General features: G+C 58.1%; 52 protein-coding genes, 3 pseudogenes and 1 riboswitch (1 of these 56 cut by a window edge). Of the genes and pseudogenes, 24 read left to right on the forward strand and 31 right to left on the reverse strand.

The features are described from left to right. Window positions 1-417, reverse strand: a pseudogene (locus ACI2JR_RS00005) (1,4-alpha-glucan branching enzyme); the annotation flags it as partial. A 576-nt stretch (window positions 418-993) separates the two neighbouring features. Here ACI2JR_RS00005 and ACI2JR_RS00010 point away from each other — a divergent pair. Then, window positions 994-1,194, forward strand: coding sequence for a glycogen synthesis protein GlgS (locus ACI2JR_RS00010; protein WP_132731001.1), 201 nt, complete (start codon window positions 994-996; stop codon window positions 1,192-1,194). Window positions 1,195-1,366: 172 nt separating this feature from the next. Here the strand turns inward: ACI2JR_RS00010 and ACI2JR_RS00015 are convergent, their stop codons facing one another. The 6 genes from ACI2JR_RS00015 to ACI2JR_RS00040 form a co-directional block, all read right to left on the reverse strand. Beyond that, window positions 1,367-2,083 (reverse strand): ABC transporter ATP-binding protein, encoded by a 717-nt coding sequence (locus ACI2JR_RS00015; RefSeq protein WP_132731000.1) that lies wholly within the window; start codon window positions 2,081-2,083, stop codon window positions 1,367-1,369. Further along, the gene (locus ACI2JR_RS00020; RefSeq protein WP_462477521.1) at window positions 2,080-2,955 is read right to left on the reverse strand and encodes an ABC transporter ATP-binding protein; all 876 of its coding nucleotides are present in this window, start codon (window positions 2,953-2,955) and stop codon (window positions 2,080-2,082) included. The genes ACI2JR_RS00015 and ACI2JR_RS00020 overlap by 4 nt, the downstream gene beginning before the upstream one ends. Next, window positions 2,952-4,238 carry a high-affinity branched-chain amino acid ABC transporter permease LivM gene (livM, locus tag ACI2JR_RS00025; protein ID WP_132730998.1) on the reverse strand — a complete coding sequence of 429 codons (1,287 nt, stop codon included), beginning with the start codon at window positions 4,236-4,238 and terminating at the stop codon, window positions 2,952-2,954. Before livM ends, ACI2JR_RS00020 begins: the two co-directional genes overlap by 4 nt. Before the next feature lie 10 nt (window positions 4,239-4,248). Continuing rightward, the gene (locus ACI2JR_RS00030) at window positions 4,249-5,163 is read right to left on the reverse strand and encodes an ABC transporter permease subunit (protein WP_132730997.1); all 915 of its coding nucleotides are present in this window, start codon (window positions 5,161-5,163) and stop codon (window positions 4,249-4,251) included. 111 nt (window positions 5,164-5,274) lie between these two features. Then, window positions 5,275-6,333 carry a branched-chain amino acid ABC transporter substrate-binding protein gene (locus ACI2JR_RS00035; RefSeq protein WP_207896665.1) on the reverse strand — a complete coding sequence of 353 codons (1,059 nt, stop codon included), beginning with the start codon at window positions 6,331-6,333 and terminating at the stop codon, window positions 5,275-5,277. A 598-nt stretch (window positions 6,334-6,931) separates the two neighbouring features. After that, a complete protein-coding gene (locus ACI2JR_RS00040) occupies window positions 6,932-8,464 on the reverse strand; it encodes an EAL domain-containing protein (RefSeq protein WP_462477522.1) in 1,533 nt (510 codons plus the stop codon). A gap of 294 nt (window positions 8,465-8,758) precedes the next feature. On the opposite strand from ACI2JR_RS00040, the gene ACI2JR_RS00045 reads away from it, so the two are divergent. Next, a complete protein-coding gene (locus ACI2JR_RS00045) occupies window positions 8,759-10,054 on the forward strand; it encodes a glycoside hydrolase family 10 protein (RefSeq protein WP_462477719.1) in 1,296 nt (431 codons plus the stop codon). Window positions 10,055-10,122: 68 nt separating this feature from the next. Here ACI2JR_RS00045 and ACI2JR_RS00050 read toward each other — a convergent pair whose 3' ends face one another. The 6 genes and pseudogenes from ACI2JR_RS00050 to ACI2JR_RS00075 all read right to left on the reverse strand — a co-directional run bounded on the left by ACI2JR_RS00050 (window position 10,123) and on the right by ACI2JR_RS00075 (window position 16,583). Then, window positions 10,123-10,935 (reverse strand): MetQ/NlpA family ABC transporter substrate-binding protein, encoded by an 813-nt coding sequence (locus tag ACI2JR_RS00050; protein WP_462477523.1) that lies wholly within the window; start codon window positions 10,933-10,935, stop codon window positions 10,123-10,125. 20 nt (window positions 10,936-10,955) lie between these two features. Continuing rightward, window positions 10,956-11,624: a methionine ABC transporter permease gene (locus tag ACI2JR_RS00055; protein ID WP_132730992.1), complete on the reverse strand. Its 669-nt coding sequence runs from the start codon at window positions 11,622-11,624 to the stop codon at window positions 10,956-10,958. Further along, window positions 11,617-12,636: pseudogene (locus tag ACI2JR_RS00060) on the reverse strand (methionine ABC transporter ATP-binding protein). The gene ACI2JR_RS00055 and the pseudogene ACI2JR_RS00060 overlap by 8 nt, the downstream one beginning before the upstream one ends. 334 nt (window positions 12,637-12,970) lie before the next feature. After that, window positions 12,971-14,179, reverse strand: coding sequence for an aminotransferase class I/II-fold pyridoxal phosphate-dependent enzyme (locus tag ACI2JR_RS00065; RefSeq protein WP_132730990.1), 1,209 nt, complete (start codon window positions 14,177-14,179; stop codon window positions 12,971-12,973). Between the two features lie 4 nt (window positions 14,180-14,183). Continuing rightward, on the reverse strand, window positions 14,184-15,494 hold the full coding sequence (locus ACI2JR_RS00070) for an LLM class flavin-dependent oxidoreductase (protein ID WP_462477524.1): 1,311 nt from the start codon (window positions 15,492-15,494) through the stop codon (window positions 14,184-14,186). A 12-nt stretch (window positions 15,495-15,506) separates the two neighbouring features. After that, entirely contained in the window at window positions 15,507-16,583 is a 1,077-nt protein-coding gene (locus tag ACI2JR_RS00075) for an iron-containing alcohol dehydrogenase family protein (RefSeq protein WP_132730988.1), read from the reverse strand. 345 nt (window positions 16,584-16,928) lie between these two features. Here ACI2JR_RS00075 and purB point away from each other — a divergent pair. The 4 genes and pseudogenes from purB to ACI2JR_RS00095 all read left to right on the forward strand — a co-directional run bounded on the left by purB (window position 16,929) and on the right by ACI2JR_RS00095 (window position 21,328). Continuing rightward, window positions 16,929-18,286, forward strand: a pseudogene (gene purB / locus ACI2JR_RS00080) (adenylosuccinate lyase). Beyond that, window positions 18,283-18,819 (forward strand): GNAT family N-acetyltransferase, encoded by a 537-nt coding sequence (locus ACI2JR_RS00085; protein WP_132730986.1) that lies wholly within the window; start codon window positions 18,283-18,285, stop codon window positions 18,817-18,819. Before purB ends, ACI2JR_RS00085 begins: the two are co-directional and overlap by 4 nt. 1 nt (window position 18,820) lies before the next feature. Continuing rightward, window positions 18,821-19,999, forward strand: coding sequence for an amidohydrolase (locus tag ACI2JR_RS00090; RefSeq protein ID WP_207896662.1), 1,179 nt, complete (start codon window positions 18,821-18,823; stop codon window positions 19,997-19,999). Window positions 20,000-20,002: 3 nt separating this feature from the next. Then, a complete protein-coding gene (locus ACI2JR_RS00095) occupies window positions 20,003-21,328 on the forward strand; it encodes an MmgE/PrpD family protein (protein ID WP_462477525.1) in 1,326 nt (441 codons plus the stop codon). Here the strand turns inward: ACI2JR_RS00095 and ACI2JR_RS00100 are convergent. The 9 genes from ACI2JR_RS00100 to ACI2JR_RS00140 form a co-directional block, all read right to left on the reverse strand. Continuing rightward, window positions 21,315-22,076: an amino acid ABC transporter ATP-binding protein gene (locus tag ACI2JR_RS00100; RefSeq protein WP_132730984.1), complete on the reverse strand. Its 762-nt coding sequence runs from the start codon at window positions 22,074-22,076 to the stop codon at window positions 21,315-21,317. The genes ACI2JR_RS00095 and ACI2JR_RS00100 overlap by 14 nt on opposite strands. After that, window positions 22,069-22,995 carry an amino acid ABC transporter permease gene (locus ACI2JR_RS00105; protein WP_462477526.1) on the reverse strand — a complete coding sequence of 309 codons (927 nt, stop codon included), beginning with the start codon at window positions 22,993-22,995 and terminating at the stop codon, window positions 22,069-22,071. Before ACI2JR_RS00105 ends, ACI2JR_RS00100 begins: the two co-directional genes overlap by 8 nt. Continuing rightward, complete coding sequence (locus tag ACI2JR_RS00110) at window positions 22,992-23,888, reverse strand: ABC transporter substrate-binding protein (protein ID WP_462477527.1); 897 nt, start codon at window positions 23,886-23,888, stop codon at window positions 22,992-22,994. Before ACI2JR_RS00110 ends, ACI2JR_RS00105 begins: the two co-directional genes overlap by 4 nt. Window positions 23,889-24,174: 286 nt before the next feature. Further along, window positions 24,175-25,497 carry a type II toxin-antitoxin system HipA family toxin gene (locus tag ACI2JR_RS00115; RefSeq protein ID WP_462477528.1) on the reverse strand — a complete coding sequence of 441 codons (1,323 nt, stop codon included), beginning with the start codon at window positions 25,495-25,497 and terminating at the stop codon, window positions 24,175-24,177. Beyond that, window positions 25,497-25,754 carry a type II toxin-antitoxin system antitoxin HipB gene (gene hipB, locus ACI2JR_RS00120; RefSeq protein WP_462477720.1) on the reverse strand — a complete coding sequence of 86 codons (258 nt, stop codon included), beginning with the start codon at window positions 25,752-25,754 and terminating at the stop codon, window positions 25,497-25,499. Before hipB ends, ACI2JR_RS00115 begins: the two co-directional genes overlap by 1 nt. 192 nt (window positions 25,755-25,946) lie before the next feature. Beyond that, window positions 25,947-26,507 (reverse strand): RNA polymerase sigma factor, encoded by a 561-nt coding sequence (locus ACI2JR_RS00125; RefSeq protein WP_462477721.1) that lies wholly within the window; start codon window positions 26,505-26,507, stop codon window positions 25,947-25,949. 5 nt (window positions 26,508-26,512) lie between these two features. Further along, window positions 26,513-26,929 (reverse strand): hypothetical protein, encoded by a 417-nt coding sequence (locus ACI2JR_RS00130; protein WP_462477722.1) that lies wholly within the window; start codon window positions 26,927-26,929, stop codon window positions 26,513-26,515. Window positions 26,930-27,092: 163 nt separating this feature from the next. After that, window positions 27,093-27,464: a VOC family protein gene (locus ACI2JR_RS00135; RefSeq protein ID WP_462477529.1), complete on the reverse strand. Its 372-nt coding sequence runs from the start codon at window positions 27,462-27,464 to the stop codon at window positions 27,093-27,095. 22 nt (window positions 27,465-27,486) lie between these two features. After that, entirely contained in the window at window positions 27,487-27,627 is a 141-nt protein-coding gene (locus tag ACI2JR_RS00140; RefSeq protein ID WP_165905762.1) for a hypothetical protein, read from the reverse strand. A gap of 313 nt (window positions 27,628-27,940) precedes the next feature. After that, window positions 27,941-28,042: riboswitch (TPP riboswitch) on the forward strand. Between the two features lie 66 nt (window positions 28,043-28,108). On the opposite strand from ACI2JR_RS00140, the gene ACI2JR_RS00145 reads away from it, so the two are divergent. From ACI2JR_RS00145 to ACI2JR_RS00170, 6 genes are all read left to right on the forward strand, one after another. Next, window positions 28,109-28,804: a TenA family protein gene (locus tag ACI2JR_RS00145; protein WP_462477530.1), complete on the forward strand. Its 696-nt coding sequence runs from the start codon at window positions 28,109-28,111 to the stop codon at window positions 28,802-28,804. Then, window positions 28,801-29,526 (forward strand): ABC transporter ATP-binding protein, encoded by a 726-nt coding sequence (locus tag ACI2JR_RS00150; RefSeq protein ID WP_462477531.1) that lies wholly within the window; start codon window positions 28,801-28,803, stop codon window positions 29,524-29,526. Before ACI2JR_RS00145 ends, ACI2JR_RS00150 begins: the two co-directional genes overlap by 4 nt. After that, window positions 29,523-30,266: an ABC transporter permease gene (locus tag ACI2JR_RS00155; RefSeq protein ID WP_132730977.1), complete on the forward strand. Its 744-nt coding sequence runs from the start codon at window positions 29,523-29,525 to the stop codon at window positions 30,264-30,266. Before ACI2JR_RS00150 ends, ACI2JR_RS00155 begins: the two co-directional genes overlap by 4 nt. 26 nt (window positions 30,267-30,292) lie before the next feature. Next, complete coding sequence (locus ACI2JR_RS00160) at window positions 30,293-31,228, forward strand: ABC transporter substrate-binding protein (RefSeq protein WP_132730976.1); 936 nt, start codon at window positions 30,293-30,295, stop codon at window positions 31,226-31,228. 305 nt (window positions 31,229-31,533) lie between these two features. Then, window positions 31,534-32,919 (forward strand): diaminobutyrate--2-oxoglutarate transaminase, encoded by a 1,386-nt coding sequence (locus tag ACI2JR_RS00165; RefSeq protein ID WP_462477532.1) that lies wholly within the window; start codon window positions 31,534-31,536, stop codon window positions 32,917-32,919. Window positions 32,920-32,928: 9 nt separating this feature from the next. Further along, a complete protein-coding gene (locus tag ACI2JR_RS00170) occupies window positions 32,929-34,410 on the forward strand; it encodes a pyridoxal phosphate-dependent decarboxylase family protein (RefSeq protein ID WP_462477533.1) in 1,482 nt (493 codons plus the stop codon). Window positions 34,411-34,537: 127 nt separating this feature from the next. On the opposite strand, the gene ACI2JR_RS00175 is transcribed toward ACI2JR_RS00170, so the two are convergent. The 4 genes from ACI2JR_RS00175 to ACI2JR_RS00190 form a co-directional block, all read right to left on the reverse strand. Beyond that, window positions 34,538-35,728, reverse strand: a complete 1,191-nt coding sequence (locus ACI2JR_RS00175) for a cytochrome c biogenesis protein/redoxin (protein ID WP_462477723.1) — start codon at window positions 35,726-35,728, stop codon at window positions 34,538-34,540. A 106-nt stretch (window positions 35,729-35,834) separates the two neighbouring features. Then, window positions 35,835-37,178: a sensor histidine kinase gene (locus ACI2JR_RS00180; RefSeq protein WP_462477534.1), complete on the reverse strand. Its 1,344-nt coding sequence runs from the start codon at window positions 37,176-37,178 to the stop codon at window positions 35,835-35,837. Beyond that, complete coding sequence (locus ACI2JR_RS00185; RefSeq protein WP_132730972.1) at window positions 37,175-37,915, reverse strand: response regulator; 741 nt, start codon at window positions 37,913-37,915, stop codon at window positions 37,175-37,177. The genes ACI2JR_RS00180 and ACI2JR_RS00185 overlap by 4 nt, the downstream gene beginning before the upstream one ends. Before the next feature lie 84 nt (window positions 37,916-37,999). After that, window positions 38,000-38,992 carry an alpha/beta fold hydrolase gene (locus ACI2JR_RS00190; RefSeq protein ID WP_462477535.1) on the reverse strand — a complete coding sequence of 331 codons (993 nt, stop codon included), beginning with the start codon at window positions 38,990-38,992 and terminating at the stop codon, window positions 38,000-38,002. A gap of 263 nt (window positions 38,993-39,255) precedes the next feature. Between ACI2JR_RS00190 and ACI2JR_RS00195 the strand changes: the two genes are divergently transcribed. The 7 genes from ACI2JR_RS00195 (at window position 39,256) to pqqF (ending at window position 45,911) form a co-directional block, all read left to right on the forward strand. Next, window positions 39,256-40,275: a dipeptidase gene (locus ACI2JR_RS00195; protein ID WP_462477536.1), complete on the forward strand. Its 1,020-nt coding sequence runs from the start codon at window positions 39,256-39,258 to the stop codon at window positions 40,273-40,275. 128 nt (window positions 40,276-40,403) lie between these two features. Next, a complete protein-coding gene (pqqA, locus tag ACI2JR_RS00200; protein WP_002905689.1) occupies window positions 40,404-40,475 on the forward strand; it encodes a pyrroloquinoline quinone precursor peptide PqqA in 72 nt (23 codons plus the stop codon). Between the two features lie 54 nt (window positions 40,476-40,529). Further along, window positions 40,530-41,447 (forward strand): pyrroloquinoline quinone biosynthesis protein PqqB, encoded by a 918-nt coding sequence (pqqB, locus tag ACI2JR_RS00205; RefSeq protein ID WP_462477537.1) that lies wholly within the window; start codon window positions 40,530-40,532, stop codon window positions 41,445-41,447. Window positions 41,448-41,450: 3 nt separating this feature from the next. Beyond that, on the forward strand, window positions 41,451-42,206 hold the full coding sequence (gene pqqC, locus ACI2JR_RS00210) for a pyrroloquinoline-quinone synthase PqqC (RefSeq protein WP_132730968.1): 756 nt from the start codon (window positions 41,451-41,453) through the stop codon (window positions 42,204-42,206). A gap of 3 nt (window positions 42,207-42,209) precedes the next feature. Beyond that, a complete protein-coding gene (pqqD, locus tag ACI2JR_RS00215; protein WP_132730967.1) occupies window positions 42,210-42,488 on the forward strand; it encodes a pyrroloquinoline quinone biosynthesis peptide chaperone PqqD in 279 nt (92 codons plus the stop codon). Continuing rightward, window positions 42,475-43,617, forward strand: coding sequence for a pyrroloquinoline quinone biosynthesis protein PqqE (gene pqqE / locus ACI2JR_RS00220; protein ID WP_462477538.1), 1,143 nt, complete (start codon window positions 42,475-42,477; stop codon window positions 43,615-43,617). Before pqqD ends, pqqE begins: the two co-directional genes overlap by 14 nt. Continuing rightward, window positions 43,617-45,911: a pyrroloquinoline quinone biosynthesis protein PqqF gene (gene pqqF / locus ACI2JR_RS00225; protein WP_462477539.1), complete on the forward strand. Its 2,295-nt coding sequence runs from the start codon at window positions 43,617-43,619 to the stop codon at window positions 45,909-45,911. Before pqqE ends, pqqF begins: the two co-directional genes overlap by 1 nt. On the opposite strand, the gene ACI2JR_RS00230 is transcribed toward pqqF, so the two are convergent. The 3 genes from ACI2JR_RS00230 to ACI2JR_RS00240 all read right to left on the reverse strand — a co-directional run bounded on the left by ACI2JR_RS00230 (window position 45,908) and on the right by ACI2JR_RS00240 (window position 48,640). Further along, on the reverse strand, window positions 45,908-46,648 hold the full coding sequence (locus ACI2JR_RS00230) for a glutamine amidotransferase (RefSeq protein WP_462477540.1): 741 nt from the start codon (window positions 46,646-46,648) through the stop codon (window positions 45,908-45,910). The two genes, pqqF and ACI2JR_RS00230, sit on opposite strands and share 4 nt — an antisense overlap. A 138-nt stretch (window positions 46,649-46,786) precedes the next feature. Then, complete coding sequence (locus ACI2JR_RS00235) at window positions 46,787-47,773, reverse strand: YhfZ family protein (protein ID WP_462477541.1); 987 nt, start codon at window positions 47,771-47,773, stop codon at window positions 46,787-46,789. Window positions 47,774-47,788: 15 nt separating this feature from the next. Beyond that, the gene (locus ACI2JR_RS00240; RefSeq protein ID WP_462477542.1) at window positions 47,789-48,640 is read right to left on the reverse strand and encodes a class I fructose-bisphosphate aldolase; all 852 of its coding nucleotides are present in this window, start codon (window positions 48,638-48,640) and stop codon (window positions 47,789-47,791) included. Between the two features lie 169 nt (window positions 48,641-48,809). On the opposite strand from ACI2JR_RS00240, the gene ACI2JR_RS00245 reads away from it, so the two are divergent. The 5 genes from ACI2JR_RS00245 to ACI2JR_RS00265 are packed head-to-tail and all read left to right on the forward strand — an operon-like array spanning window position 48,810 to window position 54,559. Further along, complete coding sequence (locus tag ACI2JR_RS00245) at window positions 48,810-50,207, forward strand: FAD-binding oxidoreductase (protein ID WP_462477543.1); 1,398 nt, start codon at window positions 48,810-48,812, stop codon at window positions 50,205-50,207. A gap of 23 nt (window positions 50,208-50,230) precedes the next feature. Next, window positions 50,231-51,574, forward strand: a complete 1,344-nt coding sequence (locus ACI2JR_RS00250; protein WP_462477544.1) for an L-fuculokinase — start codon at window positions 50,231-50,233, stop codon at window positions 51,572-51,574. Further along, entirely contained in the window at window positions 51,571-52,536 is a 966-nt protein-coding gene (locus ACI2JR_RS00255; RefSeq protein ID WP_462477545.1) for a 1-phosphofructokinase family hexose kinase, read from the forward strand. Before ACI2JR_RS00250 ends, ACI2JR_RS00255 begins: the two co-directional genes overlap by 4 nt. 14 nt (window positions 52,537-52,550) lie before the next feature. After that, on the forward strand, window positions 52,551-53,873 hold the full coding sequence (locus ACI2JR_RS00260; protein WP_462477546.1) for a sugar porter family MFS transporter: 1,323 nt from the start codon (window positions 52,551-52,553) through the stop codon (window positions 53,871-53,873). 20 nt (window positions 53,874-53,893) lie between these two features. Next, complete coding sequence (locus ACI2JR_RS00265; protein ID WP_462477724.1) at window positions 53,894-54,559, forward strand: SDR family NAD(P)-dependent oxidoreductase; 666 nt, start codon at window positions 53,894-53,896, stop codon at window positions 54,557-54,559. 36 nt (window positions 54,560-54,595) lie between these two features. On the opposite strand, the gene mrdA is transcribed toward ACI2JR_RS00265, so the two are convergent. Further along, window positions 54,596-56,518, reverse strand: a complete 1,923-nt coding sequence (gene mrdA, locus ACI2JR_RS00270; RefSeq protein WP_165905760.1) for a penicillin-binding protein 2 — start codon at window positions 56,516-56,518, stop codon at window positions 54,596-54,598. Between the two features lie 241 nt (window positions 56,519-56,759). Further along, window positions 56,760-57,379 carry the 3' portion of an allophanate hydrolase gene (atzF, locus tag ACI2JR_RS00275; protein ID WP_132730953.1) on the reverse strand. It continues 1,177 nt past the right edge of the window, so 620 of the gene's 1,797 nt are visible here — the last part of the coding sequence; the start codon falls outside the window, past its right edge — the gene reads right to left on this strand; its stop codon occupies window positions 56,760-56,762.

The following is a 57,379-nucleotide window of genomic DNA, read 5'->3' on the forward strand; positions in this document are numbered from 1 at the left end:
GCGCGTCCCGGTCACCCCGTCCATGGTGTCGGCATGAGCGCCCAGGGTCTCGTAGGGCCGCAGATGGGTTCCTTCGGAGAGCAGCCAGACGTCAAACTCCTGCAGCAGCGGGCCAAAGCGATAAGGGTCGTCAATCAGGTTTTGCTGGCCGTGCCAGGTGACCGCCAGCTGGTAGCGAAAAGCATTTTTTCGCCGCGGCAGAACGCCGCTAAAGAATCCGCGTGAGTCGAGGCATTCGAGCTTGCCGACTTTACGCCCGGTTTGCGGTTCAATTACCCATACCTCGCTGGCATCGGGTAATAATGCGCGCACTTCCAGACCAGCATCGTTTGAGTGCATGCCAAGCACGGAGAATGGATCGGAACAATGACCTGCGAGAAGTGCTGAAATCGCACTTTTTTCATTATAATCAGACATGTCAGTCACCCTACTATCATCCTGCGGAAAGAATTAAAACGCCTCTTTCTGCTTTATTGATCCGGTAATATTCCGCTGCAATGCTGCGCATCGAAATATCAACACGTTATTCCAGAGCCTTAAGACATGTCGGTCGTCCACAAATATAGAGTGATTAACCTCCTGAGAAGTGAATTAAATGCGCCGTACGATTTTTGTATTATCTACCTCCAGAATAATTACTCCTGATTTTCTTTCTGTGAGTAAACACTCATTTCTATATCAATTGGAAAACTAATTTTTATTTCGTCACTAATGATGAGTTTCCTCCTGCTAATTTTGCCAGATCGCATACAAAAAAATAAAACATACGCCTGATGACAGCTCAATCATTCTGGGGAGCGCCTTCATGGCAGCATTTACCTCCACCAGACGGCCTGACAGGCGGATTGCGGCGGCAGGAAACGCCCTAAAGTACAAAATCTGCGGCTGGCCTCACAGTTTTCGCGACTCTGCAGGAGAATATCGAGAGGCTGGGCCATACTGAAAATAGCAGAGCATAAACCTTACTCTTCATGGCGATTAAAAGGGAGGAATATGCAGGCAATACACCACGTAGAAAAGTTTCATCCAAAAGATTTTGATTTTATTGCATTAAGTCTGGCCCAGATGAACTCACAAGGGCGGAAAGTGGATGTTGAACAGGTCACCGGCAGTATGAATGATGCATGCAAATCACGGTTCCTGGACAGCTATCGCTACCATCTCAATCTATTTGCAGAAAAATCGCTATCCTGAAACAACAGGCCGGATGATATATCCGGCCTTTCGTTTTGTACCTGCCCTGCGTTAATGACCGGTGGTTAATTTCATTCTGGCGATATTAGCAACACTCATCAGAGGAGAGGGCTTTTATTTCTGACGCTCGTTCAAGCGAGCCGTCGTTGCCGGGGTACGCCATTTTCCCTTTTCAGCTCACGCCGAGATAAGCATTCCTGACCTGCGGATTATTTAAAAGCTCTCTCCCGGTTCCGCTCAGCTGGATCTGGCCGTTAACCATCACGTAGGCACGATCGGAGAGCTTAAGCGCATGGTGCGCGTTTTGTTCCACCAGAAACAGCGTCATTCCCTGCTGCGTCAGTTCACGCAGAATCTGGAAAATCTGTTTTACCACCAGCGGCGCAAGCCCGAGGCTGGGCTCATCCAGCAGCAGCAGCTTCGGTCTGCTCATCAACGCCCGGGCAATGGCCAGCATTTGCTGTTCACCGCCCGACAGCGTCATGGCGCGTTGCGAGCGTCGCTCTTCGAGACGGGGAAAAAGCTGATACATCCGCGCCTTATCTTCATTCTGATAGCGGTTGCCGATGGGGATCGTCCCCATCAGCAGATTCTCCTCCACCGTCATATCGGCAAAGATCCGCCGCCCCTCCGGGGCCTGGGCAATCCCGTTGCTGGCGATAAAATGGGTGGACTGTCGGCTGATATCTTCCCCTCGATAGCGTATCTGCCCTTCGGCAATACGCGGCTGACCAAAAATGGACATCAGGAGCGTGGATTTACCGGCGCCATTGGCGCCGATCAGCGCTACCGTCTCCCCCTCATTCACCGTTAAGGAGACCTGTTTCAGCGCCTGGATCTGGCCGTAAAAAACATCCACCTGACGAAACTCAAGCAACGGCTGGTTCATTCGGCGATCTCCTCTTCATCCGTGCCCAGATAGGCCGCAATCACGCTGGTGTTTGACTGGATCGCTTTCGGTTCGCCCCGGGCAATCACATCGCCATGATCGAGCACGATCACGTGGTCTGAAATTTCCATCACCATGCCCATGTCATGTTCAATCAGTAAAACCGTGACGCCATGCTGCTGGCGCAGGAAACGGATAATCCGGCTCAGCGCCTGGGTCTCCACGGGGTTAAGACCCGCGGCCGGTTCGTCCAGACAGATCATCTCCGGGTCGGTACACATCGCGCGGGCGATCTCCAGCCGCCGCTGCTGCCCATAGGAGAGCGTCCCGGCCAGCAGGTTGGCGCAATCCACCATCCCCACCACCTCCAGCCAGTAAAAGGCCCGGTCCAGCGCCTGATTTTCCGCTTGACGATAGCCGGGGGTATTTAAAATCCCGGCCAGCAAATTGCGATTGACCTGCATATGCTGGGCCACCAGCAGGTTTTCAACCACCGACATTTCACGGAACAGGCGGATGTTCTGAAAAGTGCGCGCCAGTCCCGCCCGGTTAACCAGATGCGTCCCGCCGAACATTTTGTAATACAGCCGCGTCCCCAGAACGGCAGGATGTAAGAAATCAGCCGGCCGAATCTTTTGCCCCAGCACCTGAATCACATCGGTCATCCGCGCATGGGCATTGAGCTTAATCACCCCGCCGGTGGCGCGATAAAACCCGGTCAGACAGTTAAACACCGTGGTCTTCCCCGCGCCGTTGGGACCAATCAGCGCGGTGATTGAGCCGCGTTTAACCTCAAGATTGACGTCATTAAGCGCCTTGATCCCGCCAAAATGCATCATCAAATGCTCAACCTGTAAGATGTTGTCACTCATGGCGCCACTCCCTTGCGTACCGCGACGCCGGTGCGGCTGGTTCGTACCAGCCCGCGCGGGCGCCAGATCATCATCAGCACCATCAGCATGCCGAACAGCAGCACCCGGTATTCGTCAAAACCGCGCAGCAGTTCCGGCGTAACCGTCAGGACAAAAGCCGCCAGCACCACTCCCAGCGTCGACCCCATGCCGCCCAGCACCACAATCGCCAGAATCAACGCCGACTCAAAAAAGGTAAACGAAGTCGGATTAACGAACCCCTGATAAGTGGCAAAAAAGACCCCGGCGATCCCGGCGGTAGACGCCCCGAGCATAAACGCCGACAGTTTAACCAGCACGTGGTTCAGCCCCATCGCCCGACAGGCGATCTCATCTTCGCGCAGCGCTTCCCATGCGCGGCCGATCGGCATTCGCGTCAACCGGTGCTTGATAAATAGCACCACCAGCACCACCAGGCACAGCACCGCGTAGATAAAGATAAATTTGAGGTTGGGGTTATAGCTGATATGCAGAAACTCGTGGATCGGCACTCCGCCTTCCTTCGCCCGCCGGGCAAACTCCAGCCCGAACAAGGTCGGCGCCGGGACCGAAACGCCATTCGGGCCGCCGGTAAAACTGACCCAGTTATTCAGCACCAGGCGGATAATTTCGCCAAACCCGAGGGTGACGATCGCCAGATAATCCCCATGCATTCGTAGCACCGGGAACCCGAGCAGCGCCCCGGCCAGCGCCGCCATGATCGCCCCTAGCGGCAGCATCGCCCAAAATCCCAGCCCCAGATACTGATAGCCCAGCGCCAGGCCATAGGCGCCAATGGCGTAGAACGCGACATAGCCAAGATCGAGCAGCCCGGCCAGGCCAACAACGATATTCAGCCCCAGTCCCAGCAGGACATAAATCAGCCCGAGGATGGCGACCGTCAGCAGATATTTGGTGGCGATAGCCGGGAAGATTATCGCTATCACCGCCAGCAGCGGAACGATCCACCGCAGTCGTGAACGATAGCCTGGGGGACGCACGTAAACGCCGTCATCGCCCCCTTCAAAGCGCGCGAGAAATTTCCGCCCGCCGCGGCTTTGCAGCAACAGACTGAGCATCAGCCGCCCGGTCATCACCACGGCGACCAGGATCGCCACCCGCTGGGTCGACAGATTGAAGCTATAACCTTTAAGCACAATGCCCACGATCGGGCCAAATACTACCAGCGCGCACAATCCGGCCAGGACGCTATCAATCAGGCAGCTTCTGATATCCAGCCCTGGTTTACGGGACACTTCAGCCATGTTTTACCCCTTAAACCTTTGCAACCATCGGACGACCGAGCAGCCCCTGAGGGCGGAAGATAAGGATCGCCACCAGCAGAGCGAAGGAAAATACGTCTTTGTAGTCAGAGTTCACCAGCCCGGCAAACTGCGCCTCGGCCACGCCCAGCAGCAGCCCTCCCAGCATGGCGCCGGGCAGCGAACCGATCCCACCCAGCACCGCGGCAGTAAAGGCTTTAATCCCGATGATAAAACCGATATAGAAATCAAAGGTGCCGTAATTCATGGTCACCAGTACCCCGGCCAGCCCGGCCATCGCCGCGCCAATCACAAACACCAGCGAGATCACCCGGTCGGTATTAATCCCGAGGATCGCCGCCATCCGGCGATCCTGTTGCGTCGCCCGACAAATACGCCCCAGCCGGGTGTACTGAATTATCCAGGTCAGGACGATCATCCCTATCAGCGCCGCCGCAAGGATAAAAATTTTGGTCCAGGTGATTTGCACGATGCCATCGCCAACCTGCAGGCGCAGTACGCCGGTCAACAGCGTCGGGATACCCTGTTGGTTGGGGCCCTGGCTAAGTTGCACATAGTTCTGCAGGATAAGCGACATGCCGATGGCCGAAATCAGCGGCGCCAGCCGGGTGGAGTTACGTAAAGGCCGGTAGGCAATCCGTTCAATCGCCCAGCCATAGACGCCGGTGACCACAATGGTGAACACCAGGGTGCCAAAGATCAGCAGGGGAAAAGAGTGAATACCAAACCAGGAGAGCAGCGCCAGCCCGATGGCGCACAGGTAGGCTGAGATCATATACACCTCGCCGTGCGCGAAGTTAATCATGCCGATGATGCCGTACACCATGGTGTAGCCAATGGCGATTAATCCATACACGGCGCCCAACGTCAGCCCATTAATCAGTTGTTGCAGAAAGAACGCTTCCATAGACACCATCCTGCCGGTACACGGGCAGCGAACGGCCAGGCATCCGCCGCACGCTGCCTTGTTTGCGAGTCACACCCTTCTTAATACAGGGCCGGAGAGTTCAGTTAACGGCTAAAGCTGGTGATATTTGCCTTTATCATCCCACTTGTAGACGACGTAATCCGACACTTTAAGATCGCCTTTTCCGTCCCAGGCTTTTTTGCCCATCACGGTATCGACGCTGTTGGCTTTCAGCCATTCGCTGGCTTTGCTGTTATCGGTGCCGACCGCGTTATAGGCCGCGGCAATCGCCTGAATGGAGGCGTAGGCATACAGGGTATAGCCTTCTGGTTCAAAACCGCTGGCGCGGAATTTTTCGATAACGGTTTTCCCTTCCGCCAGGGTTCGCGGATCCTGGCCAAAGGTCATCAGGACGCCGTCGGTGAATTGCGGCCCGCCAGCGGCGGTAACCAGCTCCTCGGTGACGATGCAATCGCCGGAGAAGAATTTCGCCTGTACTCCCTGCTCCCTCATCTGGCGAACCAGCGGGCCAGCTTCCGGATGACAGCCGCCGAAATAGACCACGTCAGGTTTCAGCGCCCCGATTTTGGTCACCAGCGCGTTGAAATCCTTTTCGCCACGGGATAACCCTTCATACAGCACCTCTTTCGTGCCGCGCTTCGCCAGCGCCGCCCGGGTTGCATCCGCCAGTCCCTGACCATAGGTGTCTTTATCGTGAATAACGGCGATTTTTTTCGCTTTCAGCACGTCAAGCATGTAGTTTGCCGCAATGGCCCCCTGCTGATCGTCGCGACCGCACATACGGAACATGTCTTTCATCCCGCGCTCGGTAATCAGGGGGTTAGTGGAGCCCGGCGTGATAGTCAGGATCCCCGCTTCGTCATACACTTCCGAAGCAGGCATCGTTGAGGATGAGCAGAAGTGACCGACCACGGCTGAAACGCCGGACTCATCCACCAGGCGGTTAGCCACCGCTACCGCCTGTTTCGGCTCACAGGCATCATCGCCCTGAACCAGCACAATTTTCTCGCCTTTAATTCCTCCCGCCGCATTAATATCCGCCGCCGCCTGCGAGGCCCCTTTCCAGTACTGGGCGCCGTAGGTGGCATTCGGCCCGGTAAACGGTCCGGCAACCCCAATCTTCACATCCGCCTGTGCGTAAAATGCCACACTCATACAACCGGCAATCGCAAAATGAAGAGTCAACTTTTTGAGTTTCAGAGACATTCGATATTCCTCAGCGATTTATAGCCTGGCGCCAGGTCATGGCGCGGAAAATATCATTTACTGTTTGGTTTGCCGAAGGCGGACAGCATGCCGTTACGGCCAGGGTGGAAGAAGCAAAAATCCCGCCAGGGAGAAATGGCCAGCCAGATCGCTTACTAATGGGTGGAGGTCACGCACGGTAACAGCGCATCCCCCCTCCGGCTAACGTGCATTTCAGTACAGGTCAGGAGGTTCTGTTGCCATCACGTGGCGAGTAGGGAACTGCGGCGTCCGTACCGACCAGCGTGCTAAACATAGTTGCTCTTTTCACACGTTGCGCACTGCCCTGGTGCAAAAGTGCGAAAATGATCATGAGTGTGAATAATTTTGTTGCGGTATTGTGAAGATGCTAACAAGAAGATGAGGGGAAAGAGGATAAATAGCGCCCGGTCGCGAGGTTAAGCATTTCGTCGTCCACCGCGCTGTGCAGTCCATAAAGGGAAAACGCGCCGTCGGAGGCGCGGACGGCCCTGCGTACGCCGCCGCTATTTATTCCGTCGCGCTATTTTCCGCGCAGGGCCGATTTATCGCCAACCATAGCGATATATTCATCGACCGTTAACGCCTTCGAAAAATAATAACCCTGGAATATGTCGATCCCCATCTCTTTCAACATCGCGATCTGGGCCTTCTCCTCCACTCCTTCGGCGATAATCTGACAGTTGAATTTCTTCGCCAGGTTCACCATATTTTTAACCACCAGCGCGGAGGCATGGTTGGTTAAGATGTTAAACGTAAAAATCTTATCAATTTTGATAAACTCTGGCGTGAACTGCTGTAAATAGCTGTAGTTGGCATATCCGGTACCAAAATCGTCGAGGGAAAACTCCACTCCCATCGCCCTGAGTTTTTCCGTCACCAGCGAGGTTTGCCGCGTATTTTCAATCGATTCGCGTTCGGTGATCTCCAGCACCAGCCGTACCTGAGAAGCATTCAGCCGGTCCATAAACTGCCGGCACAACGCAATAATGTCATGGTCCTGGAAATTGAGCGAACTGGTATTAAAACAGATAAATAATCCCTGCGGGATCGTCTGCGCCCGCCTACGAAACTGGTTAATCACCTCGGTGAAACAGATGTCGGTGATCCCTTTAATCAGCCCGGTCTGTTCAGCCACCGCAATAAACTTATCCGGAGAAATAGCCCCCAGCCGCGGGTGCTGCCAGCGTACCAGCACCTCTCCGCCAACCACTACTCCCGTCTCGCTATTGACGATCGGCTGGATCCAGGGCTGCAGCTGTTTCAGCTTAATCGCCTTCTTGAGCATGTACTCTACCGTTACACGGTAGTTGAGATAGTTTCTGAACAGGAACGTCGCGAGGAGCGCGACGAGGATGATAACCAGCAACGAATTGCGCTCATATTTTATAAAGCTGGCGACACTGGAAGCATATCCCCGGTCGGCAATAACGGAATATTTAAAACGTTGCGAGGGTAATTCCACGGCCTTATTAATATCCGGATGGCGGGTCACCGCGCCGGTTTTCGACATAAACCGGTCAGCTACTTTTAAATATAAGCGGGCATCGCGATCGAGCACATTTAATATATTATATAAATAGTAGCCATCAATACCGATCAGCGCGGTATGACCCCGCTGGTCCTGCACACTGTAAACAATTAGCGGGCGTGAGGGCGTTATTTCATTACCGCCCATCATCAGCATCTGACCATGGGCGTATTGCGCCTGATCGACCTTGAATTTACGGCCGCCAAACACCGAGGTACAGTATATTTCATTATTGTTAACCAGATTAACGGTGCGGACATCGGGAATGGTCGCGACAATGGTGCGGATCGCCGTCAAGACCTGTTCATTACAGCTTTTACCCAGATACGGTGCTGCCTGGCTGGCGGCCTGTTGCGCATGGGAGAGCGTCACATCAAGGCTGGCTATTGACTGTTGAAGACGGGAGCGGATATCCGCGTCGAGATTTTTTTGCATCTGCCAGTAGCAAAAACCGTTCCCGAGAGCCAGCGCAAAAATCAAAAATGAAATGATCCAAAGGCGATGTCGAAATGATGTGTTTTTCATGGAAGTCCAGCGTTACTCGCCATTCGAGATGAATAGTTACTCACCAGGCAGAATTTTAACGTATTAAGGACATCCTCACCCAGAATCGATCAAAGTTTAATGTTTTTTATTGAGAAATCATGGTAAACGGCGACATAATTATCAGCTTGCGGCCAGGCTCCTGGACAAAAACCGTCCAGGAAAAGCCTGAAGACAGCCTGTTGATATAAATTTGAAGAATATGAAAATGCTTCTTTCACGCACTCACCTAACCAGCAGGCGTATATGATCATGCGCTTTTACCGCCCGGATGTGATGACCAACCTGACAAGGTCAGGGGTGGCAGCCGCCATCGCCCTGCTACTTGCCAGCTGCAGCAGCAAACCGCCGGTCTCCGTGGTTACTCCGCTGCCACCGGCGCTCAAACACCCCCATCCGGGCAAAAACCATGAGCCGGTGCGCGGCGTCTGGCTGACGACGGTCTCCCGTCTCGACTGGCCGCCGGTTGCCTCCGTCACGATTGGCGACCCGCAGGCGCGCATCCGGCAGCAGCAGAAGGCGCTCACCGACAAACTGGATAAGCTGAAAAGCCTCGGCATCAATACCGTCTTCTTCCAGGTGAAACCGGATGGCACCGCTCTGTGGCCGTCAAAAATTTTGCCCTGGTCCGATATGCTGACGGGCAAAATCGGCCAGGATCCTGGCTACGACCCGCTACAGTTTATGCTGGATGAAGCCCACAAACGCGGGATGCGGGTCCATGCCTGGTTCAATCCCTACCGGGTATCCGTAAATATCCGGCCGAAGACCGTCGCCGAGCTCAACGCGACGCTGCCGCAGGTTCCCGCCAGCGTCTTTGTTCTGCATCGTGACTGGGTCCGTACCGCCGGGGAGCGCTTCGTCCTCGATCCCGGCATTCCGGAGGTTCGCGACTGGATCACCAGCATCGTGGCGGAGGTCGTTGAGCATTATCCGGTTGATGGCGTGCAGTTTGATGATTACTTCTATACCGAGTCCCCGGGCTCAGCCCTCAACGACAGTCAGACCTACCGAAGATATGGTCAGGGATATGCCGCAAAAGCAGACTGGCGGCGGCACAATACCCAGCAGCTGATTGCTCAGGTTTCGCGCGCCATCAAACAGCTTAACCCCGACGTTGAATTCGGCGTCAGCCCCGCCGGCGTCTGGCGTAACCGTTCGCACGACCCGGCGGGGTCAGACACCCGTGGCGCGGCGGCCTATGATGAATCCTACGCCGATACCCGCAGCTGGGTTCAGCAAGGGCTGCTCGACTACATCGCCCCGCAGCTGTACTGGCCCTTTGCCCGCGACGCGGCCCGATATGACGTGCTGGCGAAATGGTGGGCGGACGTGGTGAAACCGACCGGTACGCGACTTTATATCGGAGTGGCGCTGTATAAAGTTGGTGAACCGTCGAAGAGTGAGCCCGACTGGATGGTGAACGGCGGCGTGCCTGAGCTGAAAAAACAGCTCGACCTCAACGAGTCGATGCCACAAATCCAGGGCACCATCCTGTTCAGGGAAAACTATCTCAATCAACCGCAGACCCAGCAGGCCGTCAGTTATCTGCAAAGCCGGTGGGGACGCTGAGGGAGAGCAGAAAGATAGCGTCCGGCAAGGAAACTGCGCGGCGAAACGCTCCGCCGCGCGGCTGCAGATCAGTTATTTACCGGGATCACGGCGCCTTTATACTTGCTGCGAATCCAGTCCTGAATCTCTTTTGAGTGCAGAACGTTCACCAGCGCGACGATATCTTTTTTGTGCTCATCGCCACGGTGGACGGTAATGATGTTGGCGTAAGGGTTATTTTCTCCACTCTCCACGGCGATCGGATCGTGTACCGGATCGAGACCGGCATCAATCGCATAGTTGGCGTTAATCACCACCGCGTCGCCTTCATCATTGTTATACATTTGCGGCAGCAGCGCCGCTTCAACGTTAGGCTGGAACTGCAGTTTCTTCGGGTTATCGACGATATCGCTGATGCGCGCATTCACTTTATCGACGCCCGGCTTCAGTTTAATCACCCCCTCTTTTTCGAAGATGGACAGAATACGCCCCTCTTCTGATACCGCATCGCGCATAATGATCTTCCCGCCCTGCGGCAGGTCTTTCAACGATTTATATTTTTTCGAGTAGATGCCGATCGGCTCAATATGAATCGCCCCGGCGCTGACGAAATCATAGGATTTATCGCCGGCATGATCCTTCAGCACGCTGTTGAGGTAAGGAATGTGCTGGAAATAGTTGGCGTCGATTTCACGACCCGCCAGCGCGGTATTGGGCAGGATGTAGTCCTGGAATGGTTTAATCTCCAGATCGATGCCCTGCTTCGCCAGAATCGGCTTCGCCTGCTCGAGAATTTCCGCATGCGGCACGTTGGAGGCCCCGACGGTCAGGGTATCCGCCCATGAGGCAAAGCTCATGGCGCTTAAGGTGACGGCTGCAATCATCGTTAACGTTTTTTTCATGATGTGATTCCTTGATATTATTAGCGTTTGTCTAACAAAGAGGTCAACAGGTCGCCGCAGAACTGGATGATGAAGACAACGATCAAAATCGTTACCGTCGCCACCAGCGTGACGTCACCGTGGTTTCGCTGGAATCCTTCCAGATAAGCCAGATTTCCTAAGCCGCCGGCGCCGATCACGCCAGCCATGGCGCTGTAGCTCACCAGCGCAATCAGCGTCACGGTGATACCGGACACCAGCGCCGGCGATGATTCAGGCAGCAACACCCGAAAAATCAGGGTACTCAGACGCGCGCCCATGGAACGGGACGCTTCGATAACGCCTTTATCCACTTCCCGCAGCGCAATCTCCACCAGCCGGGCATAAAACGGCGCGGCGCCGACAATCAACGCCGGCAGCGCCGCGTTCGCGCCTAAAATCGTGCCGACGAGGGTTTTGGTGAACGGGATCAGCAACACAATCAGGATGATGAAGGGAATCGAGCGAAAGACGTTCACCACCACCGAGATAACGCTATAGAGCGTTCGGTTCTGAAACAGCCCGCCGCGGGCGGTCAGAAACAGCGCCAGCCCCAGCATAATTCCCAGCACAAAAGTCGCCGCCCCGGAGAGCACCGTCATATACAGCGTCTCCTGAGTCGCTGCCCATAGCTGTGGCCATTTAAGGTGCGGAAATAATGTCTCAAACATGGTGAATCACCTCGCCTTCAATATCGCTGCGGCGTAAATCCGCGAGGATATTCGCTATTTGTTCGGCATTAGCCTCCACGTGAACCCACAGCTGGCCGAAGACCCCCTGCGCGGTTTGCGTCATTTTGCCGTGCAGAATGTTGAACGGCAGGCCATAGCGCAGCGTTAATTCCCCGACGATCGGCTGGTGGGTACTGTGGCCGGTAAAGGTCAGCTTAATGACCGTACCGCGCAGATGCTGATTTAGCTGCGGATTAAACGCTTCATCCGCATACTGCCCAATCTGGCGCACAAACTGGCGGGTAATGGGCTGCTGCGGATGGCTGAAGACGTTGATGACCTCGCCTTCCTCAACCACCTTGCCGTTCTCCATGACCGCCACCCGGTTGCAAATCTTGCGCACCACGTGCATTTCATGGGTGATCAGCACGATCGTCAGTTTGAAGCGGCGATTGATGTCCTGTAACAGCTCCAGAATTTGATCGGTCGTCTGCGGATCCAGCGCCGAGGTGGCTTCATCGCACAGCAGAACGTCCGGGCTATTCGCCAGCGCGCGGGCAATCCCCACCCGCTGTTTTTGCCCGCCGCTCAGCTGTGAAGGCCAGGCATTTTCCCGGCCGGTTAACCCGACCAGCTCAATCAGTTCAGCCACCCGGCGTTTGATGGTCGCCTTCGGCGCGCCGGCGATTTGCATCGAGAAAGCGATGTTCTCACTTACGGTGCGCGACCACAGCAGATTGAAGTGCTGGAACACCATGCTGATTTTGAGCCTCGCCTGACGTAGGGCCTCCCCTTTGGCGGCGGAAATATCCTAGCCGTTAATCACCACGCTGCCGGAAGTGGGCTTTTCCAGCCCGTTCAACAGACGAATCAGCGTACTCTTCCCGGCGCCGCTGTAGCCGATAATGCCGTAAATTTGTCCCTGTTCCACCGTCAGATTGACGCCATCCACTGCCGCGATCGATGCCTTTCCCTGGTCGAAAACTTTCGAAATATTCCTGAGAATAATCATGCTGTTGCTTATCCACCCAACGGTTTGGAAGTATAGATGTCCAGACGATGGTAATCATCAATTTATATATTTCAAATGAATAAAAGGAAATTAATTATAACTTTATAGAATTAAACGCCGGCTGGCAGGAAAGTTTGCGGTTATGGCCTCATACAGAAATAGTGAGTCAGAAAAGGATAGCCAGCGGCATGACCCCCTGCCGTTACCCGTTTTTACGGACTTAAACCGCTATCTTCATCAGAGGCAGGCGCCTCATCACCAGACGCCCGCCGGTCAATCTCATCTGCGGTGTTCAAAGGCCAATAGCAGCCACAGTAAAAGTTCGTATCCAATGTTAACCCGATACCAATCTGGAACAGGCCGCCGCAATTCGCCGCCCTGCTTCAATCACGGTAGCGGTATCGGTGGCAATCGACAGGCGAAAATAGGGCGACAGCCCGTAAGCGCTGCCTGCCACCCCCGAAACCCCATTTTCCAGCAGGTAATCCACAACGTCGGCTTCCGTCTCAATCTTCACCCCGTCCGGACGGTAGCGCCCGATAAGCCCCGCGCAGCGGGCGAAGACGAAGAACCCGCCCTGCGGCGGCGTCAGCGCAAGGCCGTCAATGCCGGCAAGAATGCTGACCAGCGCATCGCGACGCTGTTGATAGGTCGCCACCTGCGGCGCCAGGAAATCCAGCTCACCGCGCCAGGCGGCCAGCGCCGCGGCCTGGCTGACCGAACTGGCGCCGGAGCTGATCTGCGACTGGACGACGGTCATCGCGGTAATCAACGCCTGTGGCCCGGCACCGAAGCCAATGCGCCAGCCGGTCATGGCGTAGGTTTTCGAGACGCCTCCCACCAGCAACGTACGCGCCTGTAATTCAGCGGCAACATTGAGCAAATTGCGGTGCTCGCGGCCATCGAAAAGTATCTGTTCGTAGAGATCGTCAAGCATCACCAGCACCTGCGGGTGTTGCCGCAGCACCTCCGCCAGCGCCGCTAATTCTGCCGCGGAATAGACCGCTCCGTCCGGATTACCGGGATGGTTGAGCACCAGCCAGCGCGTGCGCGGCGTAATGCTCGCCGCCAGCTGCTCCGGCTGTAGTTTGTATCCCTGTTCCAGGTGACATTCCACCAGCACCGGCGTGCCGCCATTAAAGCGCACGCTGTCCGGAAAGGTCGGCCAGTACGGAGCCGGCACAATGACTTCATCGCCGTCATTCAGCGTGGCCGCAAAGGCATTAAAGATAACCTGCTTGGCGCCGTTGGCGATGATGATGTTCTCCACGGCAAACTGCAGCTGGTTTTGCTGCTGCAGTTTCTTCTGCACCGCTTCCAGCAGCGCCCGGGTTCCCTGGGTTGCCGTGTATTTGGTTTCTCCGCGGGCAATGGCCTCGTATGCCGCCCGCTTAATATGTTCAGGCGTATCGAAATCCGGCTCGCCGGTGGTGAGATCGAGAATATCGACGCCCGCCTTTTTAAGATCGTTAGTACGTTGTTTCGCCGCCGCGTTAGCCGAAAGCGAAACGCGCTGCACGCGCTGAGAGAGAGAAATGGTCATTCTGTTATCCTTGCGGGCCGATCGCCGGCAGACCCAGATTTTCGCGTAGCGTACTGAACTCATACTCCTCGCGGAACAGGCCGCGACGTCTCAGTTCAGGGATCACCAGCTCAACAAACAGGGAAAGCTGTTCCGGCATCACGGCGGGCATAATATTGAAGCCGTCCGCACCGCCCTGTTCCAGCCAGCGCTGGAAATCATCGGCGATATCCTCTGCGGTTCCCACCAGCACGCGGTGGCCGCGTGAACCGGCCGCAACCGCCGCCAGCTCGCGTAGCGTCAGGTTTTCGCGATACGCCAGATCGGTCAGCAGCTTCACCCGACTCTGATTCCCTTCCCCCGCCGGGACGGCCGGCACCGGGCCATCGAGCGGGAACTGGCTAAGATCCATATTAAAGCGGGTGGAAAGCTGACGAATGCCGTTATCGATATCCACCAGAGTATTCAGCTCACGCCACGTCGCCCGCGCTTCTTCTCGCGTACGCCCGACAATGGGCATCACCCCGGGCAGGATAAGCACGTGATCCGGATTGCGCCCCGCCTCCTGCACCTGCTGTTTCTGCGAACGGTAAAACGCCTGCGCCTCTTCGAGCGTGGCGGCGGCGGTAAAGACCACTTCGGCCGTTCGCGCCGCAAGTTTCTGCCCGTCGGCGGAGGAACCGGCCTCGATAATCACCGGCCGCCCCTGCGGGGAACGCGTAATATTCAGCGGTCCCTGCACCTGGAAATATTTGCCCCGGTGGTTTATGGCCTGAATCTTCTCGTCCACAAAATAGCGCCCGCTCGCTTTATCCGGCTGCACCGCCCCGTCCTGCCAGCCTTCCCACAGTTTGAAGGCCACCTCGAGGAATTCATGGGCGACCGCGTAGCGCTCGGCGTGCATCGGCATATTTTCGCGACTGAAATTGCGCGCCACATCGGTAGAAAAAGAGGTCACCACGTTCCACGCGGCGCGACCGTGGCTGATATGATCGAGGGATGAAAAGCTACGCGCCAGATTAAACGGATCGCTGAAGGTGGTGGAGGCCGTCGCCGCCAGACCGATATGCCGGGTCTGCACCGCCAGGGCCGCCAGCAGCGTCAGCGGTTCAAGGCGCGCCATGGTAGACGGTAGACGGTAAACGCTGGTCGCCAGCGCATCGCCGATAAAGAACATATCGAACTTACCCTCTTCGGCCTTTTTGGCGATCCACGTCAGCCATTCAATATCGGTCGGCGATCCCAGCGTTTCGGTTAAGCGCCAGCCGCTGACATGGTGGCCAAGCGGTTGTACGAACAGACCAAGGCGCAGCTGCCGGGAGGTGGTGTGGCTCATTATCTTTCCTTCTCAAAAAGTGGCGTTGTCGATCGCCAGTAGCGCATGCTCAATATTTTCGGCGGCAACAGAGAACGGCAGGCGCCCCGCCTCTTTTGCCGGGAATTTCACTTCGCGGGCAATGACGGCAAGGGTTTCCGCACGGTTGTCGCCGATATCGGGTAGCGCCAGCGGCGACCCGTAGCGCCGAAGCAGCGCCAGCAGTTCCGCTTCCGGCTGGCCGTCGTGGCTTTCCAGCAACGACTGGACCAGCAGGCCGAAACCGACCTTCTCGCCGTGCAGCCAGCCGTGCAGTTCCGGCTGATGGGTCAAACGGTTGTGGATCGCATGGGCCACGCCCGGGGCCGGCGTATCATCGCGCATACTGTTCGCCATCCCGGCGACGGCGATATTGGCATCGATCGTTTTCATCAGTGCCGGGGTGACCTCCTGCCGTTCATTGTCCCTTACCGCTTGTGCGCCGTATTTTTCGAAGATCTCCACCGCCAGCCGCGCCGCCTGCACTTTCAGGTTGAGCGCCAGGCTGTCATCGCTTTTCTGCTGATACGGACGGAATTCATACCACTTCGCCAGCGCGTCGACGATCCCGGCTCTGAGATAACGCGCGTCGCTGCGCGCAATCACTTCGCTGTCGACCAGTACCATCAGCGGCATCAGAGACAGCGGCTGGCTGCGGAGGTGCCCGCCGCATTCGTTATAGATAATACTCACCGGCGACCAGGCCGCGCAGGTCGCGGCTACCGTCGGTAGCGTCACCAGCGCGACATCCGCCAGCTGGCTGGCGATGGCTTTGCTGCAATCGAGTACCCGTCCGCCGCCAATCCCCAGCACCAGGGTCGCGTTTTGTCTGCGAACGCAGGCCAGGTGCGTCATAATCGCCGCATCGGTGCACTCCGTGGTCAGAAAATGGGTCTGCCAGCGGATCCCGGCAGCATGCAGGCTGTTCTCCAGCTGCGGATTAACCGCTTTCCATGCCTGTGGACTGGTGATTATCGCGATATTGGTCGCCTGCTTGTGGAGAAGTTCCCCCACGTGGGCGCACAGCCCGGGCTGATGGTGATAGGTTTGCGGTGATTTAATAGCGAACACGTTGTTGGCCTGTTTTCGGATAAAAAGGAGATATCACAACTTTCCGGTACGCCTTCCGTAATAAACGGAAAGTGAATCTCTGGATATATTTAAAAGGTTATTACTCCATCCTACGAGAATGAAAAAAAGAAACAAAGCGCTGATTTTCAATCCTTATTCACTAATTCGCAATAGGATAGATGAAATTTAGCTATTCCTTTAAAAGCTCTTGCATTATGCGCAGGATCAAAGAAATGATACTGCGACATGGGACTAATTTAACAACCGCCTTTCTGCAAATAAGAGATTCAGCTGGCCCGTTTGATAACTGAAAAATAAATTAGCCCTTTAAATAATGAGATTATTATGGCCGCGCACCCAATAGATTTTCTTTTACTTGGTAATAATTTTGGCACCGCAGAAATGCGGGAAATTTGGTCAGAGAAAAATCGCCTGACGCAGCAAATACACGTTGAGGTGGCGCTGGCCTTAGCCGAAGGCGAGCTTGGCGTTATCCCTGAGCAGGCAGCCCTCGCTATCGGCGAACTGGCTGACGCTGACAAGCTCAGCATTGCAGCGATCGCCGCCTCCGGCGCGCAGATGAAACATTCGCTGATGCCGGTCCTGACCGCGCTACAGCAGCAGTGCGGCGCCGCCGGCGAATACATCCATTATGGCGTCACGACACAGGATATCGTCGATACCGCCACCGTCTTACAGCTTAAACAAACTCTGGACGTTGTGGCGCGCGACAGCATCGCGGTGGCTAACGCGCTGAAAAAACTGGCTCGCGATCACCAGTACACGCTGATGGCCGGGCGCACGCATGGTATGCAGGCGTTGCCCACGACATTTGGCTTTAAAGCCGCGGTGTGGCTGGATGAGTTTATCCGCCATCTCGATCGCCTGACGGCCATCAGGCCCCGGCTACTCACCGGCAATCTTAGCGGCGCCATCGGCACCTACGCCGCGCTCGGTGAGATCGGTCCCGAAGTTGAGCGCCGTACCTTGGCGTATCTGAACCTCAATTCGCCGACCATCAGTTGGCAGTCAGCCCGGGACCGCTTTTCAGAATACGCTTCGCTGGCGGCGCTTATCAGCGGCACCTTAGGTAAAATCGGCAACGAGCTGTATAACCTGATGCGTAGCGAAATTAACGAGATCGAGGATCGACCACTATGCCGCATAAGCGCAATCCGGCGGCGATTGAGGGGCTAGCCAGCCTGACCGCCCCGCTGCTACACAGCGTGGCCCTGATCCATCAGTCGATGCACGTTGAGCACGAACGGGATGCCATGAGCTGGCGTGCCGAATGGATTGCGCTGCCAGAAATCTCCGTTTATCTCTCCGCGCAGCTGCAAAACGCTTATGCCATTTTATCCGGCCTGACGGTGAACAAAACCCGGATGGCGGCTAATCTGCAGATGCAGGACGGTCTGCTGTTATCCGAAAAAGTGATGTTCGAGGTCGGTAAAAAAATCGGCAAGCAGAGCGCCCACCGCCTGGTTTACGACTGCGCCATGCAGGCTTTTGAACAGCAGCGATCTTTTAAATCCGTTCTGCTCGCCCATCCCACCCTGGCAGCCAGCATCAGCGAAGAGGATCTGCGAAGCTGGCTGGATCCAGCAAACTATATAGGCTGCGCGCCGCAGAAGGTTGATGAAGTCATCCGCTTAGCTGAGCAGTCCGGACATCTATCGCCACCGGAGACGCACGTGTTATGACCCACCATTTCCGCCGGCTGACGCTGGACGACAGGCACGACTACCTGGCGCTGATGCTCGCCGCCTATGCGCCGATTAAAGCGCTGGGAATCCATTTTGATGCCGCCACCGCCGATCTGGCGCGGGTGACCAGACACCTTACCGAGCACGCCGTCTTTGCCCTGTTTTACGACGAACGGATGGTCGCCTCGGTCACCCTGCGTTTCCCGTGGGGTATCCTGCCAGGGCCGTTTAACCTGCCGCATATCGGCTGGTTCGGCACGCATCCGGAGTTCAAAGGGCAAAATCTTGGCGGAAAACTGCTGAGCTGGCTGGAACAGACCATTCTGCTGGGCGAGCTGAAAGCGCCCGCCTATTCGCTCGGCACCGCGGTCAGTCATCCGTGGCTGCGCGATTTCTACCGCAAGCTGGGGTTCGTTCCGATGCATACAACCGACCTCGGCAAAGGCCACATCACGCTGTATATGAAAAAAGTTCTCGATGAATCACAGCACGCCCGCTGGCTGGAACGACAGCCGCCCACAGGAGTTTGACATGCCCGATATTGCTATCCCCCAGGAACATCAGCCTCTGGCGACATTCCTGCAGGATTTTCGTCATCATCTGCATCGCCACCCGGAGCTCTCCAATCAGGAGTTTCAGACCACCGCGGACATCAAAGCCGCGCTGGAACAGCGGCAGATCCGCATCCTCGATTTGCCGCTGAAAACCGGCCTGGTCGCTGAAATCGGCGGCCACCAACCCGGTGCCATCGTGGTGCTGCGGGCCGACATCGATGCCCTGCCGATTGAAGAAAAATCCGCGCTGGATTACGCCTCGCTGACGCCGGGGGTAATGCACGCCTGCGGTCATGATTTCCATACCTCGGCGGCATTAGGCGCGGCAATTTTGCTTAAAGCGCGGGAAGAGACGCTTACCGGCACCGTGCGCATCCTGTTTCAGGCCGCGGAAGAGACCGGCCACGGTGCGCCGGCGCTGATCGCCACCGGCGCGCTGGACGACGCCGACGTGATTTTCGGTATCCATAACGATCCGTCACTCCCCGTAGGTACCCTCGGCAGTAAGGACGGCGCCCTGACCGCCGGCGTAGATCGTTTCGCCATCACCCTGTCCGGCACCGGCAGCCACGCCGCCCGGCCGCATGAAGGCAACGATCCGATTATCATCGCCGGACAGGTTATCAGCGCTTTGCAGACGCTGATCGCCCGCAATGTGCCCTCCGACCATAACGCCGTGGTCTCCATCACCCAGGTACACAGCGGCAGTACCTGGAACGTCATCCCCGACAGCGCCTGGCTGGAAGGGACGGTGCGCACCTTCAACCAGACCACCCGCGAACTGATCGAACGCCGTTTCCGTCAGGTACTGCGGGGCATCGCGGAAGCCTTCGACGCGCAAATCGATCTCGACTGGCAGCCCGGTCCGCCTTCGGTGGTCAATACCGCCAGATGGGTGGATTTCGCCCTCGCCCAGGGCGAGGCCTCCGGCTTTGAGGCGCGACGCGTCGAGGCCAGCCCGATTGGCGAGGACTTCGCCTTTTACCAGCAGAAACTCCCCGGCGCGTTCATCATGATCGGCTCCGGCGGCCCCTTCGCGCTGCATCATCCCGAATTCCGCGTCGACGATCGCGCGCTGTTCCCGACCGCGAACTATCTTGCGCAGCTTGGCGCGCAGGCGCTGGAGACACTCCGCCAGCAGGACACAGGAAAATAGCCGATGAGCTTAACCCGGGCGCTGGCCGCCCTGATTGTCGATACATTGCCTTCCGCCGACGCGCGCGCGAAGGCCCGTACGGGATTGCTGGATTTTCTCGCCGTCACGCTGCCGGTGACGCGCGGAGATATTGATGATCCCGGGTTGAAAAGTTTGCGCCAGGTTTACCCGGCGGACGATGCCCGGAGCCGCGCGCTGCGGCTCGGCTATGCCGGGCACGCGCTGGATTTCGATGATTTTCATCCCGATTTTCGTGGACATCCCTCTACCGTCATCCTGCCTGCGCTGCTGGCGCTGGCGGCTGAACGACCGGATATCGACGGCGACCGGTTTCTCGATGCTTATGTCATCGGGGTGGAAGCCGCCGGGCGCCTCGGACTTGCTGCCGGGCCACAGCATTATACCCTCGGCTTTCATAGCACCGCGACGCTCGGCACCATCGCCGCGGCGGCGGCCTGCGCACGGCTGGTCGGGGCGGATGAACAAAATAGCGCCGTGATACTGGGGATTGCCGCCACCCAGGCCTCGGGGCTGCGGGCGCAGTTTGGTAGCGAGGTTAAACCGCTCCACGCCGGACTGGCGGCGCAGGCCGCGGTCAGCGCCACATCGCTGGCAATAGCAGGATTTCACGGCCAGGCAGATAAAGTCCTGGACGCTTTCCTCGCCGCCTGCTGTGCCAATGTGCAGCAAACGGAAAAGCTCACCGCCGGCTGGGGCACGCCGTGGCGCATCGTTCACCCCGGGCTGGAATTCAAACCCTGGCCGACCTGCGGCGGAACGCACGGCGCCGCCGATGCCGCGCGCGCTATTCGCCAGGAGTGGTTGCGGCAGGGAAAAAGCCTTGCGGCGCTGAAGCAAGAGCTGGAAAAGATCGAAGTCTCTTTCCCGCCCGGCGGCGATATTGCGGCCTCTGTGCGCCAGCCGGGCAACGGCATCGAAGCCCGCTTTAGTCTCGAATATGTGATTGCCGCCAGCCTGCTGCGTGAGACGCTGCTGCTGGCCGATTTTTCGCAAGGCGCGCTTGATCCGGAAATTGCCGCGCTGGCACGGACCGTTGTCCGCCGCCCGGACCTCACCGCCCCGCCGGACGAGCTGAATCCGGCGGCCCGTTTTCACCAGGTGACGATCTTTTTACGCACCGGTCACACGCTACAAAAGCGCTTTACCCGCCAGCAAAGCCTGGCTATTCCTTTCGATTTAGCCGGTAAAGTACGCACCTGCTTATCGCGGGCGACGGACGCGCAGCGGGAAGAGGTGGCGGCGCTGAGCCGGCTGGAAAGCCGTGACAGTCTGTCACGGCTTACTGATTTACTCTTTACAGAACGGTAGACAGGAACTCCCGGACACGGACGTTTTCGGCATCATCCAGCACCGTTTTACTCGGCCCCGAGGCGACGATTTTTCCGCCCTCCATAAAGACGATGTTGTCCGCGACTTCGCGGGCAAAACCAATTTCGTGGGTGACGATGACCATCGTTATCCCGGAATGGGCCAGCTTTTTAATCACCTGCAGCACCTCCCCCACCAGCTCCGGGTCCAGCGCGGAGGTGGGTTCATCAAACAGCATGACTTCTGGATCCATCGCCAGCGCCCGGGCAATCGCCACGCGCTGCTGCTGCCCGCCGGAGAGCTGCTGCGGCCAGTCATCTTCGCGGTTGGCCAGCCCGACCTGCTGCAGCAGCGCGCGAGCCTTGCTCAGAACCTGCTGACGATGTTGTCCTTTCACCCGCAGCGGCGCATCGGTAATGTTCTGCAGCACGGTGCGGTGCGGAAACAGATTAAATTGCTGGAACACCATACCGGTGCGGCTGCGCTGTTCGGCGATTTTCCGGCTGCTCAGCTCATACAGCGCATTGCCTTTTTGCTGATAGCCCACCAGTTCGCCGCCGATGCGGATCGTGCCGCCGTCCAGCTTTTCCAGATGGTTGATGCAGCGCAGCAAAGTCGATTTGCCCGAACCGGACGGCCCAAGGATCACGGTCACCGACCCGGCTGGAATATCGAGATTGATGTCATCAAGAACGGTATTTCCCGCAAAACGTTTACTGACTTTACGAAATTGAATCGCCTCACCCATGGCTGGCCTCTCCTGAATTAAGCCTGACGGCGACGGTATGCGGTCGGGATTTGCGTTTCGCCTTACGGTGGCTGCTGCGGCTGAAATAGCGTTCGACGTAATACTGGATCACCGAAAGCAGCGAGGTTAGCAGCAGATACCACAGCGTGGCGACCAGCAGCAGCGGGATCACCTCATAGGTTCGCTGATAAATAATCTGCGCGGAAAACAGTACATCCTGCAGGGAGATCACCGACACCACCGCCGTGGTTTTCAACTGACCAATCACCTCATTGCCAGCCGGAGGCAGGATCGCGCGCATCGCCTGCGGCAGCACGGTGTGGCGGAAGATCTGCGCCGGACGGTAGCCGAGCGCCCGCGCGGCCTCTACCTGGCCGACGCTGACGCTCTGGATACCGGCGCGGATAATTTCCGCGGCATACGCCGACTGGTGCATCACCAGCGCAATCACCGCCGCGCTAAACGGGCTGATGAGCGAATTGGCCGACGCGCTCCAGATTTCCCCTCCCCACGGCAGCGAGAGTGAAATAGTGGGATAGAGCGCGGCGATGTTGTACCACAGAAACAGCTGAACCAGCATCGGTACGCCGCGGAAAAACCAGGTGTACCCCCAGCTGACGGCAACCAGTACCGGATTGGAGGAGAGACGCATTAGCGCCAGCACGGTGCCGCCGGCAAAACCGCAGATAACCGAGATGGCCGTGAGCTGCAGGGTCATCAGCACGCCCTGCAGTATCGATGGTCCGGTAAAGTTTTCGGCGATTATCGCCCATTCAAAGCGCGGGTTGTGGAGCATGGAGTTCGCGATAGCGACCAGCGCCAGCACCACGATCAGGGCGCTGATCCAGCGCCCGATATATCTTTTACTGACGATCCGCAGTTCTTCCGGCTGCTGACCGCGGTGGGTATCGCTGCTCATCCGAAAATCTCTTCGTTACGTTTCGACTCGGTGACGGCACCGAAACCGATTGACCATTTGTCGAGGATCTTCTGATACGTGCCGTCTTTAATCAGCGAATTGATCGAGGCCTGGATCGCGTCTTCCAGCGGCGACTGTTTTTGCAGCGCGACGGAGACCGGCGCATCATCAACGTGAATTGTTCCGCTCAGCGCCAGCGCTTTTACCTGGCTGACCTGATAGGTCAGTCCCTCATACGGGCCAAAGAACATCGGCACCCGGCCGCTGACCACCGCCTGGACGCCCGATGGCCGATCCGGGAAGACAGCGATTTTAATCGGATTTTTGCCCGCATCCGTACAGGCTTTGCTGGCCGCTTCAAGCCGGGCGATTTGCGTGGTGCCGGCGCCAGCGCCGATCTCCGCGCCGCAGACCGCATCAAAGGAGGTAAACGGTGCGATACTGGCGTCTTTGCGCGAAATCACGCCAAGACGCGAGGCATCGTAATAGCTGACGAAATCAACCTGCTCAAGGCGTTTGCGGGTCGCATTGATGTTAGACAGCGCCACGTCATAGCGGCCTGATTTGAGACCGGGAATAATGTTGTCGAAACCGCCGGTATCCTGCCAGCGAACCGTCACGCCGAGACGCGCGGCGCCGGCATTCATCAGGTCGATCTCGCGACCGGCCAGCGTTTTATTATCTTCCTGAAAAAAGGTGGTCGGCGGCGTATTGGGGTTGGTACCCGCCACGATATAACCGCGTTGAATAATCTCCGCCGGCAGTTTGCTTTTCAGCGCCTCATCCGCAGTCACCTGGAAAGTCGAATAAGAAGGAACATTTTGCTCAGCGGCCCAAACGGTAGATAAATTCCCGGCAAGCAGCGCCGGGAGGAATAATTTGCATAACTTCATGGCGAGACCTATTCGTGGTTGCAAAATCCTGGAGAAAAACCGCGCTAATATCGCGGCTAAAGAGACAAGGTCCGTACCGTTTTAATTTCATGCTTAAAGTTACGCCTGACCTGCCTTAGAACCAATTCTGCAAGGACAGACCTTTTACTGACAAATGATAAAATTAGCTAAGGTTTCCACTAATATGGCTAACGCGCTCCGCGCGGAAAGGAAGTGCGTCGCCATGCTGGCCGCGGTGTTAACCGGGGAGAGGATGAACGTGGGGAATATTTCAGGTCAGCATTCGCTAACCCTGCTCGAGCGCGCTCTGCAGCCGGGCATGAAGCCTGAGTAAGTGCGAAATAATCACCTCATAGACCGGTTGGGAAAAATCGGGCGGTAATGACCCTTTTGCCGTATCGATAGCCCGCGGGATATTATCGGCAAAATCATGCAGAATTTCCAGCATCTGCTCCTGCGCAAACCCCACCTCTTTGGCGGTGGCTAAAAAGTGACGGGGATAGAGGGTATGAATGTCCGTTTTGCGCCCTTTGCTCGCTTTCAGGCTCATCGACAGCTTGAGATCGCTCATATGCAGCCCCGCGCCGCCCAGCACCGGAAAGGCGGAGATAATATCGTAGAACGGGGTTAACCGGTAGCTGCCGCCCGGCTGGAGGAAAATCGAAAAGTTCTTGGCGTGCCCATCGGTGGCGCCAATCAGCCATTGAAAAACGATAAACTTCATAAAATCATAGCGATCCTTCAGGGCGTCGCTCGAACCCAGCAGAAAGTCCATGATTCGGCGAATGCCCGGACCGCCGTCTGACTCATACTTAATGGATGATGGAATGCCAAAAGCCTGGCACAGATCTTCCTGCGGTAAACGCAGCAACACCGTGTTTTCCCGCGCCCAGCGGCGGTCAAAACGTTCCACCGCCAGCGCGCGGATGCTGGCGGTTTGCATAATTTCGGCATCCGGTACCGCGAAACCCAGCGCCCGGGCGAGTGCCAGACACAAATATTCGTTATCCACGCTCTCGCTGAGATCCAGCACCGCGTTAGGCTGCTTTATTTCGCCGATAGGCAGCTTAATAATGTGGGTGGTGGGCGTGGTGCCGGTGGGAATGCACCATTGGCCGTCGATGTTCAACAGCGCGGTTTTTTCCTGCGCCCCGGCCACCGAGATCCTGAAATCATCCTGCTCGTTGACCATTCCGAGAGGAATATCGGACTGATAGGCCGTCAGCAGCGCTTCCAGGCTACGGCCATCCAGAGGCTCCCAGCTTAATGCTCCCCGGTCGGCGTTTTCTCCCGGCGGCAGTAACGTCACCGCCCCGACGCTATCGCGGCCGATCTCGGCCAGCAGATCAAAGGGCTGCTTTGAGCGCGCCTGGTAGCGTTTAACAATCCGCTCCCGCACTTTTGGGCTATCCGGCAACAGATTATCAAAGTAGTTAAACACCGCATCGGCGGTGATGTTGCCGTACTGCAGCGGCAGCGACAGCGAGAGTGGACGGGCGCGAGGACTGCGCATCCAGCTCTCCTGATAGCGGAAAACGTGCGCCCCGTTACTCTGCTTGATCAGCTCGCCGACGCGTTCATTGTTCATCCATGTTACGAGGGTTGCCATTACCACTCCAGATCCTGTGGGCTATCGTCTTTTACCCCAACGGCCGGCGCATTTTTTTCGCTCAGCACCATCGTCATTTCAAGCGATTGTAAAATTTTAAACAGCGTCACTAAGGTGGTTTTGTCCGGATGGTTTTCGAAGTTAGAGATGGTCGCCTGCTTTATGCCAATCCGCTTCGCCAGATCGCTCTGCGTCCAGTGGTTGTTCTGCCGGATCAGCTTGAGGTAGTTAGCCAGCTGAACCGGGCCATATATCATCGGTGAAATGCTCACACGCTCTCCTTATCCTCTCCTGGGGATAAAAGCATATTTATACCCTGGTGAGGATAATGTCAATCGGCAAAAATATCCTCTTGTGGGTATAATAACGGCAATATCCCCAGCAGGGGATATCAGAAGTATAAAAAGGAAGGAGAAAACCCGGCCGCCCGCAGCGACGACCGGAGGAGCCTAGTCGGCAATCAGTTCATCATAGAGGACGCGCAGGCGCGTGCGGAGGTAGAGAACGGCTTTATGTTTACGCGATAACAGCGTCTGCTCGCTGACCCCGCTCTCTTCCGCCAGCGCCTTATAGCTGTAGCCTTGCAGCTCGGTTTTCTCAAACACCTCGCGCTGGGCCGGCGGCAGTTCGCCAAGCGCCTGAGTCAGCTCTTCCCACAGTAGCGCTTTAAGGTACTCCTCTTCCGGGGTGTACGGTACGCCGAACAGCGTCTCTGAGATCTCATCTTCAGGCCGCTCGCCCTCCTCTGCAGCGCTAAAATAGCCCGCGAGCGGCAGCTCGCGTTTTTTGCGCGCCCGGTCGGTCATTTCGTTGCGCGCCGCACGGAACAGCCAGGCAGCCACGTTCTCCACCGGTTGTTCCACGGTCATCAGCTGGTAAGTGACTTCCTGCAGGATATCATCCGCATCAGCGCGCACCGAGGTTCGGCCGCGAATGAAGGCTTTCAGCCGTGACCGGCAGGCGTTAAGCGCCGAAATAAGCAGCGACTCCCCCGCCATCCCGGTTTTCATCTCGCTCACTCGACAGGCGTCGTTTTCGCGGCGTCATCCCGCGGCGGGGCTTTCCCCTCCCGCCGCTCGCGCCAGCCGCACGGCCCGCGTTGGCTGAAGCGCTGAACGAACTCTTCACGCTGTTGCGGGCTCATGTTCATCCAACGTTCGTGCATCCGCCGCCGTTCGCGCGCCATACCGAACATTCCAGGGCGAAAACCGAGGCCGCCAAATAGAATGCGCGACAGGGCCAGAATGCCCAGCGCCTGCCAGAAGCCGATGCTCTTGACGCCGAGAATCGCCGGCAGCAGCGCGTTCCACAGCGACATCACCAGCAGCCCGAGGATGGCGATCAGCGCCACACCCACGATCAGCGGCTTCGCCATTCGATGGCCACCGAAGCCGCGACCGCGGTGGTGCCCGTGCATATCAAAACCTCTCATCATCGTATGACCTCATTACAGTAGTGAATCGTGATAGGTGGAGAGGTAGACGAATGAGCAACGGAAATATTGCCAGGAAAATGACAAAATCAACGCATACGCTTGGCTATGGCGCATAGCGGATTGATATTATTGATAAACGACCGAAACCGTCGGCAATACGCTAAATCTCCTGTCCGACCATCAGCCGGTGGCCATCGGGGGTGGCCAGCAAAAATTCACGCATGCCGTGGGGCTTATCGGCCGGCGGCTGCAGGATAAGCGCCCCGTTCTGCCGCCATTCATCGTGTAGCGCATCAACATCGGCGACGTTGAGGTAGGCAAAATAACTGTGGTCGCCCAGCGCTGAGGGGCTGATGGCATCCGGGCAATGGCCGAGCATCAGCCTGACGCCGTCGCGGACCATCAACTGCCAGTCCGCCCCTTGCGGCCACTGCGCGGTAAAACCCAGCGCATCGCGAAAATAGTCGACGTTTTTTTGCAGATCGGGGACGGCAAGCACAAACGCAAAAGGTTTTAGTCCTGAGTCGGTCATTTTTCACCTCCATGCTGATATGTTACAACGGATGGCCCAGCCAGCGCTTTTCAAACAGCGGCCTGGAGCGCAGGCTTGCCCGGCGCTGCGCGTATTGTTGATAGATGCCGATCATGTTCTCAGCACAAACATCGTTCAGGGCAGGCTTTGCATCGGGCTGCACGCGGTTTATCTCCTGACATTCGGTCGCCTTGCGCCAGATAAAACGTCACTGTATTACCCCCTTCATTGCTGGCGGTATACCGCGCTTTGTCCAGACTATAGCCAGTAGCATTATCAGGCCCTCATTTTCAGCCGGGCGTTGTCTTTCATTCTGGACAAAAAACGGGGTTTAACCACCTGCATGGCCCATATAAACGCCAACAGGCTGCCGACGAAAGGCTTTCTACGAATAAAATTCGTGACAACGTCACAAACCGAGCGACGCTGGCGACCGCTTTCGGGATTGTAATCAAAAAATGAATGCCGTATAACATGACGCAACCGAGGGGTGTCCCGTGAGGGCTGAGATGGCGTAAGCCGAACCCTTTGAACCTGATCTGGGTCATGCCAGCGAAGGGACGGGTCGGCAATTTTGCCAGTTTACCGCCATTGCCTGTTCATACTTCTGCACGCCCGGATCTCCCCTTGTATCAGGAGGTCCTGTGATTCTTCCCGTTTTTACCCAAGGTCTTTATGGTCGTCTGCGCCAGCAGGCCGGTCGCGACTGGGAACGCTACGTTGCGCATCCCTTCTTACGCCAGCTTGCCGATGGCACCCTGCCCGAAATCGCCTTCCGACGCTATCTGACTCAGGATTACCTGTTTCTGATCCATTTTGCCCGCAGCTACGCCCTGCTGGTCAGTAAGCTGCGTACGCTGCCGGAAATGCGCGCCGCCGCCGCCTCGATGAATGCCATCCTTGGCGAGCTGCCGCTGCATGTCGGCTATTGTGCGGGCTGGGGGCTCGATGAAGCCACTATGGCCGGCGAAAACAAAGCGGCGGAGACGGTCAATTACACTCGCTATGTCCTGGATATCGGCCATTCCGGCGATGCGCTGGATCTCCTGACGGCGCTGATGCCCTGCGTCGCCGGCTATGCCGAAATCGGCCTCGGTCTGCTTCACGACCCCGCCACCCGTCTCAGCGATAACCCGTACGCCTCGTGGATTCGTAACTACGGCGACGAGGGCTACCTCAACGGCGTCAATGCCGCGGTCGGCCTGCTGGAAACCGTCTGGCAACAGCGCGGCGGCGAAGCGCGGTTCGCCGAGCTGAGCACCATTTTCACCACCGCCGCTCGCCTGGAAGCAAACTTCTGGCAGATGGGGCTGAATGCCGCGGCGGAGGGTCAGGCGTGAATGCCCCCACGATTCAGGTCCGGGAGTTAGGCCTGCGCTTCGGTTCGCGGGTGATTTTCACGGATCTGTCATTTGATATTCCCGGCGGAGAGTGGATTTCGCTGCTGGGCGCCAGCGGCGCCGGCAAAACCAGCCTGCTGCGGATTATCGCCGGATTAGCCTCCCCGACTCACGGTCAGGTGCACGCCAGCGATGGGCTCCCCATTGCGCAGCGGCTGGCGTGGATGGGGCAAAAAGATCTGCTCTATCCGTGGCTGAGCGTACGCGATAACGTGGCGCTCGGCGCCCGGCTTCGCGGTGAACGGGTCGACAGCCAGCGAGTGGCGACCTTATTAGAGCAGGTGGGCCTCAGCCATTGCGCCGACGATCGCCCGGCTTCGCTCTCCGGCGGAATGCGACAGCGGGCGGCGCTGGCGCGCACGCTGTATGAAGATCGCCCCATTGTTTTAATGGATGAACCGTTCTCGGCGTTGGACACCATTACCCGCACGCGAATCCAGAACCTGGCCGCCGGGCTGCTGGTGAATCGTACCGTGGTGCTCATCACCCACGACCCGATGGAAGCCTGCCGGCTCAGCCATCGGCTGCTGGTGCTTTCGCCGCCGGGAGGCATTGACGATGCGCATCATCTGACGGGGGTACCACCGCGCGCGCCGGACGATCCCGTACTGCTGGCCAGCCAGGCCGAACTACTACAACAGCTGGTGAGGGGGAACGGATGAGAGGCAAACTGTTGCGCGGCGGGGTGGTGTTTTGCGGCCTGCTGCTGCTGTGGTGGCTGGTCAGCCGCAGCGGCATCCCCGCTTTCCTGCTGCCCTCGCCATCGGCGGTGGCTAACGCCCTGTGGGTCAACCGCAGCTGGCTGGCCTGGCATACCCTGATCACCGTCAGCGAAATTCTCAGCGGTCTGGCGCTCGGCGTAGCGCTCGGGGTGGTGCTGGCGCTGTGCATGATTATCTCGCCGCGCTTTCAGCGCTGGCTGATGCCGCTGGTGCTGACCAGCCAGGCCATCCCGGTTTTCGCCCTCGCCCCGCTGCTGGTGCTGTGGTTCGGCTTCGGGATGAGCGCCAAGGTGATGATGGCGGTGCTGATTATCTTCTTCCCCGTCACCTCGGCGTTTTTTGACGGCCTGCGGCGGGTCAATCATGACTATCTCGATCTGGCGCGAACGATGGGCGCCTCTTTTAGCGCCCAGCTGCGTCACGTGCGTCTGATGGCGGCGCTGCCGGCGCTCGGTTCCGGCCTGCGTATGGCCGCCGCGGTCGCCCCGATCGGCGCGATCATCGGGGAATGGGTGGGCTCCGCCGAAGGGCTGGGCTACGTGATGCTTAACGCCAATGCGCGCATGCAGACCGACGTCTGCTTTGCCGCGCTGTTTATTTTAGTGCTGCTGACCGTCCTGCTTTGGCTGGCGGTGGATGCTTTCTTGCACCGGCTGATCGACTGGACGCCGGAATCGTGACTCACAAGGACAATGAAGGAATCGCCATGAGTAAATCCCTTATCGCCACAATGGCCTTCAGCGCGCTGTTCAGCGCGCAGGCGCTCGCCAACGAGAAACTGACGCTGGTGCTTGACTGGTATATCAACCCTGACCATGCGCCGATTATGGTCGCTGAACAGATTGGCGCCTTTAAAGAGCAAGGGCTGGACGTCAGGATCGTGCCGCCATCCGACCCGGCGCTCCCGCCGCGGCTGGTGGCCGCAGGCCAGGCGGATCTGGCGATCACCTATCAGCCGCAGGTACACTTTTTTGCCGATGAAGGCCTGCCGCTGGTGCGGGTCGGCACATTGATTAATTCGCCGCTGAACACGGTGATCGCCCTCGATAAAAACATTAACACCCCTGCCGATCTAAAAGGAAAAAAGGTTGGCTATTCGGTCAGCGGAATTGAGCAGGCAACCCTGGCAACCATGGCGCAAAACGCCCATATCGACCCGCAAAGCATCAAGCTGATTAACGTCAATTTCCAGCTGACCAGCGCCCTGCTGGCCGGTCAGGTCGATGCGGTGATTGGCGGCTATCGCAATATTGAGGCGCTGGAGCTTAAACTTCAGGGTAAAGACCCGCGGGTGATGAATGTGGAGGATTTTGGCGTCCCGGCCTATGACGAGCTGGTGATTGTGGCCCATCGCGATCGAATTCACGCGGCGAAAATTAAAAAATTCCTCGTTGCCTTGCAAAAAGGCGTGGCGTATCTGCACGCCCATCCGCAGGAGAGCTGGCAAGCTTTTGCCGCCGCTCACCCGGAGCTGAACACCGAACTGAACAAACAGGCCTGGCTGCAAACGGAACCGCTGTTTGCCCGCGACCCGGCGGCGCTGGATAAGCCGCGCTATGAAGCTTACGAACAGTTTTTATATAACAATAAGTTGGTTAAAAAAATCACACCTTTAACCCATTATGCGGTTGAACTGTATTGAGTAACCATACTGCTGGCGGAAGTATTTTCGCCAGCGCATTCAACGAAGCGGTATTAAACCCGGCCGATTTCCTCACTAAGAATTACACTTTTAATGGTTTTATCACACTTTAAATACTTCATTAAAATCAATGAACTATCATCTATTTTCGTTATGTAAAAATAACGTAAAAATACCTCAATAAATAAAACATTGAATGCAGATTTAAAAAGCCATATATTGTGCGCGCTTTATGCATGGCGATTCAATTTCTTAAACCAATTATTCAACCAGTGTTCAACCGCAACGCTGGTTGTGGGAGTGATATGATGACGGATAAAGTCCGTATTGATACTTTAAGTGCAGATTTATTGGACGCAAACAACGAAACCTTTTTGGCCCGTCAGGCTGAATTCGAATCGAACGTCAGGAGTTACCCGCGCAAGCTGCCGCTGGCCATCGCGAAAGCGGAAGGCGTGTGGCTGACCGATGCGGATAACAAGCAGTACCTGGATTGTCTTGCCGGTGCTGGAACCCTGGCGCTGGGCCACAACCACCCTGATGTGCTGCAGAGCATCCAAAGTGTCATTACCAGCGGCTTGCCGTTACATACTCTCGATCTGACGACTCCGTTAAAAGATCGCTTCTCCGAATACCTGCTCTCCTTACTGCCTGGGGAAGGTAAAGAATACTGCCTGCAATTCACCGGCCCATCCGGCGCTGACGCCGTAGAAGCGGCCCTGAAGCTGGCGAAAAAATATACCGGCCGGACGTCGGTCATCAGCTTCTCCGGCGGCTACCATGGGATGACCCACGGCGCGCTGTCGGTAACCGGTAACCTGTCGCCGAAAGAAGCGGTCAACGGCATGATGCCGGAAGTGCAGTTTATGCCGTATCCGCATCAGTACCGCTGCCCGCTGGGTATCGGCGGTGAAGCGGGCGTCAAAGCGCTGACTTACTACTTCGAAAACCTGATCAACGACGTGGAAAGTGGCGTGCGTAAACCGGCTGCGGTCATTCTCGAAGCCGTTCAGGGCGAAGGCGGCGTGAACCCGGCTCCGGTCGAGTGGCTGCAGCGCATCCGCAAAGTGACCCAGGAACACGGCATTCTGCTGATCGTTGACGAAGTTCAGGCTGGCTTTGCCCGTACCGGTAAACTGTTTGCCTTCGAACACGCCGGCATTGAGCCGGACATCATCGTGATGTCGAAAGCCGTTGGCGGCGGTCTGCCGCTGGCCGTTCTGGGTATTAAGAAGCAGTTCGACGCCTGGGAACCGGGCCACCACACCGGCACCTTCCGCGGCAACCAGCTGGCGATGGCTACCGGCCTGACCACCCTGCGTCATCTGAAAGATAACGACATTGCTGGCAAAGTCGCGGTACAAGGCGAGTGGCTGAAAGGCAAACTGGCCGACATGCAGAAACGTTTCCCGGTAATGGGCCACATTCGCGGCCTGGGTCTGATGATCGGGATTGAGATCGTCAACCCGAACGAAGCCCAGGACCATATGGGTTGCTACCCGGCTGACGGCGCGCTCTCCGCCCTGCTGCAGAAGAAGTGCTTCGAAGCGGGTCTGATCCTCGAGCGCGGCGGCCGCGGCGGCTGCGTCCTGCGTCTGCTGCCATCGCTGCTGATCAGCAACGCCGAGCTGGAAATTTTCCTCGACAAATTTGAACAGGCCATGCTGGCCGCCGGTGTCAAACCGGTCTGAGTGGAGCGAGTGACCGCAATGTCCAAATTGAATCCGATTCTTGCTGGTTCGGCACAAAGTATTGAGGCCTATCAGCAGGTTATCGCCCAGACCAGCCAGGCCGTCGCGCAGTGGCTGCAGCAGCCTGAGATGTATCAGGGGAAAAGCGTCGCCGAACTGCGCGAACGTATTACCCTTGAGTTCACCGAGCAGGGTTTGGGTAACCAGGCGGCGATTGAACGTGCGATCGAGTACTTCCTGAAAGACAGCCTGTCGGTGCATCACCCGCAGTGCGTGGCGCATCTGCACTGCCCGAGCCTGGTCGTCAGCCAGGCCGCGGAAGTGCTGATTAACGCCACCAACCAGAGCATGGACTCCTGGGATCAAAGCCCGTCGGCGACCATCATTGAGATGAAGCTGATCGAATGGCTGCGCGCTCAGGTGGGCTATCCGGCGGGCGACGCTGGGGTGTTTACCAGCGGCGGCACCCAAAGCAATCTGATGGGGCTGATGCTGGCGCGCGATGCGTTCTTCGCCCGCCGGGGTCACTCAATCCAGCAGGACGGGCTGCCGGGCGATGTGCGTCAGTACAAAGTGCTGTGCTCTGAAAACGCCCACTTCTCGGTGCAGAAGAACATGGCGCTGATGGGCCTCGGCTACCGCGCGGTCACCCTGGTGAAAACCGACCGTTTCGCCCGGATGGACGTTGACGACCTGAAAGCGAAAATTGCCGCCGCGCAGGCCAACGGCGAGCAGATCATGGCGATCGTCGCCACCGCGGGCACCACCGACGCGGGCGCGATTGATCCGCTACGCGAGATTGCCGGCGTGGCGGCGGAACATCAGATCTGGCTGCACGTGGATGCGGCATGGGGCGGCGCGCTGCTGCTCTCTGAGCAGTATCGCGACTATCTGGACGGTATTGAATGCGTGGATTCCATTACCCTGGACTTCCACAAGCAGTTCTTCCAGACCATCAGCTGCGGCGCGTTCCTGTTAAAAGACGCGCGCCACTACGAGCTGATGCGCTATCAGGCGGCCTATCTGAACTCCGAGTTCGATGAAGAACACGGTGTACCGAACCTGGTCGCCAAATCGCTGCAAACCACCCGCCGTTTCGATGCGCTGAAGCTGTGGATGGGCCTGGAAGCGCTGGGGCAGAAGCAGTACGCGGAGATCATCGATCACGGCGTGACCATGGCAAAAAATGTCGCTGAATACGTCGCCAGCCAGCCGACGCTGGAGCTGGTTATGGAGCCGCAGCTGGCAAGCGTGCTGTTCCGCACGCGCCCGCAGCAGATGGCCGACAGCGATGATGCCGCTATCGCCCTGCTCAACCAGCGCGTCGGCGACGCGCTGCTGGACTCCGGCCGCGCCAACGTTGGCGTGACCGAGCACAACGGCGTCACCTGTCTGAAGCTGACGCTGCTGAACCCGATCGTCACCCTTGATGACGTCAAGGTCTTGCTGAGTCTGGTTGAGCGCACCGCGCAGGAACTGCTGGCGCAATAAGCGCTTCCCCGGGTGCGACACAACCCGTCGTTGCAGAAGCCGATAACGCTGGTTATCGGCTTTTTTTTGTTTTTTTCCCACCGGTTCAGCTGACGTGTTCGGACAAATAAGTGACAACGTCACCGATTCAGCTTCTGGCTTCCTGCAACAGCTGTTGAATCATCTTCTCCTGCCCGCGGTAGTCGCCTTCGCCAAACGCGGTATAGCGCAGCTGGCCGCGGGCATCAAACAGATAGTGCGCCGGCCAGTACTGGTTACCAAACGCCTTCCAGATGGCGTAGGCGTTATCCGCCACCACCGGATATGGCAGCCGCCATTTCGCCACCGCCTCACGCAGCGCCGGGAGCGAACGTTCCCATGGGTATTCCGGAGTATGCACCCCCACCACCACCAGCCCCGCGGCGCGATATTTATTCGCCCAGTCGCGGACGTGCGGCAGCGTGTGCTGGCAGTTAATACAGTCCCGGGTCCAGAAGTCGATAAGCACAACCTTGCCCTGCAAAGCGTGCGGGCTCAACGCTGCGCTATTGATCCACGCCGTTCCTCCGGCCAGCGACGGCATGGTGCTGGAAGGCGGCGGCGCGACGACAGGCTGCAACCGACCGGCAGGTTGCGCCTGCGGTAGACCGCCGCTCAACCGCTGTTCCAGCGCCTGAGTTAAACCGCTGGCCCCTTGCAGGTAGCGGTCCGCCCCGCTGGCGATTAACGCCACCGAAGCCAGAATCGCCAGCCCCGCCAGCTGACGTAGCCGCTGGCTGAAGGCCAAACCGCGGCGCAGACGCGCCGCCAGGCGGTCGCCAGACCACCACAGCAGCGCCAGCATCAGCGCACACCCGCTGCCATAGGCAACCAGCAGCGCCCCCATCGTGGCCGCGTTAGCGCCAGAGTAACCCAGGCTAAGCACCGCTCCCAGCACCGGCCCGGCACAGGGCGCCCACAGCAGGCCGATGGCCAGACCCGCCAGCAGCGCCGACGTCCCCCCGGTGTGCTGGTCGCTGTGATGATTGATACGGTTGCCCAACGCCACCAGCGGCGCGCTCAGGCGCCAGGCAACGCGTAACGACAGCAGACTCAGCCCCACCAGCGCCAGAAACGCCAGCGCCAGCCAGCGGCCGGCCACGGTCAGGTTCGCCACCCAGCTGCCGGTTACCGTCGCCAGTAATGATACGGCGGTAAACATCAGCACCATCCCGGCAAGCAGCAGCAGCAGGTGGCTGCGCCTGCCGCGGAGGTTAGCAAAAATGAGCGGGATCACCGGTAAAGTACAGGGGCTCAGCAGCGTCAGCATGCCGCCCGCGAAGGCTATCAGGACAGACATCATATTCATTCTCCTCGGTATGAGCTCGCGGCCGAAAGCGGCAGCCAGCGCATTACAACAGGCGAATGTATTGACGAAGTGTCTGAAACAGCGCGGTTTTGTCAGTTCAGGTATCTGCAGCCGCGCCGGATACAGAAGGATACAAGGTGGCGGCGGCGAGCAGAAGACTGGCTTCCAGTCCCCCCTGCGCCCGGTTGCGCAGCAGGAGTTGTCCCTGCATCTGGCCCGCCAGCTGAGCGGCAATCGCCAGCCCCAGACCGGTGCCGCCGGTATCCCGATTGCGCGAGTTTTCCAGACGGTAGAACGGCTGCAGAACGGCTTCCAGCGCCTCCTCCGGGATCCCCGGCCCCTGGTCCAGCACCTGAATGGTCAGGTCGCCGCGACGGCTATAAAGCAGCCTGATATCTACCCGTCCCCCGAACTTGAGCCCGTTATCGATCAGATTGGTCATGATGCGTCGTAGCGCCTGCGGCGGGAGCAGCACCGCGGCGGCTTCCCTGGCGGGATGAAAGAGCACCGGCCTGCCGACATCGGCGTAATCGCAGGCGATGCTGTCGAGAAAGGCATTGACATCCAGGCGCTGGCGCGGCTCTTCGAGCGGCTGCGCCGAACGGGCAAAGGCGATCCCTTCCCTGACCAGCCGGCTCATATTATCGAGATCCTGCAGGAGCTTATCGCGCAGCTCCGGCGCTCCCGCCATTTCCACCCGCAGCTTCATCCGCGTCATCGGCGTCTGGAGATCGTGGGAGATCGCCGCCAGGATCCGCGCCCGTTCCTGCAAATGGTCGTGGATCCGCGTCTGCATCGCGTTGAACGCGCGGGCGGCATGCTGCACCTCCCGTGGCCCCTGTTCCGCCATCATACCAGGAACGTGGGCCGCCGGTTGCAGGGCGTCAATGGCGTCGGTGAAGCGGGTCATCGGGCTCACCACCTGGCGTACGGCGTACCAGGCGCAGGCCAGCAGCAGCAGGAACTGGGCGACCAGCAGCGCCGGCAGCCAGCGGGCAATGGCGGGCAGCCGCGGCCATAAATCAAGACTCAGCGGCGCGCCGTCATGCAGGGTGATGTGGGCCTGAATATGCTCACGCGGGCCGGGCACCGCGATAATACTCAGCGGATAGCTGCCGCTGAGCGACTCTTGCAGCGAACGCACCGCGTCGCGGGAACGCCAGCTGGTGGGATAATCGCCGCTGACGCCGGCGGAGAGCTGATAGCGGTAGTTCCCGCGCGCCAGCCGCGCCAGCCACTGCGGACGCTCGGCGGCAGGCAGCCGGTCGAGGATCGCCACGCTGGTGGCCACATCGTATTGCAGATTTCCCAGCATCACGCTGCGGGCGCTGCTCATGCGCTCATAAAACAGCAGCGACAGGGTCAGCGCATTCGCCAGCAGTAGCGCGAGGAACATCATCAGCATCAGCCGGGACCGCAGCGAGCCGGGCCAGAACGTCATTCCCGGGCCTCGCGAATCGAGACCGCGACCGCGAGCACATAGCCTTCGCTACGCACGGTTTTGATGTAGGCCGGTTCGCGGGCATCTTCGCGCAGCCGTTGGCGCAACCGGCTCACCAGCAGATCGATGGAGCGCTCAAACAGCTCCGCATCGCGCCCCTGAGTCAGATTCAGCAGCTGATCGCGGTTCAGCACCCGCTGCGGGTGGTCGAGAAAGACCCGCAGCAGCCGGTACTCCGCCCCGCTCAAGGCGACGATGGCTCCGCTGTCATCCAGCAGGTGGCGCGCGGAGGTATCCAGCAGCCAGTCGCCGAAGGCAATCAGCCGCCCCGCCTCGGTAATTTGCAGATTGGGCGGCAGCGCCCGCGTGCGCCGCAGAATGGCTTTAATCCGCGCCAGCAGCTCGCGAGCGACAAACGGTTTAACCAGATAGTCGTCGGCTCCCATTTCGAGGCCCAGAATCCGGTCGCTGTCCTCCGTGCGCGCGGTCAACATCAGCACCGGGATATTCCGTTGGCCGTGGCTGCGCAGCTGACGGCAGAGGATCAGGCCATCATCGCCGGGCAGCATAATATCCAGCACGATCAGATCCACCTGCCGGGTCTGTAACACCGACCACATCGCTTTGCCGTTGGCGGCCCCGGTGGCACGATAGCCCGATTTATGCAGATAATCGCTCACCAGTTCGCGAATATCGCGGTCGTCATCGACAACCAAAATATGGTCAATGTGTTCCACTGCCGGCTCCACTCACAATCATATCGACTCCAAAAGAATATGCGCTGGCGCCGGAAGCGCAACTCACCGCTTCCGGCGGGCGGGCTATAGATGATCGGCATCGACCACGGCGTTAACAAAATCGTCAGGGGCCTCCTGCGGCGGATTGTGGCCGATGTTGCCGGTTAACGTGCGATGTTCATATTTACCGGTAAATTTCGCCCGATAGCTGGCGGGCGTCGGATGCGGCGCGCCGTTATTATCCCCTTCGAGGGTAAGAGTCGGGACGCCGATGGTCGGCAGTTGCGCCAGCTTTTGCTCGTAGGCCGCGTATTTCTGTTCCCCCTTCTCGAGACCAAGGCGCCAGCGATAGTTGCTGATAGTCACCGCCACGTGATCCGGGTTATCGAGCGCTTTAGCGCTTTGCGTAAACGCGGCATCGCTGAAGTCCCAGCCTGGCGACGCCTGGCGCCAGATCAGCCTGGCAAAAGCATGCGTATTCTGGCGATACCCGGCCTCCCCGCGCGCGGTGGCGAAATAGAACTGATACCACCATGACAGTTCTGCCTCCGGCGGCAGCGGTTTCGCGCCAACCTGCTGGCTGCCGATCAGATACCCGCTCACCGAAACCAGCGATTTGACCCGCTCCGGCCATAGGGCGGCCACGATATCGGCGGTACGCGCCCCCCAGTCAAATCCGGCAAAATCGGCCTGCTTGATGTGTAAGGCGTCCATCAGATGGACAATATCCGCCGCCATGGCCGACGGCTGCCCGTTACGCGGCGTGCTGGCTGCAAGAAAACGCGTACTGCCATAACCGCGCAGATACGGCACGATGACCCGAAAACCTTTTTCCGCCAGCGCGGGCGCGACGACGGCATAGCTATGAATGTCATACGGCCAGCCGTGCAGCAGAATAACCGCCTGCCCGTCGCGTGGGCCCATATCGACATAGCCGATATTCAGATCGCCGGCGTTGATCTGTTGAATATGCTCAAACGCCGCGGCATCTTCCGCCGCGCAAACGCCGGCTGAGCACAGCGCTGAAAGCGACAGCAGCAGCGCGCTACTTTTACGTATCAGGGATAATCTGTTCATCACTAAACCCACCTGTTAATTGCGGACATAAGAACGTACGCACACAGTTAAACAAGGTTTTGTATCCGGCATATGCGGAGAAAGCCGGGGTTTTGCATCGTGATGTATTGCATGCCCCGCCAGATACAATGTGATACATAGCGATGGCATCGTGAAAAGGGGCATTTGTTGCTGGCTTGTCAATTCGAGCTTGCGCCACCGCGGAGATCCGGTAGTTTGTCTCGCCATTAACGGTTGATGAAAGAACAAGGTGTCTGCACGTTATGTTGGTTTTTGATGGTCACAACGATCTGCTGCTCAATCTGTGGCTGCATCACCGCGAAGAGCCGGTTCAGGCCTTTTTCGACGGTATCGCGCAGGGGCATCTGGATTATCCCCGCATGCGGCAAGGCGGCTTTGGCGGCGGCCTGTTCGCTCTGTTTGTCCCGCCGCAGGCGTATATCGCCCGCATGGCCCCGCGCTACGCTAACCAGCCCTGGGATCCGCTGAACATCCTCTGGCAACAGCTGGCGATTCTGCAACGCATCGTGGCGGAGTCGGCCGGCCGGGCGCGGCTATGCCTGACCGCCGCGGACATTGCGCGCTGCCGGCAGGATAGCGTCCTGGCGATGGTCGCGCATATCGAAGGCGCCGGCGGGCTGGATGGCGCTGGCGAAGATCTGCAGGCGTTTTATGCCGCAGGCGTTCGCAGCATCGGTCCGTTCTGGAACCTGGCGAACCGCTTCGGGGAAGGGGTAACCGGTCCCTTCCCCGGCAGCCCTGATAGCGGCCCGGGGTTAACCGCGGAGGGGGTGGCGCTGATTCGTCAGGCCAATGCGCTGCGGATGCAAATCGACGTCTCGCACATGAACGAGAAAGCCTTCTGGGATACCGCCCGCCACTCAACGGCGCCGCTGGTAGCCAGCCACTCCAACGCTCATGCGCTCTGTCCGCAGCCGCGTAACCTGACCGACGCTCAGCTGCTCGCGATCCGCGATAGCGGCGGCGTGGTGGGCGTCAATTTTGGTAATGCCTTTCTGCGCGCCGACGGCCAACGCGACAGCGATACGCCGTTAACGGTGGTGGTCCGCCATATCGACTATCTTATTAACAAAATGGGTGTCGACCACGTGGCGCTGGGCTCAGATTTTGACGGCATCACCCTACCGGACGAATTAGAGGATGTCAGGGGTTTACCCAGACTGTTCAAGGCGTTGCGTCATCACGGCTATGATCAATTGGTGCTGGATAAGCTGGCGTCAGGCAACTGGTTACGTGTATTAAAAAATGTTTGGCAACAATAGGTTGTATTGTAAACATAGCGTTAATTCCTTACATATTCCGGGTTGATCTCTGTCACCCAGAGGCGCACTATTTGTCGGCTATGACTCTTTTTATCTGAGTCGTTAACCCTGTTTAGAGGAAAAATACTATGTGGAAGAAACCTGCCTTTATCGATTTACGTCTGGGTCTGGAAGTGACGCTGTACATCTCCAACCGCTAATCGTTCTGCCCGCCGTTCGCGCGGGCATTTTGTTTTACTATCTGGTCCGTCTTCATGTTTATAAAAGTCCTTGGCTCCGCGGCCGGCGGAGGTTTTCCGCAGTGGAATTGTAACTGCCCCAACTGTCATGGCGTGCGCAACGGGACCATTCAGGCCACCCCGCGCACCCAGTCGTCGATTATCGTCAGCGATAATGGCGAAGATTGGGTGCTGTGCAACGCTTCGCCCGATATCAGCCAGCAGATCGCCCACACCCCGGAATTAAATAAAAAAGGGGTCCTGCGCGGCACCGCCATTGGCGGCATTATTCTGACGGATAGCCAGATTGACCACACCACCGGGCTATTAAGCCTGCGCGAAGGCTGCCCGCATCAGGTGTGGTGCACGCCGGAGGTCCATGAGGATCTGTGCACCGGTTTCCCGATTTTTACCATGCTGCAGCACTGGAACGGCGGCCTGGTTCACCATCCCGTGACGCCGCTGAGCGCTTTTAAGGTCGATGCCTGCCTGGATCTCGCCTTTACGGCCATTCCGATTATCAGCAACGCGCCGCCCTATTCGCCGTATCGCAACCGGCCGCTGCCGGGCCATAACGTGGCGCTCTTCATCGAAAACCGCGCCAACGGCCAGACCCTGTTCTATGCGCCGGGTCTCGGCGAGCCGGATGAGGCGATTCTTCCGTGGCTGCGTAAAGCCGACTGTCTGCTGATTGACGGCACCGTCTGGCAGGACAATGAACTGCAGGCCACCGGCGTCGGGCGCAACACCGGCAGAGATATGGGCCATCTGGCCCTCGGCGAAGAACACGGTCTGGTGGCATTACTGGCGTCACTGCCGGCAAAACGCAAAATTCTTATTCATATTAATAATACCAACCCAATCCTGAACGAGCAGTCTGCGCAGCACCTCGCCCTGACGCAACAGGGCATTGAAGTGAGCCGGGACGGGATGAGTATTTACCTTCAGGACTGAACTATGCTGATAACTGACACCCTGACGCCAGAGGCGTTCGAGCAGGCGCTACGCGCCAAAGGCGCCTATTACCACATTCATCATCCCTACCATATCGCGATGCATAACGGCCAGGCGACGCGAGAGCAGATTCAGGGCTGGGTGGCGAACCGTTTTTACTACCAGACCAATATTCCGCTCAAAGACGCGGCGATCATGGCCAACTGCCCGGATCCGCACACCCGGCGCAAATGGGTTCAGCGGATCCTCGACCATGACGGCAGCAACGGCGAAGAAGGCGGAATTGAAGCGTGGCTGCAGCTGGGCGAAGCGGTCGGTCTGAGCCGCGAGGCGCTGCTGTCGGAACGTCATGTGCTGCCGGGCGTTCGTTTCGCGGTGGATGCCTATGTCAATTTTGCCCGCCGCGCGAACTGGCAGGAGGCGGCCTGTAGCTCGCTGACCGAACTGTTTGCCCCGCAGATTCACCAGTCGCGCCTCGACAGCTGGCCGCAGCACTACCCGTGGATCAAAGAAGAAGGCTATTTTTACTTCCGCAGCCGCCTGAGCCAGGCGAACCGCGACGTCGAACACGGCCTCGCGCTGGCGAAAGAATTCTGCATCACCGTCGCCCAACAAAACCGCATGCTGGAGATCCTGCAGTTTAAACTGGATATCCTGTGGTCGATGCTCGATGCGATGACCATGGCCTACGAACTGCAGCGCCCGCCCTACCACACGGTCACCGACAAGGCGGCCTGGCACACTACCCGACTGGTATAACCGATGAACGAAACCGCTATTGTCGCCTTCCGCCGCGGCTACCGTCTGCAGTGGGAAGCCGCCCAGGACAGCCATGTGATCCTCTATCCGGAAGGAATGGCTAAACTCAATGAAACCGCCGCCGCGATTCTCGAACTGGTGGACGGTCAACGCAGCGTCGCCGCGGTGATTGCCGAGCTGAACGCCCGTTTTCCGGAAGCGGGCGGCGTCGATGACGACGTCAAAGAGTTTTTGCAGATCGCCTATGAACAGAAGTGGATAAAGTTTAGTGAAGCAAAATAAACCCGGCGTTAACCCGCCGCTATGGCTGCTGGCGGAGCTGACCTACCGCTGCCCGCTGCAGTGCCCCTACTGTTCAAATCCACTGGATTTTGCTCAGCAGGACAAAGAGCTGACCACGGCACAGTGGATCGAGGTTTTCCGTCAGGCGCGGGCGATGGGCAGCGTCCAGATGGGCTTTTCCGGCGGCGAGCCGCTGACCCGTAAAGACCTGCCGGAGCTGATCCGCGCCGCACGCGACCTCGGGTTTTACACCAACCTGATCACCTCGGGTATCGGTTTGACCGAGAGCAAGCTCGACGCCTTCAGCGAGGCCGGTCTGGACCATATCCAGATAAGCTTTCAGGCCAGCGATGAGACGCTGAACGCCGCGCTGGCTGGTAACAAAAAGGCCTTCCAGCAAAAGCTGGCGATGGCCAGGGCGGTGAAAGCTCGTGACTACCCGATGGTGCTGAACTTCGTTTTGCATCGCCACAATATCGATCAGATCGACAAAATTATCGATCTTTGCATCGAGCTGGAAGCCGACGACGTCGAGCTGGCCACCTGCCAGTTTTACGGCTGGGCGTATCTCAACCGCCAGGGGCTGCTTCCGACCCGCGAACAGATTGCGCGGGCGGAAAAAGTGGTCGCCGAATACCGCGAGCGAATGAGCGCCAGCGGCAATTTGACCAACCTGCTGTTTGTAACCCCGGATTATTACGAAGAGCGCCCCAAAGGCTGTATGGGCGGCTGGGGGTCGATTTTCCTCAGCGTCACGCCGGAAGGCACGGCGCTGCCGTGCCATAGCGCCCGTCAGCTGCCGGTCGAATTTCCGTCGGTGCTGGAGCACAGTCTGCAAGATATCTGGTACAACTCCTTCGGCTTTAACCGCTATCGCGGCTTCGACTGGATGCCGGAGCCCTGCCGCTCCTGCGACGAAAAAGAGAAAGACTTCGGCGGCTGTCGCTGCCAGGCCTTTATGCTCACCGGCAACGCCGATAACGCCGACCCGGTGTGCAGCAAATCGCCGCATCATGACAAAATTCTCGACGCGCGACGTGAAGCGGCCTGTAGCGATATGAAAATCGGCCAGCTGCAGTTCCGTAACCGTACGCAGTCGCAGCTGATCTATAAAACCCGGGTATCGTAATGCAGCCAACGTCGCGCGCCATTGTTCGCCCGGACGGCCTGCGGATCTCGCTGGTTCATCAGGCCGGAGCCTCACGCGCGGCGGCGTTAGTGCAGGTGGCCGCCGGGAGCCACGATGAACCCGAACGCTGGCCGGGGCTGGCGCATCTGCTGGAGCACCTGCTGTTTACCGGTAGCCGCCGTTATCCCGACGATAGCCGCCTGATGAGCTGGATCCAGCGGGTCGGCGGCAGCGTCAATGCCACCACCCAGGCCCGCCGCAGCGCCTGGTTTTTCGAGGTGGATGCCCCGCTGCTCGCCGACGGCGTGCGGCGCTTGCAGGATATGCTGCTGGCGCCCACGCTGGAACCTGCGGCAATTGAGCAGGAGATCGCGGTCATTGATGCCGAAAATCGGCTGATTCAGCAACATGACCCTTCCCGCCGCGAAGCCGCGGTTTTTCACGGCGTACAGGCGCCCGCCGGTTTTCAACGGTTTCAGGTCGGGAGCGCGGAAAGCTTCGCCGGCGAGCGGCAGGCATTACGCGAAGCGCTGACCGCCTTCCATCAGCGCCATTACATCAGCAATACGATGCAGCTATGGCTGCAGGGGCCGCAGTCGCTGGAGGAACTGGAAGCGCTGGCCGCGGAGTTTTGCGCCGACTTGCCCGCTGGCGCGGCTCCGCATCCGTCGCCGCCGATTCTGCTGGCTCACGACCGCTACCTGCAGCTGGAAACTCCGGCACCGGCTGGCTTCTGGTACTGTCCATTGCTTCAGCACGTAGGTGACAACGTCACGTTATTGCGCGAGTTTTTACTCGACGCGGCCCCGGGGAGCCTGCTGGCCACGCTCCGCGAACGCGATGCCGCTTACGATGTTGAGCTTAAATGGTTGTATCAGGATGAGGTTACCGGCTGGCTGGCGCTGGCTTTCAGCGGCGATGACGCGGAAGGCATAAACGCCCTGCTGCCGACGTGGCTTCAGGCGCTGCAGTCCACCACGCAGACGCAGCAGAACCACTATTACCGTCTGGCCCGCCAGCGTTTTGCCGACCTTTCGCCGCTGGAGCAGCTGCGGCAGCGGGCGTTCGGCTTTGCGCCGCTGGCGCAGCCCGTGGACTTTGCCGCCTTTTGCGCCCGGCTGGCCGCCGCGCCGGCGGTGCGTCTGCGCTGTACAAAAGAGAGCGTCTCCCGTACGGTGACCACGCAAGGCTTCACTCTGCCATTAACCCGCTGGCAGCCGCAGCCGACCGCACCTGCGACGGCGGATTTTATCTTTTACCCGCATCACCACCCCGCCGCTACGCCGCCATTACCTGAAACAAGCGTGCCGCTGGTGCATATTCAGGCGGGTCAGCACCCGACGACGCTGATTTTACGCCCCGCCTTCGGCAGTAATTTTAGCTACGCCGAGGGTCAGCATCGGGGGCAGCGGCTACGTCCGCTGTTCGCCGAACTCCGCCACCTCGGCGGCCACGGCGAATGGCGCCCGGTAGAGGGCGTCTGGCAGCTGATGCTGCGCCTACCTGAAGCGGTGGCTACCGTCGAGGGGATACTGGCGGCGATTCTGCAGGTGCTCGCCGCATCGGGCGGGGATGCCGACGCGCCGGCGCAGGAAAGCGTAGCTATCCGCCATCTGCTCAATCACCTGGCCGACAGCCTGCAAACCCAGCCGCCCACACGCGGCTGGCTGGCGGCGCTGGCGGGTGGGAGTGACGCCACCTGTCAGCTCCTGGCCCGGCGCCTGAGCGTACTGCCCACGCCGGTCAACGCCTCCGACGTCGGGCCGCTGGAGGCGTCTCCCGCCGGGGTGACGCGCCTGACCCACACCAGCGATGACAGCGCGCTGCTGCTGTTTATTCCCTTACCCGACGGCGGGTCGCTGGCGGCATTGCGGGCGCTGGCGCTGCTGTGCGAGCCGCTGTTCTTTCAGCGTCTGCGCGTTGAGCTACAGATAGGCTATGTGGTCAGCTGCCGTTACCTGCGCTGCGCCGACCGGGAGGGGCTGCTGTTTGCCCTGCAATCGCCGGACCGCAGCGTAAGCAGCCTGCTGGCGCACTGCAAACGCTTTTTACGGACGCTGCCTGTGCCAGATGAAACGCATTTCGCTCAGTTGAAGTTGCGCCTGAAAGCGCTGATTGCCGCTCAGCCGGAGGCCGGAACCGCGGCATTGCAGGCCCTACGCCAGCGGCAGCAGCTGGCGACGTTTACGCAGCAAGAGATTGATGCGCTGCAGCGGCAGGACCTGCTCGCGCTGCAGCAACAGTTAAGCCGCCAGCGGCGACGTTGGCGGGTGCTGTGCAGCGCGGGAGATTAAACCTGCGGACTGTCCGGTTCCATATAGTTCGCCACAAAGCGGGTTAAGATCCCCGCCGCCGTCGAACACTCCTCCACCCCATCCAGCAGCTGCTGCGGGTCGATCCCCTCCATCCGCAGCACTTCGTCACGATACTGAATCAATGAACGCGCGATGTCGGGAGTGAACTCGGGATGGAACTGGGTTGAAAGCGCATGCTGGCTGTAGCGCACGATCTGGTGAGGGTCGTGGGCGGATGAAGCCAGCACCGTGGCCTCCGGCGGCAGCTGTATAACCGTTTGCAGATGGCTGAGATGCGCGGGGAAATGCGCCGGACGGTCGCTTAACAGCGGGTCCGTGCGCCCGGCGGCGGAAAGCGTAATCGCTTTGCAGCCCGTCTCGCGCCCCGCCGGATGGTATTCCACTTCGCCACCCAGCGCGTCGGCCATCAGCTGATGGCCGTAGCAGATACCAAATAACGGCATCTCCACCGCCATCGCCGCGCGGATCCACTCCGCGGTGCTCTCGCTCCACGCCAGCCGATCGGTAACCATCGCCCACGAGCCGGTCATCACTGCCACGGTCTGACTGTCCGGGGCGGGCAGCGCTTCCCCTGCATATACGCGCACGGTGGAAATCTGCCGACGCCAGGGCGCAAGCAGCCGGCTAAACCAGACGGGGAGATCGCCATGCTCGGCCTCGATTTCCGCCGGAGGCGCCCCGGTCTGCACAATAAGGAGCTTGTTTCGCAACGCCATAACCCGTTTACCCTCGATGCTGACCACAGACCTTTCACTATGACGAAAGGCGGCGGTTTCGGCAAATAACCAATATCTATGAGTGACGCCATGCTGGAATAAGCGTTACCGCCAGCAAAGACATTTTTACCTGCAACATCATGGCCGTTTTATGGATGCTATCTTTTGGAAACGAAGAATATCCGGGACGTTGGCAAAATAGGGATCGGAGGTGTTTAAAGGCAGCATGGCCTGCCTTTTCAGTGCGTCAAAATCAATTTGCCGCAATAGTTGCGCGACGGGTGAATTTGAACGCACAACCAGTACCGCGCTGGAAATCGAGTCTGCCAGCTCCAGCGCCTGAGGATTATCCAGCGCTCGCATCTTTAAGCCAATTTTATCCAGCGGGATCAGCGAGGGTTCCTGGTGCCAGACACCGGTATCGATCTCCCCAAGAAATACGGAGCGCGGTAGCAGAGTAAAATCCACCTCAACGTACTCACATACCGCCTCCGGAAACTGGGCGCGGGTAAGACGCTGATGATCGCTGGAGTGGAAATCAATCCCGACGCGCAGGCGCCCAGCCGCCGCGGTATCGGCTTTTTCAACCACCACCAGGCTTTCAGGCCGGTAGTAGCTGCCATTACCAACTTCAAATAGTTCATAACCCTCAGCCGCAGCATCGGCCATTAACATCTGCGCAGATCCGGACGAAAGCAGAACGATGTCAGCGGTGTTTTCAGAAAAAGCGGCCAGACGTGAGTGCGCGCCGCGCAGGTAGCCAACGGTCGTGACGACGCTCCATTGGCTACACTGCTCAACCAGCGCTGAGGCTACCTGCGTTGCTTCCCGGGAACCACGAGGGGGTAACAACATATGAACCGGGGGTATCCGCGCGGCATTCCACAACAAAGCAAAGTCCCAGGAGACCACAAAGGTCCCCTGGTGACCGCGAGAAACAAGGGTTACCGCACCGGCTTTTTTCAGTTCCTGTAGCGCTTTTTGGACGGTACCGGAGCCTATCTCCAGAACTTCCTGATACCAGGACGTCGTGGGAAGACGCCCGGACAAGCCGAGCGAAATAATCGAGCGGGCAATAAATGCTACCGGAGAGAGATGCTTCGCTTCGTGCGCAATAACCGTCATTGTTTTCGCCGACTTTTACTGTTCAAGATACCGTAACGCCTGTTCAACGCTCTGATCCTCATGCACTACAGCATTGAGCGCACGCAGGACACCGGCGGGTTGCTGCGCGCGGAAAATACGTCGACCAAACATCACCCCTTTGGCCCCTGCCCGAAGCGCATCCGCCGCCAGTTGCAACGTTGCGTGCGGATCCTCGCCACCCGCACCACCGGCAAGTAGCACCGGAGTATAACAGGTGCTTGTTACCGCAGCAAAATCCTCCACGGATCCCGGCCAGAGCGCTTTGACCAGATCCGCCCCGATATCCGCGGCGATACGGCAATACAGACTCATAACTTTGGCGCTCAGCGCATCGGGATCGACGCCTTCCAGCGCGGAACGCGGCTCGATAATCACGCCAATGCCATGCCGCTCGCATTCGCGCACAATACGCGTATTGCGCGCAATTTCCGCCTGCTCCAGCGCCGTATCCTTCTGCCCAAGATACATATAGGTCATAACCGCATCAATGCCGCATGCCGCCACCTCGCCAATCTCAGCCAGTTGCGCGAGGACCCCTTCACCGCGGCCATCTTTGCCCGGCGTATAGATAGAACGCGCATGATTTTTCCAGTCAAGATGCAGCACAAAACCGGGCCGGTCGCGCCCGATAAAGGTTTTTTCAACCAGTGAAATCATCCCCGGCGAAACCATGACGCCATCTGCGCCACGGAGCTGGGCAAAAACGGTTTCAATTTCATCACGCGTTTTCAGCCCCGATGGCGGACCTGACATCACGCCGTGGGACGCGGCAACGACCACCGCGCGCCCCGTTTCCGGGTGCAAAATACGACCTAAGCGAACTGCTTTACCGGTACGGCTATCCATTTTGCTCTCCTTCACAAAGTTGGGAAAAAATGAAAAATGCAATTTGCAGCTTTCTGCAAATTGATCGTATATTAGCCATTGACGTGCTGTCAATGAAATATACCCGGCGCGTTTTTATCCGGCTCACCGTGCAAGGATATTCCTTTAAACTGTCAATACAGGAGTTTGTATGCCCGACATTTCCCATCTCATCGCCGCCCTGAAAGCTGAACTCCCTGAATCGCAGGTGCTCACCGATCGCGACACGCTTCAGGCATCCAGTCACGATACCTGGCCCCTATCCACAAAACTCAGGCGCTTAGGATGCCATGATTATCAGGCTGATGTTGTGGTAAAAGTCACCGACGAAACACAGATCCAGCGGGTACTGGCGCTGGCGACAGCACATGATGCGCCGGTAACGCCTCGGGCGCTGGCATCCTCGGTAACCGGCCAGCCTCTCCCGACTCGCGGCGGCATCGTACTGGATTTAACCGGCATGACGGATCGCCGTGAAGTCAATATCACCAACCTGACCGTGGAAGTGTCCGCCGGTTATAACGGCGGTCAGTTGGAAGACGAGCTCCAGAAGATGGGCTGGACACTCGGCCATTCTCCGCAATCCCTGTATCAGTCCAGCGTCGGCGGCTGGCTGTCGACATTGGCAACCGGGCAATTTTCGTCTTACTACGGTGGTATAGAAGATTTAATTACCGCCTATACGGTCATTCTTGCTACAGGTGAAAAACTACGGCTTAAGGCTTCGCCACGTGCGGCAATGGGGCCGGACCTACGCCAGCTGTTTATTGGCGCAGAAGGTACGCTTGGCATCGTCACCTCGGTACAGCTTAAAATATTCCCCCTCCCCCAGACCCGGCTGTACGACTCGCTGGAACTCCCTTCCGTGGATGCCGGCCTGAAGATCATGCGCGAGCAGGCCATGGCAGGGCTGCGGCCGTTCCTGCTGCGCCTGTATGATGCCAATGAGGCCCGGCATGCTATGCAAAATCCGCAGCAGGATAAGCCGGTGATGTTCCTCGGCGCCCAGGGCGTGGAAGCCGTCGCGCGCGCGGAAATGGACGCTTTTATGACGATTGTCCACCGCCACGACGGAAAATCAATCGGCTCCGAAGGCGTGCTGAAGTGGATGGATCGCCGTTTTGATTTTTCTACCGTCGAAAAACGGCTTGATAGCAACGGGGGGTTTGCCGAAACCATCGAAATTGCTCATACCTGGGACGGTATAGCCGGACTGTATCACGATCTGAACAAGGTGCTGACCCCCCTCGCAGACGAAGTTCTGTCACATTTCTCTCACGTTTATCCTCAGGGAACCTCGATGTACATGATCCTGCTTGGACGGGAGAACAGCGATCGCGAGGCGGTAGAAAAATTACGAACCATCTGGCGGGAAACGATGCGCGTTTGCCTTGAACACCATGCCGAACTTTCGCATCACCACGGCGGAGGACTGGTACGTTCGCCATACGCCCGCCAATCTCTCGGATCGGCACATTTACTGTTGCGCCGCTTAAAGCAGGCACTCGATCCTAACGGGACGCTGAATCCAGGCAAGCTGGGATTATAAACGCGACATTGAGGGTCATCACGATGTGGTTTCTCGGTATAGATATTGGCACCACACATATCAAAATCATCGGTATCAGCGAGGAAGGCACGCTTTTACCCGTGAAAAAGTGCCGCACTCCCGTCCTGCAACGTGACGGATTAACCTTCCACGATGCGCAAGCCGTATGGCAGGTGCTGGCGATACTGATTGCCGATTACTCCCGCGCGGAAGCGCGGGCCTGCGGTCCGTTGGCCGCCCTTTCTATCGGAACTTTCGGACAAGAAGAATCCGTTGCCGTTAATCAACGCGGAGACATTCTCTACCCTTCCCTGGCATGGTGGGAAAACTATCCCGTCTCCGCGCTGGATAAGGAGACTCACAGCTGGCTGGACAGCGAGGAACACTATGCCATCTCCGGTATGCGTTCGCGGCCTAACCAAAGTCCGCAGCGATTAAGCTGGATACGCCGACACCACGGAGATATCTGGCGTCATATCGACCGCTGGGTGGACTTTGGCAGCTTTATCATATGGCGCTTAACCGGAGAATGGCGCGGCGGCACATCACAACTGACGCATTCACAGTGCTTTGATTTAAAAAGCATGCAACCGCATGAACCGACTCTGGCGCGGCTGGAGATTGCGCCAGAGCTATTCCCGATGCCGGCCGATACCGGCGAATGCTGCGGAGAAATTCAAGCGCAAGCGCTGCCGGGGGTAGCCTTGTGTCAGGGAGCCCGCGTATTTATGGGCGGGCATGACCAGATCGTCGGTGCGTTAGCGGTTCAGCACAACCAGCCGACCCATGTTTTCGATTCGATAGGCACCTCAGAATATCTGATGGTATTAACCCCCCACTTTCCGGATCCACAGATTGCCTGGAAGCTTGAAATCGACATCGAACGCACATGGAAAGCCGGCGAGTTTGTGATGGGCTGCGCAACCCCTTCCGGGAAAATAATCCAGACCCTCGCCGAACTGCTCTATCAGGGTGAGTATGACCCACTTTTCCACGATCTGTTGATCGAAACAGACGGCAACAGCGTGTCGGTTTCCGTCGATGAAAACGAAGACCAGGGACTTTTCTCCCTGCATCATCTGCATGCCGGCATTCGTCCTGCCGGGTTAGTTCAGGCCACCCTCAACCACATTGCCGATCGCGCCTATCGGCTGCTTACCCATATGTGTGAAATTGGGGCTATTCGTCCCCAGGACGCCGTGCTGATGGGCTCCCTGTTCCAGCGTTCGGAAATGGTTGAACACCGTAAACGCCGCTGGAAAATACCGCTCTTCGCCAGCGAATTAAGTGAACCCGTTGCAATGGGGGCAGCGATGATTGCCCGTGAAAGCTGGTTTATTGCCACCCACCGGGAGGACCAATTATGAAAGTCATCATCGCTTCGTTGAATACGGCTATCGAACGGTTGCTGCTGGTTGATAAACAACGGCCTGGCGAGGTTCATCGCTTGCTGGATGATAAAACCCTGGCCGGGGGCAAAGGGGTAAATGTGGCGCGGGTACTCCAGCAGCTGCGCCAGCACCTGCCTGATGCGCCAGCGCCACTGCTGCTGGGCTTCCTCGGCGGCGCGACGGGACGGCTGTGCGGTGATCTTCTGCGCCAGGAGGCGCTGGAAGGATGCTGGTGCGATATCGCCGGCAGCACCCGCATCTGCGAGGTGATAACAGAAGTGGATTCACCTGAAAACGCCAGCGTCTACAACGCCGGAGGTCCGCCAATTCGCCCGGAGGAGCATCAGCGCCTTCATACCTTGCTGCAGCAAGAAATAGCGCATGCTGATGCTTTGATTTGCACCGGTTCGCTGGCAAAAAACTTGCCTCCTGACGAGTACGGGCGCTGGATCACGTTGGCACGCGCCCGCGGTGTGCTTTCGCTACTTGATACGCACGGAGCCGCGCTGCTGCACGCTGCCAGCGCGCACCCGGATATTATCAAAATCAACCGCGATGAACTGCGCCAGGCCAACGCGACAGCGCAGCAGGATCTCCCGGCAGTCTGGTTGGCGCAGGGGGTCCGCTGCGTGATTATCACCGATGGACCGCGCCCAACGCAGGCCCTGACGCCGGATGGCAATTTCGAACTCACCGCCCCCTCCGTGATAACCGCCAGCCCCGTTGGCTCCGGAGATGCCTACTGCGCGGGGCTGATTGCCAGTCTGCTTTCCCGGCCACAGGCTGGCTGGGTCGAGCATCTGAAGCTGGCGGCAGCCTGCGGCGCCGCGAATGCCGCCAGCTCAACTGCCGGGCTCGCGGCCAACATCAATCTTGCAACATTGCAAAATCGTTGCGCGGTACGCGCTATTTCAATACCGCCACGCTCACCCGCTTGATAACGGAGAGTATTATGGTCAGTCATGCACATGTCAGCGCAAAAAACGTCTGGATGCGTAACGTCCTGTTGATTTCAATCGTTACCGCCGTCGGCGGATTCCTGTTTGGTTTTGATAACGGCAGTATTTCGGGTTCTGTTGGCTTTTTGCAAAACAGATTCGCACTTGATGCCGACGGTATTGGCTGGGTAACCTCATCCATCATCGTCGGGTGTATCATCGGCGTGGCGCTGGCAGGCCCGCTTTCCGACGCCGTGGGAAGAAAAAAGGTCCTGTTACTGACGGCGCTGATTTTTATCTTCGGCGTGCTGGGCGAAGCCATGGCGAGCTCTTCAGAGATGCTGGTGGGGTTTCGCATTCTGGTGGGCGTCGGTATCGGTGTGGAAACGACGATTGCCCCGCTCTATATTGCGGAGGTCTCTCCCGCCCATATCCGCGGCCGCCTGGTCTCGCTGAATCAGCTATTCAACTGTGTGGGTAATCTGGCGATTTTTTCCATTGCCGCAGTTATTGCCAGCCAGGCCAGCGAAGCATGGAATATTGAACACGGCTGGCGCCTCATTTTTGCCACGGGTATTGCGCCCGCGCTCCTTTTTCTGGTGCTTCTGGTCTGGGTGCCGGAGAGCCCACGTTGGCTGATACGTAAAGGGCGAGATGCGCAGGGTCTGCAGGTATTGCGCAAAATAAATCCGGATGAAGCAACGGCCTGTGAACAGCTTGAAGCCATTAAGTCCGCGTTATTGACTGATTCCCCTTCGCGGCTGAGCGAACTATTCACCCCGCGTTTACGCAAAGCGCTGGTTATCGGTTTCTGCGTCGCACTCTTTCAGCAGATTACCGGCATCAACGCGATTTTTTATTACGCTCCTGAAATATTTAAAACAGCGGGAGTGGATGTCAGCGGTGCGATGTCCTTTACCGTGCTTATCGGATTAACGCTGGTTATTTCAACACTGCTCTCTATGTGGATAATCGATAAGGTTGGCCGCCGCTCATTGCTGATTTTCGGCTCAGCAGGGATGGCTCTCACCCTCAGTTGTACAGGTATGCTGTTTCGCGCCAGTGAAACGCAAACTACGCTCTTGCTAATTTGTATTCTGGCCTATGTGGCAATTTTCGCCGTATCTTACGGTACGGTAGCCTATGTCATCATCGCTGAAATTTTCCCTATTCACGTTCGCGGCATCGCCGTTTCAATTGCGACCTTTGCATTATGGGGTGGTAATTTCTTCGTTTCACGCTATTTCCCGGTTCTGGTAGAAAATATTAGCGCAGCAAATACTTTCTTTATTTTTTCCGGAAAACAGCCCTGGTCATTGGCGGCTCGCGCGGCATAGGCGCGGCCATTGTCGCGAAGCTGGCAGCCGACGGCGCCGCGGTCGCCTTTACGTGGGTTACCCCGTCTCAGCACATTGCGCAACGGCTGGCGGAGTTTCAGCAGGCGGGGCAAAACGTGCAGGCGTTGCAGGCGGACAGCGCCGACCCGGCCGCGCTGTCCGACGCCGTCAAGCGCGCGGCGACGGCCCTTGGCGGACTGGATATTCTGGTGTACAACGCCGGCATGCTGAAAACCGGCCCGATTGATGATTTTTCGCTGGCGGATTTTGACCGCATGTATGCGGTTAACGTCCGCGGCCCGTTTGTGGCGGTGAAAGCCGCGCTGGCGCATCTGCGCCGCGGCGGACGCATTATCACCACCGGCAGCATCGCCGGCGAAAAAGCCGGGGCGCCCGGTTCGACCGTCTACGGGTTGACCAAAGCGGCGGTGGCGCGGATGGTCAGAGGGCTGGCGTGGGATTTAGCCGAACGCGGCATTACGGTGAATGACGTTCAGCCGGGGCCGGTGGTCAGCGATATGACGCCGGGCACCGGTGACATTGGCGAGTGGCTACGCCAGGCGAATCCGCAAAAACGGCTCGGCAACCCTGAGGAAGTGGCGAATCTGGTCAGCTGGCTTGCTGGTCCGGAATCCTCCTACGTTAACGGCGCAGGACTTAAAGTCGACGGCGGCTTTACCGCCTGAAGGTATGCCCGGCCAGCACAATGGCCGGGCAATATCCTACTGCGCGTCGGCGCTATCCACCTGCGGAATAGCGGCTTCACTGCCCTCGGCCACGTCCGGCGCATTGGCCGGATCAAAAATATGATCGAGAATGGCGCGCGCCGTCGGCCCGGCCACCACCCCATCGCCGCCGCCGTTTTCCAGAATCAGCGCCATCGCCACCTTCGGATGCTGATAAGGCGCAAACAAGGTGTAGAAGATATGGTCACGCAGTCTGACCGGGATCATCTTCGCGTTATAGGTCTGGTTTTCCTTCAGGCTAAAGACCTGCGAGGTCCCGGATTTCGCCGCAATCTGATACGGTGCGCTATGGAACAGCTTGTAACCGGTCCCGTTGGGTAAGTTCGCCATGCCGTACATCCCGTTGCGTACAATACCCCAGTACGGCGATTTCGGATCGCCGACCTGCGGAGTATTTTCCGCTGGCTGGTAGCGTTCCACTTTATTACCGCGTTTCATGGAATAGAGCAGATGGGGATTTTTCACTTTACCGTTGTTAAGCAGCGTGGTCAGCGCCTTGACCATCTGGATAGGCGTGGCGATCCAGTAGCCCTGGCCGATACCGACTGAAATGGTATCTCCCTGATACCACGGTTTTTTGTGCACCCTCTGCTTCCATTCGCGGCTGGGCAGCACTCCGGCATACTCCTCATTAAGATCGATACCCGTCGACTGACCGTAGCCAAATTGGCTCAGCCAGCTGTGGATCCGGTCGATCCCCATCTCGAACGCCACCTGGTAGAAGAAGGTATCCGCCGACTCTTCTATCGCCTTGGTCACGTTCAGCATCCCATGCCCGGTTTTCAGCCAGTCACGGTAGCGGCGCTGGGTGCCCGGCAGCGTCCAGGTCGGTGCGCCAAAGAAAGTGGTGGTCGGCGTAATCACCCCGGCAGAGAGCGCCGATAGCGCCATGTATGGTTTCACCGTCGACGCCGGCGGATACAGCCCTTGGGTGACGCGGTTAATCAGCGGGCGATCGGGGTTATCGAGTAGCGCGCGGTAGGCCTTATAACCGATGCCCTTCACAAACGGATTCGGATCGTAGCTGGGGCTGGAGACCATCGCCAGCACCCCGCCATCGCGCGGATCGACCGCCACTACCGCCGCACGCTGCCCCTTCAGCACTCCTTCAATATATTGCTGCAGGTGCAGATCCAGCGTCAGGTAGATATTTTTCCCGGCCACCGGCGGAACCTCTTTCAGCAAGCGCACGACGCGACCGTGGTTATCCACTTCCACTTCCTGATAGCCGGTGGTGCCGTGCAGCTCTTTCTCGTAATAACCTTCGATGCCCTGCTTGCCGATGTTGCGATCAGCGGCATAATTCTCCGACTCGCCGCTTTTGGCCAGCCTCTGCAGGTCGTTATCGTTAATTTTCGACACATAGCCGACGACGTGCGCCAGCTCTGCGCCGTAGGGATAGTCGCGCTGCTGATAGCTCTCCACGGTTACGCCGGGGAAATGAAATTCGTTTACCGCAAAACGCGCCACTTCAACATCGCTCAACGCCGATTTTAAGGTCACCTCTTTGTAGCGGCTGTTGTGGGACATATCATCGCGGAAGCTGGCGATATCGTCTGGGGTTAAATCGACGATCGGCGTTAACGCCTGCAGCAGCGCGTTGATATCGGGAATTTTACCTGGGGTCACCTGCAGTCGGTACAAGGTGATGTTTTGCACCAGCGGGATGCCGTTGCGATCGAAAATTAGCCCACGGCTCGGCGCGATAGGCAGCATTTTGATGTCGTTCTGATTCGATCGGGTCTGATAAAAATCGTGCTGCTTTACCTGTAAGCGGTACAGGTTAAAAATCAGCACGCCAAAACAGACCACCACCAGTAGAAACGCAATCACCGCGCGGCGAATAAACAGCATCTCTTCTGCCGGATGATCGCGGATTTCATCTCTCAATAGGGTCATTAGCGGCAATTCACATGAGTTTCAAAAAAGATCAAAAAAATAAAAAGCGGGGCAGGATAGCCTTATCGCCGCGCCAGCCCTACAGAAAGGTTGCTAATGATTTAGCAGAAATGTTTCAGCATGTTAGAGGCATGACCGCGAGTGCGGGGTCAGAACGGCGTTCAGACGGCGGCGGGTCGTTAAATAGGTGACAACGTCACCAAAGGCCTCTCCCCCGTGCAGGGCAGAGGCCTGTGGGCAGCTAGCGTTTCAGCCACGCCCGCCAGCCGCCGTAGCGGGTGATGTCGGTTGCTCCCTGCAAACCATAGCCCTCACAGATAAAGCCGCTTAGCCACCTTCCGTCGGACAATTCGACTTTACCTAACCCCAGCGGCGCGGGAATGGCCGCCAGCAGCGATCCCAGTTCGGCGGAAGGCAGCTCCCAGACTTCAACCGCGATAGCCGCGCCGTTATTTTCATCACGCACCATGCCAGGCCGTTTGCCATCGGCCAGCGCGTACAGCCGGTAATGCGCTGCGCTTTCCGTCGCCGTCAGCAGACGTCCGCCCCGCTCCCGCAGCTGCCCGTTCAATGGCAGGCCGTCAAGATGCGCCCCGCAAACCACCAGCGGCAGACGATCGTGGCTGGCAACGGTAGCCGGCGGCGCGCCTGCCAGGTATGTACCGCCGACCAGCGGCAGCGGCTGCGCGCGCTGGAAAGCGTCGGCAAGGCCAAGAAGATACTGGTCGGTAAAAACCCGCCCGAACAGCGTGACGCCGGACGGGAGTCCATTGGCCAAAAAGCCGGCGGGGACGTTGACCGCCGCATAATCCAGCAGGTTCATAAAGTTGGTGTAGTAGCCAAGATCGGCATTACGCTGTA

Source organism: Klebsiella sp. NPDC088457 (assembly GCF_044900465.1).
Classification (GTDB): domain Bacteria; phylum Pseudomonadota; class Gammaproteobacteria; order Enterobacterales; family Enterobacteriaceae; genus Klebsiella.

Excerpts from the sequence above, each read along its gene's own strand:
- ACI2JR_RS00010 (WP_132731001.1), top strand. The coding sequence starts at position 994 with ATGCAGGCAATACACCACGTAGAAAAGTTTCATCCAAAAGATTTTGAT.
- ACI2JR_RS00015 (WP_132731000.1), bottom strand. The coding sequence starts at position 2,083 with ATGAACCAGCCGTTGCTTGAGTTTCGTCAGGTGGATGTTTTTTACGGC.
- ACI2JR_RS00020 (WP_462477521.1), bottom strand. The coding sequence starts at position 2,955 with ATGAGTGACAACATCTTACAGGTTGAGCATTTGATGATGCATTTTGGC.
- livM (WP_132730998.1), bottom strand. The coding sequence starts at position 4,238 with ATGGCTGAAGTGTCCCGTAAACCAGGGCTGGATATCAGAAGCTGCCTG.
- ACI2JR_RS00030 (WP_132730997.1), bottom strand. The coding sequence starts at position 5,163 with ATGGAAGCGTTCTTTCTGCAACAACTGATTAATGGGCTGACGTTGGGC.
- ACI2JR_RS00040 (WP_462477522.1), bottom strand. The coding sequence starts at position 8,464 with ATGAAAAACACATCATTTCGACATCGCCTTTGGATCATTTCATTTTTG.
- ACI2JR_RS00045 (WP_462477719.1), top strand. The coding sequence starts at position 8,759 with ATGACCAACCTGACAAGGTCAGGGGTGGCAGCCGCCATCGCCCTGCTA.
- ACI2JR_RS00050 (WP_462477523.1), bottom strand. The coding sequence starts at position 10,935 with ATGAAAAAAACGTTAACGATGATTGCAGCCGTCACCTTAAGCGCCATG.
- ACI2JR_RS00055 (WP_132730992.1), bottom strand. The coding sequence starts at position 11,624 with ATGTTTGAGACATTATTTCCGCACCTTAAATGGCCACAGCTATGGGCA.
- ACI2JR_RS00065 (WP_132730990.1), bottom strand. The coding sequence starts at position 14,179 with ATGACCATTTCTCTCTCTCAGCGCGTGCAGCGCGTTTCGCTTTCGGCT.
- ACI2JR_RS00070 (WP_462477524.1), bottom strand. The coding sequence starts at position 15,494 with ATGAGCCACACCACCTCCCGGCAGCTGCGCCTTGGTCTGTTCGTACAA.
- ACI2JR_RS00085 (WP_132730986.1), top strand. The coding sequence starts at position 18,283 with ATGACCCACCATTTCCGCCGGCTGACGCTGGACGACAGGCACGACTAC.
- ACI2JR_RS00090 (WP_207896662.1), top strand. The coding sequence starts at position 18,821 with ATGCCCGATATTGCTATCCCCCAGGAACATCAGCCTCTGGCGACATTC.
- ACI2JR_RS00095 (WP_462477525.1), top strand. The coding sequence starts at position 20,003 with ATGAGCTTAACCCGGGCGCTGGCCGCCCTGATTGTCGATACATTGCCT.
- ACI2JR_RS00100 (WP_132730984.1), bottom strand. The coding sequence starts at position 22,076 with ATGGGTGAGGCGATTCAATTTCGTAAAGTCAGTAAACGTTTTGCGGGA.
- ACI2JR_RS00105 (WP_462477526.1), bottom strand. The coding sequence starts at position 22,995 with ATGAGCAGCGATACCCACCGCGGTCAGCAGCCGGAAGAACTGCGGATC.
- ACI2JR_RS00110 (WP_462477527.1), bottom strand. The coding sequence starts at position 23,888 with ATGAAGTTATGCAAATTATTCCTCCCGGCGCTGCTTGCCGGGAATTTA.
- ACI2JR_RS00115 (WP_462477528.1), bottom strand. The coding sequence starts at position 25,497 with ATGGCAACCCTCGTAACATGGATGAACAATGAACGCGTCGGCGAGCTG.
- hipB (WP_462477720.1), bottom strand. The coding sequence starts at position 25,754 with ATGATATATGGCCCGGTTCAGCTGGCTAACTACCTCAAGCTGATCCGG.
- ACI2JR_RS00125 (WP_462477721.1), bottom strand. The coding sequence starts at position 26,507 with ATGAAAACCGGGATGGCGGGGGAGTCGCTGCTTATTTCGGCGCTTAAC.
- ACI2JR_RS00130 (WP_462477722.1), bottom strand. The coding sequence starts at position 26,929 with ATGAGAGGTTTTGATATGCACGGGCACCACCGCGGTCGCGGCTTCGGT.
- ACI2JR_RS00135 (WP_462477529.1), bottom strand. The coding sequence starts at position 27,464 with ATGACCGACTCAGGACTAAAACCTTTTGCGTTTGTGCTTGCCGTCCCC.
- ACI2JR_RS00155 (WP_132730977.1), top strand. The coding sequence starts at position 29,523 with ATGAGAGGCAAACTGTTGCGCGGCGGGGTGGTGTTTTGCGGCCTGCTG.
- ACI2JR_RS00160 (WP_132730976.1), top strand. The coding sequence starts at position 30,293 with ATGAGTAAATCCCTTATCGCCACAATGGCCTTCAGCGCGCTGTTCAGC.
- ACI2JR_RS00165 (WP_462477532.1), top strand. The coding sequence starts at position 31,534 with ATGATGACGGATAAAGTCCGTATTGATACTTTAAGTGCAGATTTATTG.
- ACI2JR_RS00175 (WP_462477723.1), bottom strand. The coding sequence starts at position 35,728 with ATGTCTGTCCTGATAGCCTTCGCGGGCGGCATGCTGACGCTGCTGAGC.
- ACI2JR_RS00180 (WP_462477534.1), bottom strand. The coding sequence starts at position 37,178 with ATGACGTTCTGGCCCGGCTCGCTGCGGTCCCGGCTGATGCTGATGATG.
- ACI2JR_RS00190 (WP_462477535.1), bottom strand. The coding sequence starts at position 38,992 with ATGAACAGATTATCCCTGATACGTAAAAGTAGCGCGCTGCTGCTGTCG.
- ACI2JR_RS00195 (WP_462477536.1), top strand. The coding sequence starts at position 39,256 with ATGTTGGTTTTTGATGGTCACAACGATCTGCTGCTCAATCTGTGGCTG.
- pqqB (WP_462477537.1), top strand. The coding sequence starts at position 40,530 with ATGTTTATAAAAGTCCTTGGCTCCGCGGCCGGCGGAGGTTTTCCGCAG.
- pqqC (WP_132730968.1), top strand. The coding sequence starts at position 41,451 with ATGCTGATAACTGACACCCTGACGCCAGAGGCGTTCGAGCAGGCGCTA.
- pqqD (WP_132730967.1), top strand. The coding sequence starts at position 42,210 with ATGAACGAAACCGCTATTGTCGCCTTCCGCCGCGGCTACCGTCTGCAG.
- pqqF (WP_462477539.1), top strand. The coding sequence starts at position 43,617 with ATGCAGCCAACGTCGCGCGCCATTGTTCGCCCGGACGGCCTGCGGATC.
- ACI2JR_RS00230 (WP_462477540.1), bottom strand. The coding sequence starts at position 46,648 with ATGGCGTTGCGAAACAAGCTCCTTATTGTGCAGACCGGGGCGCCTCCG.
- ACI2JR_RS00235 (WP_462477541.1), bottom strand. The coding sequence starts at position 47,773 with ATGACGGTTATTGCGCACGAAGCGAAGCATCTCTCTCCGGTAGCATTT.
- ACI2JR_RS00240 (WP_462477542.1), bottom strand. The coding sequence starts at position 48,640 with ATGGATAGCCGTACCGGTAAAGCAGTTCGCTTAGGTCGTATTTTGCAC.
- ACI2JR_RS00245 (WP_462477543.1), top strand. The coding sequence starts at position 48,810 with ATGCCCGACATTTCCCATCTCATCGCCGCCCTGAAAGCTGAACTCCCT.
- ACI2JR_RS00250 (WP_462477544.1), top strand. The coding sequence starts at position 50,231 with ATGTGGTTTCTCGGTATAGATATTGGCACCACACATATCAAAATCATC.
- ACI2JR_RS00255 (WP_462477545.1), top strand. The coding sequence starts at position 51,571 with ATGAAAGTCATCATCGCTTCGTTGAATACGGCTATCGAACGGTTGCTG.
- ACI2JR_RS00260 (WP_462477546.1), top strand. The coding sequence starts at position 52,551 with ATGGTCAGTCATGCACATGTCAGCGCAAAAAACGTCTGGATGCGTAAC.
- mrdA (WP_165905760.1), bottom strand. The coding sequence starts at position 56,518 with ATGACCCTATTGAGAGATGAAATCCGCGATCATCCGGCAGAAGAGATG.